The organism is Robertmurraya siralis, from assembly GCF_005502275.1.
GTDB lineage: Bacteria > Bacillota > Bacilli > Bacillales > Cytobacillaceae > Robertmurraya > Robertmurraya siralis.
Genome location: NZ_SWLZ01000011.1, coordinates 57,672 through 115,342, shown reverse-complemented (window position 1 = coordinate 115,342; position 57,671 = coordinate 57,672). Strand labels below are relative to the sequence as shown.

The 57,671-nt window shown below is 38.1% G+C and carries 53 protein-coding genes and 2 other annotated features (1 of these 55 only partly in view); of the genes, 47 read left to right on the top strand and 6 right to left on the bottom strand.

Annotated features, from left to right (window positions below):
* Positions 1 to 264 precede the first annotated feature (264 nt).
* From dnaE to FCJ93_RS14110, 8 genes are all read left to right on the top strand, one after another.
* The gene (gene dnaE, locus FCJ93_RS14145; RefSeq protein WP_095307922.1) at positions 265 to 3,636 is read left to right on the top strand and encodes a DNA polymerase III subunit alpha; all 3,372 of its coding nucleotides are present in this window, start codon (positions 265 to 267) and stop codon (positions 3,634 to 3,636) included.
* Positions 3,637 to 3,773: 137 nt separating this feature from the next.
* Positions 3,774 to 5,012, top strand: coding sequence for an NAD(P)-dependent malic enzyme (locus FCJ93_RS14140; protein ID WP_095307920.1), 1,239 nt, complete (start codon positions 3,774 to 3,776; stop codon positions 5,010 to 5,012).
* 9 nt (positions 5,013 to 5,021) lie between these two features.
* The gene (locus tag FCJ93_RS14135) at positions 5,022 to 5,642 is read left to right on the top strand and encodes a FadR/GntR family transcriptional regulator (protein WP_137743975.1); all 621 of its coding nucleotides are present in this window, start codon (positions 5,022 to 5,024) and stop codon (positions 5,640 to 5,642) included.
* A gap of 276 nt (positions 5,643 to 5,918) precedes the next feature.
* A complete protein-coding gene (gene accD, locus FCJ93_RS14130) occupies positions 5,919 to 6,797 on the top strand; it encodes an acetyl-CoA carboxylase, carboxyltransferase subunit beta (protein ID WP_095307917.1) in 879 nt (292 codons plus the stop codon).
* Entirely contained in the window at positions 6,782 to 7,771 is a 990-nt protein-coding gene (gene accA, locus FCJ93_RS14125; RefSeq protein WP_137743974.1) for an acetyl-CoA carboxylase carboxyl transferase subunit alpha, read from the top strand. Before accD ends, accA begins: the two co-directional genes overlap by 16 nt.
* A gap of 314 nt (positions 7,772 to 8,085) precedes the next feature.
* Positions 8,086 to 9,048, top strand: a complete 963-nt coding sequence (gene pfkA, locus FCJ93_RS14120) for a 6-phosphofructokinase (protein WP_095307951.1) — start codon at positions 8,086 to 8,088, stop codon at positions 9,046 to 9,048.
* A gap of 78 nt (positions 9,049 to 9,126) precedes the next feature.
* A complete protein-coding gene (gene pyk, locus FCJ93_RS14115) occupies positions 9,127 to 10,887 on the top strand; it encodes a pyruvate kinase (protein ID WP_137743973.1) in 1,761 nt (586 codons plus the stop codon).
* 725 nt (positions 10,888 to 11,612) lie between these two features.
* Positions 11,613 to 11,999, top strand: coding sequence for an FxsA family protein (locus FCJ93_RS14110; RefSeq protein WP_095307911.1), 387 nt, complete (start codon positions 11,613 to 11,615; stop codon positions 11,997 to 11,999).
* A gap of 261 nt (positions 12,000 to 12,260) precedes the next feature.
* Here FCJ93_RS14110 and ytvI read toward each other — a convergent pair whose 3' ends face one another.
* On the bottom strand, positions 12,261 to 13,376 hold the full coding sequence (gene ytvI / locus FCJ93_RS14105; protein WP_137743972.1) for a sporulation integral membrane protein YtvI: 1,116 nt from the start codon (positions 13,374 to 13,376) through the stop codon (positions 12,261 to 12,263).
* Between the two features lie 166 nt (positions 13,377 to 13,542).
* Between ytvI and FCJ93_RS14100 the strand changes: the two genes are divergently transcribed.
* From FCJ93_RS14100 to coaE, 13 genes are all read left to right on the top strand, one after another.
* Positions 13,543 to 14,004: a DUF441 domain-containing protein gene (locus FCJ93_RS14100; RefSeq protein ID WP_137743971.1), complete on the top strand. Its 462-nt coding sequence runs from the start codon at positions 13,543 to 13,545 to the stop codon at positions 14,002 to 14,004.
* Between the two features lie 556 nt (positions 14,005 to 14,560).
* Positions 14,561 to 15,682, top strand: a complete 1,122-nt coding sequence (citZ, locus tag FCJ93_RS14095) for a citrate synthase (protein WP_095307905.1) — start codon at positions 14,561 to 14,563, stop codon at positions 15,680 to 15,682.
* A gap of 332 nt (positions 15,683 to 16,014) precedes the next feature.
* Positions 16,015 to 17,280 (top strand): NADP-dependent isocitrate dehydrogenase, encoded by a 1,266-nt coding sequence (icd, locus tag FCJ93_RS14090; protein WP_095307903.1) that lies wholly within the window; start codon positions 16,015 to 16,017, stop codon positions 17,278 to 17,280.
* A gap of 81 nt (positions 17,281 to 17,361) precedes the next feature.
* Positions 17,362 to 18,300, top strand: coding sequence for a malate dehydrogenase (gene mdh, locus FCJ93_RS14085; RefSeq protein ID WP_095307901.1), 939 nt, complete (start codon positions 17,362 to 17,364; stop codon positions 18,298 to 18,300).
* 132 nt (positions 18,301 to 18,432) lie between these two features.
* A complete protein-coding gene (locus FCJ93_RS14080) occupies positions 18,433 to 18,909 on the top strand; it encodes a MaoC family dehydratase (protein WP_095307899.1) in 477 nt (158 codons plus the stop codon).
* Positions 18,910 to 19,319: 410 nt separating this feature from the next.
* A complete protein-coding gene (locus FCJ93_RS14075; protein WP_095307949.1) occupies positions 19,320 to 20,036 on the top strand; it encodes a response regulator transcription factor in 717 nt (238 codons plus the stop codon).
* Positions 20,033 to 21,820, top strand: coding sequence for a two-component system histidine kinase PnpS (gene pnpS, locus FCJ93_RS14070; protein WP_095307897.1), 1,788 nt, complete (start codon positions 20,033 to 20,035; stop codon positions 21,818 to 21,820). Before FCJ93_RS14075 ends, pnpS begins: the two co-directional genes overlap by 4 nt.
* Before the next feature lie 239 nt (positions 21,821 to 22,059).
* Positions 22,060 to 23,049, top strand: coding sequence for an FtsH protease activity modulator HflK (gene hflK, locus FCJ93_RS14065; RefSeq protein ID WP_095307895.1), 990 nt, complete (start codon positions 22,060 to 22,062; stop codon positions 23,047 to 23,049).
* Positions 23,049 to 23,981: a protease modulator HflC gene (hflC, locus tag FCJ93_RS14060; protein WP_095307893.1), complete on the top strand. Its 933-nt coding sequence runs from the start codon at positions 23,049 to 23,051 to the stop codon at positions 23,979 to 23,981. The genes hflK and hflC overlap by 1 nt, the downstream gene beginning before the upstream one ends.
* 93 nt (positions 23,982 to 24,074) lie before the next feature.
* Positions 24,075 to 26,699: a DNA polymerase I gene (gene polA / locus FCJ93_RS14055; RefSeq protein WP_095307891.1), complete on the top strand. Its 2,625-nt coding sequence runs from the start codon at positions 24,075 to 24,077 to the stop codon at positions 26,697 to 26,699.
* A gap of 21 nt (positions 26,700 to 26,720) precedes the next feature.
* Positions 26,721 to 27,554, top strand: coding sequence for a DNA-formamidopyrimidine glycosylase (gene mutM / locus FCJ93_RS14050; RefSeq protein WP_095307889.1), 834 nt, complete (start codon positions 26,721 to 26,723; stop codon positions 27,552 to 27,554).
* 133 nt (positions 27,555 to 27,687) lie between these two features.
* Positions 27,688 to 28,320, top strand: a complete 633-nt coding sequence (gene ytaF / locus FCJ93_RS14045; RefSeq protein ID WP_095307887.1) for a sporulation membrane protein YtaF — start codon at positions 27,688 to 27,690, stop codon at positions 28,318 to 28,320.
* Positions 28,321 to 28,372: 52 nt separating this feature from the next.
* Complete coding sequence (coaE, locus tag FCJ93_RS14040; protein ID WP_095307886.1) at positions 28,373 to 28,981, top strand: dephospho-CoA kinase; 609 nt, start codon at positions 28,373 to 28,375, stop codon at positions 28,979 to 28,981.
* A 169-nt stretch (positions 28,982 to 29,150) separates the two neighbouring features.
* Here the strand turns inward: coaE and FCJ93_RS14035 are convergent, their stop codons facing one another.
* Complete coding sequence (locus FCJ93_RS14035; RefSeq protein WP_095307884.1) at positions 29,151 to 30,437, bottom strand: serine hydrolase; 1,287 nt, start codon at positions 30,435 to 30,437, stop codon at positions 29,151 to 29,153.
* 301 nt (positions 30,438 to 30,738) lie between these two features.
* Here FCJ93_RS14035 and FCJ93_RS14030 point away from each other — a divergent pair, with 301 nt between their 5' ends.
* The 12 genes from FCJ93_RS14030 (at position 30,739) to FCJ93_RS13975 (ending at position 42,433) form a co-directional block, all read left to right on the top strand.
* Complete coding sequence (locus FCJ93_RS14030) at positions 30,739 to 31,770, top strand: glyceraldehyde-3-phosphate dehydrogenase (protein WP_095307883.1); 1,032 nt, start codon at positions 30,739 to 30,741, stop codon at positions 31,768 to 31,770.
* 592 nt (positions 31,771 to 32,362) lie between these two features.
* Positions 32,363 to 32,737 (top strand): adenosylmethionine decarboxylase, encoded by a 375-nt coding sequence (gene speD / locus FCJ93_RS14025; protein WP_095307881.1) that lies wholly within the window; start codon positions 32,363 to 32,365, stop codon positions 32,735 to 32,737.
* 562 nt (positions 32,738 to 33,299) lie between these two features.
* On the top strand, positions 33,300 to 33,758 hold the full coding sequence (gene nrdR / locus FCJ93_RS14020) for a transcriptional regulator NrdR (protein WP_095307879.1): 459 nt from the start codon (positions 33,300 to 33,302) through the stop codon (positions 33,756 to 33,758).
* Between the two features lie 98 nt (positions 33,759 to 33,856).
* On the top strand, positions 33,857 to 35,251 hold the full coding sequence (locus FCJ93_RS14015) for a replication initiation and membrane attachment family protein (protein WP_095307878.1): 1,395 nt from the start codon (positions 33,857 to 33,859) through the stop codon (positions 35,249 to 35,251).
* Positions 35,252 to 35,268: 17 nt separating this feature from the next.
* A complete protein-coding gene (dnaI, locus tag FCJ93_RS14010) occupies positions 35,269 to 36,201 on the top strand; it encodes a primosomal protein DnaI (protein ID WP_137743970.1) in 933 nt (310 codons plus the stop codon).
* 186 nt (positions 36,202 to 36,387) lie between these two features.
* Positions 36,388 to 37,248 carry a putative sporulation protein YtxC gene (gene ytxC / locus FCJ93_RS14005; RefSeq protein ID WP_137743969.1) on the top strand — a complete coding sequence of 287 codons (861 nt, stop codon included), beginning with the start codon at positions 36,388 to 36,390 and terminating at the stop codon, positions 37,246 to 37,248.
* 496 nt (positions 37,249 to 37,744) lie between these two features.
* Complete coding sequence (thrS, locus tag FCJ93_RS14000) at positions 37,745 to 39,679, top strand: threonine--tRNA ligase (protein WP_095307872.1); 1,935 nt, start codon at positions 37,745 to 37,747, stop codon at positions 39,677 to 39,679.
* A gap of 308 nt (positions 39,680 to 39,987) precedes the next feature.
* Positions 39,988 to 40,123: a sequence feature (ribosomal protein L20 leader region), on the top strand.
* Positions 40,124 to 40,269: 146 nt separating this feature from the next.
* Positions 40,270 to 40,773, top strand: a complete 504-nt coding sequence (infC, locus tag FCJ93_RS13995; RefSeq protein ID WP_095307815.1) for a translation initiation factor IF-3 — start codon at positions 40,270 to 40,272, stop codon at positions 40,771 to 40,773.
* Between the two features lie 18 nt (positions 40,774 to 40,791).
* Complete coding sequence (gene rpmI, locus FCJ93_RS13990; protein ID WP_009333215.1) at positions 40,792 to 40,992, top strand: 50S ribosomal protein L35; 201 nt, start codon at positions 40,792 to 40,794, stop codon at positions 40,990 to 40,992.
* Between the two features lie 25 nt (positions 40,993 to 41,017).
* A complete protein-coding gene (gene rplT / locus FCJ93_RS13985; protein WP_095307813.1) occupies positions 41,018 to 41,377 on the top strand; it encodes a 50S ribosomal protein L20 in 360 nt (119 codons plus the stop codon).
* Between the two features lie 78 nt (positions 41,378 to 41,455).
* Positions 41,456 to 41,749, top strand: coding sequence for a DUF1294 domain-containing protein (locus FCJ93_RS13980; RefSeq protein ID WP_373315016.1), 294 nt, complete (start codon positions 41,456 to 41,458; stop codon positions 41,747 to 41,749).
* A 111-nt stretch (positions 41,750 to 41,860) separates the two neighbouring features.
* Positions 41,861 to 42,433 carry a TVP38/TMEM64 family protein gene (locus FCJ93_RS13975; protein WP_095307812.1) on the top strand — a complete coding sequence of 191 codons (573 nt, stop codon included), beginning with the start codon at positions 41,861 to 41,863 and terminating at the stop codon, positions 42,431 to 42,433.
* A 157-nt stretch (positions 42,434 to 42,590) separates the two neighbouring features.
* Here FCJ93_RS13975 and FCJ93_RS13970 read toward each other — a convergent pair whose 3' ends face one another.
* Positions 42,591 to 43,001, bottom strand: a complete 411-nt coding sequence (locus FCJ93_RS13970) for a sigma-w pathway protein ysdB (RefSeq protein WP_095307810.1) — start codon at positions 42,999 to 43,001, stop codon at positions 42,591 to 42,593.
* 309 nt (positions 43,002 to 43,310) lie between these two features.
* On the opposite strand from FCJ93_RS13970, the gene FCJ93_RS13965 reads away from it, so the two are divergent.
* The 10 genes from FCJ93_RS13965 to FCJ93_RS13920 all read left to right on the top strand — a co-directional run bounded on the left by FCJ93_RS13965 (position 43,311) and on the right by FCJ93_RS13920 (position 52,322).
* Entirely contained in the window at positions 43,311 to 43,802 is a 492-nt protein-coding gene (locus FCJ93_RS13965) for a dUTP diphosphatase (RefSeq protein ID WP_095307809.1), read from the top strand.
* A gap of 66 nt (positions 43,803 to 43,868) precedes the next feature.
* The gene (locus FCJ93_RS13960; protein WP_095307808.1) at positions 43,869 to 44,954 is read left to right on the top strand and encodes a M42 family metallopeptidase; all 1,086 of its coding nucleotides are present in this window, start codon (positions 43,869 to 43,871) and stop codon (positions 44,952 to 44,954) included.
* Positions 44,955 to 45,359: 405 nt separating this feature from the next.
* Entirely contained in the window at positions 45,360 to 45,650 is a 291-nt protein-coding gene (locus FCJ93_RS13955; RefSeq protein WP_095307947.1) for an RNA polymerase alpha subunit C-terminal domain-containing protein, read from the top strand.
* 60 nt (positions 45,651 to 45,710) lie between these two features.
* Positions 45,711 to 46,466 carry an SDR family oxidoreductase gene (locus FCJ93_RS13950; RefSeq protein WP_095307806.1) on the top strand — a complete coding sequence of 252 codons (756 nt, stop codon included), beginning with the start codon at positions 45,711 to 45,713 and terminating at the stop codon, positions 46,464 to 46,466.
* An 804-nt stretch (positions 46,467 to 47,270) separates the two neighbouring features.
* Positions 47,271 to 47,870, top strand: coding sequence for a hypothetical protein (locus tag FCJ93_RS13945; RefSeq protein ID WP_137743968.1), 600 nt, complete (start codon positions 47,271 to 47,273; stop codon positions 47,868 to 47,870).
* An 80-nt stretch (positions 47,871 to 47,950) separates the two neighbouring features.
* Positions 47,951 to 48,691, top strand: coding sequence for an AAA family ATPase (locus tag FCJ93_RS13940; protein ID WP_095307802.1), 741 nt, complete (start codon positions 47,951 to 47,953; stop codon positions 48,689 to 48,691).
* Between the two features lie 379 nt (positions 48,692 to 49,070).
* Complete coding sequence (locus FCJ93_RS13935; RefSeq protein ID WP_137743967.1) at positions 49,071 to 49,631, top strand: alpha/beta hydrolase; 561 nt, start codon at positions 49,071 to 49,073, stop codon at positions 49,629 to 49,631.
* Positions 49,632 to 49,934: 303 nt separating this feature from the next.
* Positions 49,935 to 50,411: a DinB family protein gene (locus FCJ93_RS13930; protein ID WP_137743966.1), complete on the top strand. Its 477-nt coding sequence runs from the start codon at positions 49,935 to 49,937 to the stop codon at positions 50,409 to 50,411.
* 289 nt (positions 50,412 to 50,700) lie between these two features.
* Positions 50,701 to 51,714, top strand: a complete 1,014-nt coding sequence (locus tag FCJ93_RS13925; RefSeq protein WP_137743965.1) for a zinc-dependent alcohol dehydrogenase family protein — start codon at positions 50,701 to 50,703, stop codon at positions 51,712 to 51,714.
* 224 nt (positions 51,715 to 51,938) lie between these two features.
* Positions 51,939 to 52,322, top strand: coding sequence for a VOC family protein (locus FCJ93_RS13920; protein WP_095307798.1), 384 nt, complete (start codon positions 51,939 to 51,941; stop codon positions 52,320 to 52,322).
* Positions 52,323 to 52,533: 211 nt separating this feature from the next.
* On the opposite strand, the gene FCJ93_RS13915 is transcribed toward FCJ93_RS13920, so the two are convergent.
* Both FCJ93_RS13915 and FCJ93_RS13910 read right to left on the bottom strand, forming a co-directional pair.
* On the bottom strand, positions 52,534 to 52,749 hold the full coding sequence (locus FCJ93_RS13915) for a hypothetical protein (RefSeq protein ID WP_137743964.1): 216 nt from the start codon (positions 52,747 to 52,749) through the stop codon (positions 52,534 to 52,536).
* Positions 52,750 to 53,074: 325 nt separating this feature from the next.
* On the bottom strand, positions 53,075 to 54,163 hold the full coding sequence (locus tag FCJ93_RS13910) for a citrate synthase/methylcitrate synthase (RefSeq protein ID WP_137743980.1): 1,089 nt from the start codon (positions 54,161 to 54,163) through the stop codon (positions 53,075 to 53,077).
* Between the two features lie 111 nt (positions 54,164 to 54,274).
* Between FCJ93_RS13910 and FCJ93_RS13905 the strand changes: the two genes are divergently transcribed.
* The gene (locus FCJ93_RS13905; protein WP_137743963.1) at positions 54,275 to 55,153 is read left to right on the top strand and encodes a LysR family transcriptional regulator; all 879 of its coding nucleotides are present in this window, start codon (positions 54,275 to 54,277) and stop codon (positions 55,151 to 55,153) included.
* 49 nt (positions 55,154 to 55,202) lie between these two features.
* Here the strand turns inward: FCJ93_RS13905 and sspI are convergent, their stop codons facing one another.
* Entirely contained in the window at positions 55,203 to 55,409 is a 207-nt protein-coding gene (sspI, locus tag FCJ93_RS13900) for a small acid-soluble spore protein SspI (protein WP_095307792.1), read from the bottom strand.
* A gap of 191 nt (positions 55,410 to 55,600) precedes the next feature.
* Between sspI and FCJ93_RS13895 the strand changes: the two genes are divergently transcribed.
* The 3 genes from FCJ93_RS13895 to pheS all read left to right on the top strand — a co-directional run.
* Positions 55,601 to 56,119, top strand: a complete 519-nt coding sequence (locus FCJ93_RS13895; protein ID WP_095307786.1) for a GNAT family N-acetyltransferase — start codon at positions 55,601 to 55,603, stop codon at positions 56,117 to 56,119.
* A gap of 64 nt (positions 56,120 to 56,183) precedes the next feature.
* On the top strand, positions 56,184 to 56,933 hold the full coding sequence (locus FCJ93_RS13890) for a TrmH family RNA methyltransferase (protein ID WP_095307784.1): 750 nt from the start codon (positions 56,184 to 56,186) through the stop codon (positions 56,931 to 56,933).
* 217 nt (positions 56,934 to 57,150) lie between these two features.
* Positions 57,151 to 57,395 (top strand) — a binding site (T-box leader).
* Between the two features lie 74 nt (positions 57,396 to 57,469).
* Positions 57,470 to 57,671 carry the 5' portion of a phenylalanine--tRNA ligase subunit alpha gene (gene pheS, locus FCJ93_RS13885; RefSeq protein ID WP_095307782.1) on the top strand. Its footprint extends 833 nt past the window's final position, so only the first 202 of its 1,035 coding nucleotides appear in the window; its start codon is at positions 57,470 to 57,472; its stop codon lies off the right edge, out of view.

Here is a 57,671-nt window from a genome sequence, read left to right as displayed (position 1 = left end):
GGTCAATTAATGCATACATATTACATTCATATGGACAAACTTCTGAAAATATGATTTTTCATCCGGAGTTCTTGGAGGAGTTTTTCCTAAATAAAGAGAACATCTTTTCTTTTTTTTATTTGAGGTTCTATAATAAGAACTGAAGATACTTCTAAGAAATCGACATGGAACTATAGGCAGCTAGAAAAAACAAAAGACAAAAAATATGCTTTTAATCTAGTTTGCGAAATTGATCAAAGCAGCATATGGAAAGGTGGGATCGTATTGTCATTTGTTCACCTTCATGTATATAGCTCATATAGTCTTTTAAAAAGTACGACGAGGATCGCAGAGCTTGTTCAGACAGCAAAGCAAAAAGGGTTCTCAAGCATTGCACTTACTGATCAAAATGTTATGTATGGAACGATTGCCTTTTATAAGGAATGTTTGAAGGCGAAGATTAAACCGATTATCGGTCTGACAGTCATGGTTCAGAGTGAAAGAAACGAAAGCTCTTACCCCCTCGTGCTGTTAGCGAAAAATCAAAAAGGGTTTCATCATCTCCTCAAAATATCGAGCGTTGTCCAGACTAATTCACCGACAGGAATTCCGATGAAGTGGCTAAGGGGTTATGCGGACGGCATTATTGCAATTTCTCCAGGGACGAAAGGTGAAATAGAAGAGAGCCTTGCAGCAGGAAATTATGATGAAGCTGTAAAGAGTGCCACAGTCTACAAAAAAATCTTTGCAAACGGACATTTTTATTTAGGGATTCAAAATCATGGTATCGCCATTGAAGAAACTATTAATAGAGGCATCGTTGATTTATCTAAAGATTTACAGCTTCAATTGGTGGCTACGAATGAGGTATATTACATCAATAAAGAAGATTCTTTTGCTCATGAATGTCTTCTTGCCATCAAAAATGGGGAGAAATTACAAGATGAGGCAAGAGAAAAGTTAGAAAATAATCACTATTATTTAAAAACAGCGAATGAGATGGGGGAGCTTTTCTCACATCTTCCCGACGCTTTAGAAAATTCCCTTCGAATTGCAGAAGCATGTAATGTCATGATCGAATTAAACCAAATGAGTTTGCCAAAATTCCCAACGAATGGAGAAAAAAGCTCAGAACAATTATTAGAGGAACTTTGCTATAAAGGCTTTCAAGAGAGGTATCGAGAAAGCACGGATGAACACAGAGAGAGATTAGAGTATGAATTAAGCATTATTAAGAACATGAAATTTGCTGATTATTTTTTAATTGTTTGGGATTTTATGAGGTTTTCAAGAGAAAATGGTATTTTAACTGGACCTGGAAGAGGATCTGCAGCAGGATCGATGGTTGCTTATGTTCTGTATATAACTGATGTTGACCCGATTAGCCACCAGTTATTATTTGAACGCTTTTTAAACCCTGAGAGGATTTCAATGCCAGATATCGATATCGATTTTCCGGATCATCGCAGAGATGAAGTGATTGAATATGTTGCGAATAAATATGGAAAGATTCATGTCGCACAAATCATTACATTCGGAACGCTTGCAGCAAAAGCTGTTATGAGGGATGTCGGGAGAGTTTTTGGCCTTCAAGGGAAAGAGCTTGATCAAGTATCAAAGTTGATTCCATCTCGCCCGGGGACGACTTTGACATCTGCGGTGAAAGAATCAGAAGGGTTACGGAAGTTTGTTCAAGAGTCTGTTCTTAATCAACGATTATTTGCCGTGGCAACAAAATTAGAAGGTCTGCCGCGACATACTTCCACCCATGCAGCTGGTGTCGTATTAACGGAAAAGCCGTTGGTAGAGTCGATTCCCATTCAGGAAGGCCATAATGATATTTACTTAACTCAGTATACGATGGATCATCTTGAAGAGCTTGGACTACTCAAAATGGATTTCTTAGGACTGAGAAATTTATCATTGCTGGAGACGATACTCGATTCCATCAATCGAAAAACTGGCAAACGCATGCAGATAAAAGAAATTCCACTGGAAGATGAGGCGACTTTCAAACTCCTCTCGCTAGGGGAAACAACAGGCGTATTTCAGTTGGAATCAGATGGAATGAGAAGTGTCCTGAAAAGATTGCAACCAAGCCGCTTTGAGGATATCGTAGCTGTCAATGCTTTATATCGACCAGGACCAATGGAGAATATACCGCTGTACATTAATCGAAAGCATGGAAAAGAAGCGGTTACCTATCCTCATCCTGATTTGATTCCTATTTTAGAGCGTACATACGGTGTCATTGTATATCAGGAGCAAATCATGCAAATCGCTGCGAAAATGGCTGGTTTTTCTTTAGGTGAAGCGGACCTGTTAAGAAGGGCAGTTTCAAAGAAGAAAAAAGAGGTCCTTAATAAAGAAAGGGAACACTTTGTTCAAGGTGCTCTTGCAAAAGGCTATGACCAAAATACAGCTGACGAAATTTATGATTTAATTGTTAAGTTCGCCAATTATGGTTTTAACAGGAGTCATGCTGTCGCCTACAGTGTGATTGCTTACCAATTAGCTTACTTAAAGGCACATTATCCGGTGCATTTTATGGCAGCTCTCCTATCATCGGTGAGCAACAGTGAAACAAAGATTGCACAATATATACGAGAAATCAAACAGATGGGGATTGGGCTTCTGCCGCCATCGATCAACCAAAGTGGTTATTCATTCCTTGTTGAGCAAAATGGAATTCGTTTTAGTTTAGCAGCCATTAAAGGGGTAGGGGTTGCAGCTCTTAAAGAAATTTTTCAAGCAAGAAAGAATAGAAAGTTTGTTGATTTATTCGATTTTTGTCTTAGAGTTTCTACACGAGCGGTGAATCGCAAGGTGCTTGAAGCTCTAGTTCATTCAGGGAGCTTTGATGAATTTGGGAAAGATAGGGCGGTTTTGCTGGCGAGCATTGATGTTGCGATTGAGCACGCCCAGTTAGTAAACCCGAATGAAGAAGGAGTAGGGGATTTATTTGCGGATGAAGAGACGTTTTTTTTAAAGCCCAAGTATGTTGAGGTCAGCCCGATTGAAGTGGAACTGAAGCTTCAATTTGAAAAAGCTGTTCTTGGTTTTTATTTATCAGATCATCCCGTCTCCATTTTTAATGAGTACCTGGAGCGACTAGCGATTACAGAAATTGAATTTGCTCAACCAAATCAAAAATGGGTAAAGTCGCTCATTAATATAACGGAACTTAAAAAAATTCGTACGAGAAAAGGAGAAGAGATGGCGTTTTTAGCTATTTCGGATCAAAGTGGCGATATGGATGCCGTTGTATTTCCAACTGTTTTTAAACGTTTCGCAGGTGTTTTGCAAAAAGGCAATATTGTCATTATTGAAGGGAAAATAGAGATTCGTGAGGAAAATAAACAATTTATTATCCAGTCCGTCTTTGATGCTAGAAAGGTAATCGAGGATATGAAAAAACCGGCGGCTACCTTATATTTAAAAATTGAAAAAGAAAAGGAGACAGCCCCTCTTTTAGCAAAATTAAAAGAGCTTATTAAGGAGCATAAAGGATCAACTGCTGTCGTATTATTTTATGAAAGCAAAGAGCGGACGATTCGATTAGGACAAGATAGTATGGTTGAACCGAGCGATTCATATCTGCATACATTGAAGCTGTTGCTAGGAGAAAAAAATGTAATTTTGAAAAGTGAATCATGAACGCTATTATTAAACAATGATTCAAAATATTAATCTTTACAATTTAAGTGAATATGGTATATTGTTCTAATATACAGCGTGGTCAGACCACTTGCGGATTTTAGAGGGGTATAATCGGAAAAGGGAGTGAATTTGGCTTGACTTTACGTGAAGAAGCATTGCATATGCATAAAATCAACAAAGGGAAATTGGAATCAAAATCAAAAATACCGGTAAGAAATGCAAAGGATTTAAGCTTAGCCTACTCACCAGGAGTGGCAGAACCATGTAAAGCGATTTATGATAAGCCTGAAAGTGTTTATGATTATACGATGAAGGGTAATATGGTAGCAGTTGTCTCAGATGGGACAGCTGTGCTTGGTTTGGGGAATATTGGCCCTGCCGCTGCCTTGCCGGTTATGGAGGGGAAGGCTGTCTTATTTAAAAGTTTTGCTGGCGTAGATGCTTTTCCTATTTGTTTAAATACCTCAGATGTGGACAAAATCGTAGAAACAGTCAAGCTTCTCGAGCCGACATTCGGTGGTGTAAATTTAGAAGATATTGCTGCACCTAAATGCTTTGAAATAGAAGAAAGACTAAAAAAGGAAACTTCTATTCCCGTATTTCATGATGATCAACACGGGACAGCGATTGTTACGGTCGCTGGGTTAGTAAATGCTCTTAAGCTAGTTGGAAAGAAAATGACTGAAATTAAAGTTGTTGCTAGTGGAGCAGGAGCAGCAGGAATTGCTATTATAAAATTATTATATCATTACGGAGTTCGCGATCTTATTATGTGCGACACGAAAGGCGCTATTTATGAAGGGCGCTCTTTCGGTATGAACGCGATCAAAGATGAAGTATCAAAATTCACGAATCGCAATAATGAGGAAGGTAGTCTCGCCGACATTATAAAAGGTGCGGATGTTTTTATTGGCGTTTCTGTGGAAGGTGCTTTAACTACAGAAATGATTCGCTCTATGAATCCGGATCCGATTATTTTTGCGATGGCAAACCCGAACCCTGAGATTATGCCAGATGATGCGAAAGAGGCAGGAGCCAAAGTGGTTGGTACTGGTCGCTCGGATTTCCCTAACCAGGTTAATAATGTACTAGCTTTTCCAGGGATTTTTCGAGGGGCATTAGATGTGCGTGCGACACATATAAATGAAAAGATGAAGGTCGCTGCTGTAGAAGCAATTGCTAACCTCATAGGAGCAGACGAGCTATCAGCAGATTATGTTATTCCCGCACCATTTGATCCGAGAGTCGCTCCGGAAGTTGCTGCGGCTGTTGCCAAGACAGCAATGGAAACAGGTGTTGCTCGTATTAAAGTCGATCCAGAAGAAGTGAAGCGGAAGACGAGCCGGCTTGCTATCATTGGTAAAAGTGAGTGATGAAGAAATTTGAATTCTGAAGCTGTAAGCAAAAAAATTTACATTGAAATTGTGAAAAAGATTAGAATGATGATTGATGAGGACGGGCTTAAGCCTGGTGATAAAATCCCTTCAGAACGGGAACTTTCGGAGCGCCTCCAAGTTGGGCGCTCCTCCGTTCGAGAAGCATTGCGAGCAATTGAATTATTGGGTTTAATAGAAACACGAAGAGGGGAAGGCACCTTCCTCCGAGATGCCCGCGGTAATCAAATGGTTCAGCTGCTGAGCACCTTCATCCTACAGGATCAAAAAGCAGTCAAAGATCTAAAAGATACCATTCAGTTTATTGAAATGGACTGTTTAAGAGTGATTCTGCAAAGAAATAATGATCATAAGATTGCTCATTATCGGCAGACGGTCGAAGTGCTGGATGACGTGTCAGATGACGAGTTTTTTTTGAAGATGATGGAATTGGCGAATAATCATTTGCTCTATCGCATCTGGGTCGTTTTAAACGACTTTTATCGCTCTGTAGATTTGAAAAAAGAGGCGAGTTCCAAACCTGCTTATTTAGCAGTATTAGATGCCTTAATGGCTGGAGAAGAAAAAGAAGTTATAGAAAAGTACAAGAGATTAAGAAAATTATTGTGAAAATAGGCTCTTTTCGCGAACATCATTGTCTCATTGTTGCAGATAAGAGCGAAAAGTGCTGTGTAATAATAACACATTACGCTTATAAAGATGCCCACGTCTGTTTTAGGACATGGACAAAAAGAGTGAAAAATCACATATCGACAACAAATGAGAAACATTCACACATGGAAAGTTAGAATTTTTTGCCCTGAAGTAGGCATTTCTTTATCCGTTAGTGGCCAGACCACTAAGGAAGAGAATCAAAATGTGTGACATGGGGAGGTTAGAGAGACCGTGATCAAGGATTTATTTACAAAACCAAAAAAGAAAAAGTATGCAACAATCCCTTCTGAAGCTGCAAAACATGATGTACCTGAAGGTATTATGACAAAATGTCCAAACTGTAAAAAAATCATGTATTCAAAGGAATTAACCAAAAATCTTAAAGTCTGTTTTCACTGTCAATATCATCATCCAATGAATGCAAATGAGAGAATTGCCAGTTTTTTAGATCAAGGGAGTTTTGCGGAAATGGATCAGCAGTTGACTTCTAGTAATCCACTGCAATTCCCGGAATACATTGAAAAACTGGAAAAGGATCAGAAGAAAACGAAGTTAAATGAAGCGGTTGTAACTGGTACGGGACGTGTTAATGGGCATGAGGTTGTCATTGCTATTATGGACTCTACTTTTCGAATGGGCAGCATGGGCTCGGTTGTCGGTGAAAAAATTACGAGGGCGATTGAAAAGGCAGACGAGCTTTCCGTACCCTTTATTATTTTCACTGCTTCTGGTGGGGCAAGAATGCAAGAAGGGGTCTTAAGTCTCATGCAAATGGCTAAAACAAGTGTAGCTTTGAAACGGTTTAGTGATCACGGCGGCTTAATTGTATCGATTATGACTCATCCAACAACAGGTGGAGTTTCAGCAAGCTTTGCCTCATTAGGAGATTATAATTTTGCAGAACCGGGGGCCCTAATTGGTTTTGCAGGAAGAAGAATCATCGAGCAGACAATCCGTGAGGAATTGCCAGAAGACTTTCAAACAGCAGAATTTCTTTTAGAAAAGGGCCAGTTAGATGCGGTTATCTCTAGGCTCGATTTAAAGGAAAAAATGACTACAATACTCGATATTCATCAGCCTGGAGGTGACTTCGAATGGTTGGAGAACTAGAATTTGAAAAACCGGTTGTCGAGCTAAGAAAAAAAATCTCGGAATTAAGAGAGATTACGAAAGAGGCGGATGTCGATCTAACAGATGAGATTGAAAAGCTGGAAGTCCGTCTTGAAAAATTAGAAAAAGAGATTTATGAAAATATGAAACCTTGGGATCGGGTTCAAATTGCTCGCCATCCTAATCGTCCGACTACTTTAGATTATATTTCTCTTCTTTTCACGGATTTCTTTGAATGTCATGGCGATCGTAACTTTGGCGATGATGAAGCAATTGTTGCCGGGATCGCAAAATTCCAGGGGCTTCCCGTCACAATCATTGGGCATCAACGGGGGAAAGATACAAAGGAAAATATTCGCAGAAATTTTGGAATGCCTCATCCAGAGGGATATCGCAAAGCGCTTCGAATCATGAAGCAGGCGGATAAATTTCGTAGACCAATCATTTGCTTTATTGACACAAAAGGTGCTTATCCCGGAAAAGCGGCTGAAGAAAGAGGGCAAAGTGAGGCGATCGCACGAAATCTTTTTGAAATGGCAGGACTTCGTGTCCCCATTATTTGTATTGTCATTGGTGAAGGCGGTAGTGGCGGGGCGCTGGCGTTAGGCGTAGGCAACCATCTTCATATGCTGGAGAATTCAACATACTCTGTTATTTCTCCTGAAGGTGCTGCTTCTATTTTATGGAAAGATGCGTCAAAGGCAAAGCTTGCTGCTGAGAAAATGAAAATAACTGCACCAGATTTAAAAGAGCTTCATGTAATTGATGAAATTATTCCGGAAGTTAAAGGCGGGGCACATAAGGATATGGCATTGCAAGCAGAAGCCATTCATCACGCCCTTGTTCAATCACTAAAAGAATTATTGCCACTAACTGAAGAGGAGCTCATCGCAAATAGATACGAAAAATATAAACAGATTGGCGAGTATGCCGTTCAAACCGATAATGAATATATAAGTACAACTTACAAATAGGGATATGCAAAAAGACGTACTTTAATGAAAAAAGTACGTTTTTTTGCTTAAAATACCATTATGAAGCGTTTGCATTTTACCGACTATTCTGCCATATTGATGTAAGCATTTCCATAAGTTGTGAACCTATATGCTTCATGGTATTTTAGAAGTAAATAATACAGGACATTCTGTTCATAATAAGAAGGTGAATTGAAAATACTAGCAAAGCTTTTGTAATAGCTAGCAGATTATTTAGGTAGATATTTGTATTTTTATAGGTGATAGAGTGATTCTTTATCATGTCAAAAGTCATTATGCTTGAGGTGATTAATGTGAAGAAGATAGGCGTATTAACAAGTGGGGGAGATGCTCCAGGAATGAACGCAGCTATTCGCGCTGTTGTTCGGAAAGGTATTTTTCATGATCTAGAGGTTTATGGAATTTATGGAGGTTATTCAGGGTTAATATCAGGAAATATAAAAAAATTGGAACTTGGTTCTGTAGGTGACATCATACATAGAGGCGGTACATGTCTATATTCTGCCCGCTGTGAAGAATTTAAAACAAAAGAAGGACAGCAAAAAGGAATTGAACAACTGAAGAAGTTCGGCATCGAAGGTTTAGTAGTGATCGGTGGAGATGGTTCTTATCGCGGAGCTAAAGCCCTTACAGAACAGGGGTTTCCTTGTGTCGGTGTACCAGGAACAATCGATAATGATATTCCTGGAACTGATTTTACGATTGGCTTTGATACGGCATTAAATACCGTTATTGACGCGATCGATAAAATTCGTGATACAGCTACATCACATGAAAGAACATTTATCATTGAGGTTATGGGTCGTGATGCTGGAGATATCGCATTATGGTCTGGTCTAGCTGGTGGTGCTGAAACAATTCTCATTCCAGAAGAAAATTATTCAATCGATGATATCGTCGCCCGGCTAAGAAAAGGAAGCGAGCGCGGCAAGAAACACAGTATTATTATTGTTGCTGAAGGAGTAGGCAGTGGTGTTGAAATCGGGAAGCAGATTAAAGAAGCAACCAATTTTGATACACGTGTGTCAGTGCTAGGACATATGCAGCGTGGAGGAACTCCAACAGCAAATGATCGTGTGTTAGCAAGTCGCCTAGGTGCACGGGCTGTAGAATTACTTCTGGATAAAAAAGGCGGACGCGCAGTAGGAATTGTGAAAAATGAGCTAGTTGATTATGATATTATTGAAACATTAGAAAATATGAAGCATCAAATTAATATGGGTATGCTAAAGCTTTCAAAAGAACTATCTATTTAATCTTCGATTTTATAAGTAATCTAAGATAGCTGCGATAGATAAAAAAATCAACGATTTTTCAGGAGGGTTACACGTTAGATGCGTAAAACAAAAATAGTTTGTACAATTGGTCCAGCTAGCGAAAGCGTGGAAAAGCTCACGCAACTTATGGAAGCTGGGATGAATGTTGCTCGTTTGAACTTCTCCCATGGAGATCATACAGAGCATGGTCAGCGAATAAAAAATATCCGCGAAGCTTCAAAAAAGGAAAATAAAAACATCGCTATTTTATTAGATACGAAAGGTCCAGAAATTCGTACCCACAATATGGTGAATGGGGCAATCGAATTAGAAGCTGGAAAAGCAGTTACCATCTCCATGAATGAGGTGGAGGGAACTGTAGACAAATTTTCAGTTACATATGAGGGTTTGATTGATGATGTTCAAATTGGAGCAAAAATCTTATTGGATGATGGGTTGATTGGTCTTGAAGTGTTGGAGATTGATCGCGGTGCGAAGGAAATTCATACGAAAATTTTAAACGGGGGAACATTAAAAAATAAAAAAGGTGTTAATGTTCCAGGTGTATCTGTAAACCTGCCGGGAATAACAGAAAAAGATGCAAAGGACATTCTTTTTGGAATTGAGCAGGGAGTGGATTTTATAGCTGCCTCGTTCGTTCGCCGTGCTTCTGACGTAATGGAAATTCGTAAACTTCTTGAAGAAAACAACGGGACTTATATTCAAATCATTCCAAAAATCGAAAACCAAGAAGGCGTTGATAATATTGACGAAATCTTGGAAGTGTCAGATGGTTTAATGGTTGCTCGAGGAGATCTAGGCGTTGAAATTCCAGCTGAAGAGGTTCCTCTAGTGCAAAAAGAATTAATTAAGAAATGTAATGATTTGGGGAAACCTGTTATTACCGCAACACAAATGCTTGATTCTATGCAAAGAAATCCACGCCCGACAAGAGCGGAAGCAAGCGATGTGGCGAATGCTATTTTTGACGGAACCGATGCAATTATGCTATCAGGTGAAACAGCAGCAGGTATGTATCCAGTTGAAGCAGTGCAAACAATGCATAATATTGCTTCCCGTGCAGAATCCGCACTTGACCATAAACGTCTTTTAACAAAAAGAACGAAAGCGATCGAAACCAATATTACTGATGCAATTGGTCAATCTGTTGCCCATACAGCGTTGAATCTTTCTGTTAATGCGATTATTACGCCAACTGAAAGTGGTCATACTGCAAGAATGATTTCAAAATATCGCCCACAGGCTCCGATTATAGCAGTGACGTATCATCCATCAGTATATCGTCGTTTATCTCTTGTTTGGGGAGTATACCCACAATTGGGAGAAAGTGCAAATACAACTGATGATATGCTTGACATCGCCGTTCAAGAAAGCCTTAATAGCAAGGTAGTGAAGCATGGTGACTTAGTTGTTATCACAGCCGGAGTTCCAGTTGGTGAATCCGGTACAACCAATCTCATGAAAATTCATGTAGTGGGAGATGTGCTTGTAAAAGCTCAGGGAATTGGCCGTAAATCAGCTTATGGAAAAGTAGTTGTTGCACGAAATGCAGGAGAGGCACTGGCAAAGGTAACGGAAGGTTCTATACTTGTTACGATTGGTTCTGATGCTGATATGGTTCCAGCGATCGAGAAGAGCGCCGCTTTAATCACTGAAGAAGGTGGTTTAACAAGCCATGCAGCAGTAGTCGGATTAAGCTTAGGCATTCCAGTAATCGTAGGTGCTGAAAAAGCAACAACAATCTTAAAAGATGGACAAGAAGTAACAGTAGATGCAACAAGAGGTGTCATTTATAACGGTCATGCAAGTGTCCTATAATAGGTCACGTTTTTAGAGTTTGTTCGAATAAAGCAAGTGGCGAAAAACGGATTGTTTTTCACCACTTGCTTTTATATTTTGGGCAAATGCCGCAATGAGCCTTATCGATCCTCTCCCAATGTGAATTGCTCGTATGATGGCAAGGAGTTTCCACAATCTTTTGATCGGAACGAGCGCGATCTTGTTGGACGGGGACAAACAAGCTCGGATCTGAGGGCTTTTTGTCAGCATGAACGCTGTAAGAGGACAAGATTAGGTTAAATTTGGTGAACTTTGTCCGCATGAGTCCCTTATGAGGACAAAACATACATGAAAAGTGCGAGAGTATGTCTTCATATTCTCTGTATGAGAATCCTTTGCAAGTTCTTCATGATTTTTATATGAAGAACTTTTGGTTTTTTTTGTGAGATTCAATGCTAGGGAGATTAGACTTTGTACTGGGCCACAAAAATTTGTGGAAAGAATTTTGAGAAGGGGCAAACCTTTTTAAACAGCCCTTTTCGATGTGAGCAGAGGTGTAGTGCGCGAAGGACAGAATGAATGTTTTATCGCAAGAACAAGCCCTAACGTTTGCACGTCGATGGGGAGGATGAACAGCCTTTTTGCGTGTGTCTTGCTTAAAGAGGTCGATAAAGGCGTTTTTCTTATCATTCGTTTTTTTAGGAGGACAGGAATATAATAAGGTATGGGGACAACAAGGTAATGGCTTGAAAAGGAGGTTAACTATGAGATATATATTGTTACTTTTGCTTATAATCCCGGTGGGGGAAATTTTCGTTTTACTCCTTTCCGGCAAGATAATTGGTGTTTGGACAACGATATCCATCATTATTTTAACAGGAGTTTTTGGCGCCTATTTGGCAAAGAAGCAGGGACTAGAAATGTTAAAAAGGGCTCGATTAGACATGCAGTATGGCAGGGTACCTGGTGAGGCGATTGTCGATGGAATGTGTATATTTGTTGGGGGAGTATTACTTTTAATTCCTGGATTTATTACGGATGCATTCGGTTTTTTATTGCTTATCCCACAAACACGGCATTATTTTAAAGCACTTTTGAAAAAAGGCTTAAAGAAATGGATCGATAATGGTAATGTGACCATTATTCGATAACGGCAGGACCGTTCCCTTCGTGGAACACTTGTGATAAAGAGTAAAATGTAGGCATTGTCTAAATGCGCAGATTGTCAATAAATATCGGTTTGGAAATGTCAAACTTTCTTTGTTGCAACAGTCTTTTGAACTGAGCAAGGTCCCGTATAGCTTCCAATCAGTAATTTCCTCATAAAAGGTGTCCAAAATGGACTGTCCCCCAAAAAGTTAGAGTGAAACTTACTTGAGGGGACACACTCATTTTGGGCACCCTTTCTGTTTTTATGCTTCCTTCCCTTTGATAAATGCCCAAATATCTTTAAAAACATTGGCTCTATTTAATGTTGTGATTAAAACTAATGTGACGGGGCCCACGATTAAACCAAGGAACCCGATCAGTTTAAAGCCTACAAATAGGGCAATTAATGTTGCGAGTGGGTCTAACCCAATGTTTGAAGATAAAACCTTTGGTTCCATGATTTGTCTTTGCACAAGGACGATTATGTAGAGCACCCCTAATCCGATAGCCATGGAAACTTCTCCAATTACTGCTTCATAAATGATCCATGGGACAAATATTAATCCTGTTCCTAAGTACGGGATAATGTCAACTAGGCCAGTGACAAGGGCTATTGTAATAGCATAATCTACTCGAAGGATGATAAGCCCAATTAAAATAATCAACGTTGTAAGTGAAACAAGTGTTAGCTGTGCTTTAACAAAGCCAAACATAGCTTTTTTTAAATCTAAAAGCACGGTTTGGGTGCTTGACTTTGCTTTCGAAGGAAGGAGTTTCCCTGTTAAAGCAGATAAACGTTTCCAATCCTTGCTAATGAAAAATGTTGCTAATAAGGAAAATATAACGACTGTAGCCGCATTTGGAAACCATGTGACGATATTCGGGATTTTTCCGAAAAAGGCTTGGATAAAGTTTCCCAAGGTTGTCCCAATCGTTTTTCCTACGTTTTCAATATTTTCTAAGATCGTATTTTGTTGTCCTGTATCAAGACTGTTGAACATGCTTGTTATTTGATTGTAAAAAGGAATGATTTGTGCAGCAAACAAATGTTCAATGTAATCAATCAATGTTTCTAAGTGTTTGGGAACAACTTGTGCTAAGTAATCTGCACCTGAAACAATTTCAGCAATAAGCAATGTGATCAGCCCTGCAAAAATAGCAAATATGAGCACGAGACTTACTAAAACGGCGAGAGTCCTTGGCATTCTTGCTTTCTTTTCGAAAAAGTTGACCAAAGGATTGATCAAAAAGGCGATAATCAATCCGATTATGAAAGGATAGGTAATCTTTGAAAGAAAGTATAAAGAAAGAAAACCAAGGATGACAATTCCAACAACAATGACAAATCTAACAGTTCGATGCAAGTATGTACTATTCAATGTGAACCTCCTTATTTAGTTGATATGCTAATAACTATTTCTAATCACTACGTATGAAAAATAAAAAAGATTCTCATTCTCTCAAAATTTGTAAAAAACCTTAAAGGAATGAAATATTGATGTTATGTTACAATAACATAGAAGGGTGAAAGGGTGTTTTTGAACGATGTTTTCTCAACCATTGTTGTTTTTACTTCTATTATTGGTTATAGGGTTGGTTGCTAAAAATAGCTCCCTAATTATAGCAGTTGCTTTTCTTCTTATTATGAAGGTATTTGGTGCAGATTCAAAGTTTTTTGCAATTTTACAGTCGAAAGGAATTAATTGGGGAGTAACAGTGATCACAATAGCTGTATTAGCTCCCATTGCAAGTGGGGATATTGGATTTAAAGATCTTTCCGGGGCATTTAAATCACCATATGCATGGATTGCGTTAATTTCTGGGATCGTTGTTGCTTTATTAGCGAAAGGCGGAGTATCGTTATTAACGGAAGATCCTCATATTACAACGGCTCTTGTTCTAGGAACAATTATTGCAGTTTCGCTGTTCAAAGGAATTGCTGTTGGTCCTTTAATAGGGGCAGGAATCGCTTACATAGCTATGAAGGCCTTCGATTTTTTTAAATAGTTGCTTCTTCCGTGTGAGGTTAGATGGGTAGTGATAGGATTTTTCCAATCCACTCTAGTCAGACACTGTACAACTCTTTTGCTGTGTAGAATGAAAGAGTTATATTTTTCTAATAAAATATTAGTTTTTTCACATTTTAGTTACTTTTCATTCACAAATGTCAGATAATTGTTTATAATAGGACTTGTAAGCGCATCCGTATTGTGATGCGAAACAAACAAATAAAAGATTGCGTATTTGTGCATCATTTTAGCGGTGAGTTCAATTTGGTGAAAGCTTTTCTTTTTTGAATATAATTGAGCAACCGCTCAGGGGATGTCTTCACAGTTAATTGTCCGGACTTTTAAGTCGGGCTTTATGGTCTTTGCGATCATTTTTTGTAACGTGAATCAATTTCATAATTTCGTTTGCTGTAAAGGACGAAAGGTGATAGCTGCTTTTCTTTATAGATTCAAAATCATTTGTTTTTTTAGAGACCTTTGCAAATTGTGGAATCGATTCAAGGAACAGAGAAAATGGTATGGGGAAATTTTAAATGGTAAAGGAGAGGTTGAGCATGACAGTGACACGTGGTCTTGAAGGGGTAGTAGCAACATCGTCGTCTATAAGTTCAATTATCGATGACACACTAACATATGTAGGGTATAACATTGATGATCTCGCGGAGAATGCTAGTTTTGAAGAAGTCATTTATTTACTTTGGCACAGAAAGCTTCCTACACAAGCCGAATTAGAAAAATTAAATAAAGAACTGGCTGATAATGCAGAGTTGCCAAAAGAAATAATTGAGCATTTTAAGTTGTATCCAATTGATAAAGTTCATCCGATGGGTGCGCTCCGTTCAGCTGTTTCTTTATTGGGGCTTTATGATGAAGAAGCGGATTTAATGGAATCGGAGGCGAACTATCGAAAAGCAGTGCGTTTACAGGCAAAAATGCCGGCAATTGTGACTGCGTTTGCCCGTATTCGCAAAGGACTTGAACCTATTGCACCAAGAAAGGATTTAAGCTTTGCAGCAAATTTCCTTTATATGCTTTCAGGAAAGGAACCAGAGCCAATAGCCGTTGAGGCATTTAATAAGGCACTTGTTCTTCATGCCGATCATGAACTAAACGCTTCAACTTTTACAGCTCGTGTTTGTGTGGCAACCCTGTCAGATGTTTATTCTGGTATTACTGCAGCAATCGGGGCTCTTAAAGGACCGCTCCATGGTGGTGCAAATGAAGCGGTAATGAAAATGCTAACGGAGATTGGTTCTGTTGACAATGTTGATTCCTATATTCGTGAGAAGCTTGCCAAAAAAGAAAAAATTATGGGCTTTGGCCATCGAGTATATCGCCAGGGGGATCCGCGCGCTAAACATTTAAAGCTTATGTCTGAAAAACTGACAAATCTTACTGGTAAACCAGAATATTATGAAATGTCCACCCAAATTGAGAGCATTGTGACGGGTGAAAAGAATTTACCACCTAATGTAGATTTTTATTCTGCATCTGTTTATGATAGTCTTGGAATCGATCATGATCTATTTACACCAATTTTTGCAGTGAGCCGTGTATCAGGTTGGTTAGCACATATTTTAGAGCAGTATGATAACAATCGCTTAATTCGTCCTCGTGCAGAATACACCGGCCCAGGAATGCAGCAGTATATACCGGTTCAACAAAGAGGCCAATAAGTCTTTCATCGATTTTATTATTTTTAACCTTTGAATATACTTATGGTAAAATAGAGTAGTAAAAGTGTTTATTAAAGGTATTTTTTGTAAAAAATGTGAAGTCTATTTGTCCAATCTTGCTTTTATATAAGTCGTTGTTGTGCGAGGGCTAACTCGAGTCGCTTTTCGCAACATACAACATCTTTATATAAATTCAGCCAAGTAAGAATGACTGCGATAGGAATGAGGAAAGGTTAGTAGACAAAGGCCATTGGTCTAGGTCTCTAACCTTTGATTACGCATTTAAAGGCAGCATGAATACTGGGACATACGAATTTGGAGGGAGAATGAAAATGACAGGAGAAAAAATCACAGTAACAAACGGGGTATTAAATGTTCCAAATAATCCAATCGTACCTTTTATTGAGGGAGATGGAATTGGTCCTGATATTTGGGCAGCAGCATCAAGAGTATTGGACGCAGCTGTTGAAAAAGCATATAAAGGCGAGCGAAAAATTGAATGGAAAGAAGTTTTAGCGGGGGAAAAAGCCTTTAACCAAACAGGTGAATGGCTTCCGGCAGAAACTCTTGACGTCATTAGAGAATATCTTATCGCGATTAAAGGGCCATTAACTACACCTATCGGCGGTGGAATTCGTTCATTGAACGTTGCTCTTCGCCAAGAGCTTGATTTATTTGTTTGTTTGCGTCCAGTGCGGTGGTTTGAAGGAGTTCCATCTCCAGTGAAGCGTCCGCAGGATACTGATATGGTTATTTTCCGTGAAAATACTGAGGATATCTATGCAGGTATTGAATATGCAAAAGGTTCTGAAGAAGTAGAAAAACTAATCTCATTCCTAAAAAATGAGTTAGGCGTTAATAAAATTCGCTTTCCTGAAACATCAGGTATTGGTATTAAGCCTGTATCAGAGGAAGGTACTAGCCGTCTAGTCCGTTCCGCAATTGAGTATGCTCTTAAAGAAGGACGCAAGTCTGTAACCCTTGTACATAAAGGTAATATTATGAAATTTACTGAGGGTGCTTTTAAAAACTGGGGTTATGAATTGGCAGAGAGAGAATACGGTGATAAAGTATTCACTTGGGCACAATACGATAGAATTAAGGATGCAGAAGGTGTGGAAGCAGCTAATAAAGCTCAGGCAGAGGCGGAAGCAGCAGGGAAAATTATCGTGAAAGATGCCATTGCTGACATTTTCTTACAACAAATTTTAACACGTCCTCGTGAATTTGATGTTGTGGCCACGATGAATTTAAATGGTGACTATATTTCTGATGCCTTAGCTGCTCAGGTTGGAGGAATCGGAATTGCTCCAGGTGCAAATATCAATTACGAAACAGGACATGCGATTTTTGAAGCTACGCATGGAACTGCTCCAAAATATGCTGGTTTAGATAAAGTTAATCCATCATCTGTTCTCCTATCTGGTGTGTTATTATTAGAACATTTAGGATGGAATGAGGCAGCTGATCTTATTACAAAATCTGTGGAGAAAACCATTGCCTCGAAAGTGGTAACATATGACTTTGCTCGCTTAATGGAAGGTGCCACAGAAGTGAAGTGCTCTGAATTTGGTGATGAATTAATTAAAAATATGTAAGTGTTGCCTTGAGACTGACTCATTTTTTGGGTCAGTCCTCTCCAGTTTAGAAAAGAGTGAATCTTTAAGGAGGAAATCATTATGACTTTGAAGCGTAAAAAAGTGTCAGTCATTGGTGGGGGCTTTACAGGAGCAACAACGGCGTTTTTATTAGCACAAAAAGAACTTGGTGATGTCGTACTAGTAGATATTCCGCAAATGGAAAACCCAACAAAGGGAAAAGCGTTGGATATGCTAGAGGCTAGCCCTGTGCAAGGATTTGATGCAAATATTACAGGTACTTCGAATTACGAAGATACTAAGGACTCGGACATAGTCGTGATCACGGCTGGAATTGCCCGTAAACCAGGAATGAGCAGAGACGATTTAGTTCAAACCAACCAAAAAATCATGAAAAGTGTGACACAAGAGATTGTGAAATATTCTCCAAACGCTTATATAATTGTGTTGACAAATCCGGTAGATGCCATGACATATACTGTTTTCAAAGAATCTGGTTTTCCAAAAAACCGTGTTATAGGCCAATCCGGTGTGCTGGATACGGCACGGTTCCGAACATTTATCTCTCAAGAATTAAACTTGTCAGTTAAGGACATTACGGGATTTGTTCTTGGTGGGCACGGTGATGATATGGTTCCGCTCGTTCGCTATTCATATGCTGGAGGAATTCCATTGGAAACATTAATTCCCAAGGATCGTTTAGATGCGATTGTCGAACGCACCCGAAAGGGCGGCGGAGAAATCGTTAATTTATTGGGAAATGGCAGCGCTTATTATGCTCCTGCTGCTTCATTGGTTGAAATGTGTGAAGCAATATTAAAGGATCAGCGTCGTGTTTTACCTTCGATCGCCTATTTAGAAGGGGAATATGGCTATGATGGCATTTATTTAGGAGTTCCGACGATTCTCGGAGCAAATGGAATTGAGAAAGTGATTGAATTAGAGTTAACAGCTGACGAGAAAGCTGCTTTAGACAAGTCAGCAGAATCTGTTCGAAATGTGATGGCGGTGTTAGCCTAAAAGACGTCGAAAAATCCAGAGTTAAAGCTCTGGATTTTTCTTTTTACCGCTTTTCTATGGTAAAATTAAAAGTGTAAAAATTTAAATAAAACAAAATGTATGCGTTTACAATCAAGGATAGAGGTGGAGGAAATGTTGTTAGGACGGAAAAGGAAATTAGGAAGAATGATAGATGAAATGACTAAAGGTGAAAAATTAACCTTAACAGAAAAGATTGAAGATAAAGATTTATTATTGTATTTAGGGCTAACGGATGATGCAAACCCACTTTATATTCAACATGACTATGCATCTCAAACATCATTTAAGAAGCCGCTTGTTCCGACGATTATGCTTACAGGAATTATTACTTCTGCAGTTTCTAAATATTTACCAGGTCCAGGGAGTCATATTCACAAACAAGAAATACATTTTTTAAAACCTGTTTATCATTATGGGACTGTTGAATTATTTTTTGAAGTAATTGAAGTAGTAAGAAGTACGAATACGATTACAATCAAGGTAGAAGGGAAAAATGAGGACGAAGAATTGGTGATTCAGGGTGAATTGTTAGTTTCACCGCCAGAGCGTCTTGAGAAAATGGATGGAAAGGCATTAGAGAATTTTTAATCATAACGCATTATTAAAACGGCTTTTAGCCATTTCGTGTGAAACCACGTTTTCACAAAGAAAATGAGCCAAAAATCATTACCGACATATAATAATAAAAATTTAGAGGAAAAATAGCAATAGTGGCACGAAAAAGTGCAGCTATTGCTATTTTTTTAAGGTTTGTAAACGATATTATGGCTAATGCAATATCATAGCTTATACACAAACTACTTGTAGAAAATGGATAAAGGCCAATCAATCAAGATGTTAAGGCAGGAACTGCATTAAATTGTTTGCATTGGCAGTATTCAGCTGAATTTCATCTTTTTTAAAGAAAGGTGACTTTGTAAAAGAATTGTAAATTCTGACCTAGAACGAAAAATTATATTATAATGAACATAGGAACAACTGGCGGACAGGAGGAGCTAATCGTGAAAAAAGTACTTGTGGTTGATGATGAACAATCGATCGTTACGTTATTACAATATAATTTACAGCAGGCTGGATACGAGGTTATTACGGCGATGGATGGCGAGGAAGGGATAAATGCGGCCATTTCTGAGCAACCAGATTTTATCATTCTCGACTTAATGCTCCCAAAAATGGATGGAATTGAAGTTTGCAAGCATCTAAGACAGCAAAAGGTATCAACGCCCATTTTAATGTTAACTGCAAAAGATGAAGAATTTGATAAGGTTTTAGGCTTGGAATTGGGAGCCGATGACTATATGACAAAGCCATTCAGCCCAAGGGAAGTAGTGGCGCGGGTAAAAGCGATATTGCGGCGAATTCAAGCACAGCCTTCCGCAGAGGGACAAGAAAAAGAGAAGACAGACTATATAAAAGTAAAATCTTTAAAAATATATCCTGAGCATTATGAGGCATATTTTGATGATGAGCAATTAGAGTTAACGCCAAAGGAGTTTGAACTTCTGTTATATTTGGCACAGCATAAAGGAAGAGTACTAACGAGAGACCAATTGTTAAGTGCGGTTTGGAATTATGATTTTGCTGGTGATACTAGAATTGTGGATGTTCATATTAGTCATCTTCGTGAAAAAATCGAAGAGGATTCTAAAAAACCGACCTTTATTAAAACGATTCGCGGCTTAGGTTACAAGATGGAGGAGCCTAAAGGAGAATGATAAAATATCGAACAAGGCTTCTTTTCGGTCTGGTTACCCTTATTTTTATCGTGTTAATTGGTTTAGGGATACTGTTAGGCCAGCTATTTAAAACTCATTTTATAAGTACATATGATTCACGTCTAAATAAAGAAAGCAGCCTTATTGCCGCCTTCATTGAAGAAGGTGGGGGAATTCATCATTTGAATGAAAAAGAGTTGGATTCATTTAGTGGTACACTCGATAGTAGAATTACTGTAACCGACTTAACTGGAGAGCTTAAATTTGACAGCGGCAGTATTGATAATCAAGTTGATGAAAAAAAGCATTTATCTACTCTTGAAAATATTATCGAAACTAAGGTAAATGGAAATTCAAATGTTCAAGCGTTTGAAGTAGGTGGAGGCTTCAACCTCCATTATTATTGGCATCCAATTTCAAGCAATGGTGCGGAAGAAGGATATCTTTTTCTCAGTACTAAATTGACTGAAATTCAGAAGGCATATCAGCAAATATGGTGGCTGTTAATCATCAGTTTAGGATTGGCGCTTATTGTCATCCTCATTTTAGGAGCACGCATAACTGCAAGATATACGAAACCAATCGAATCGGCAACAAAGGTCGCGATTGAACTTGCAAAGGGCAATTATCGTGCGAGAACTTACGAGGATCCTCTTGAGGAAACAGGAATGTTAAGTACATCCATTAATATATTAGCGCGAAACCTTCAAGGAATGGTTAAGGCAAATGAAATTCAGCAAGGCAGATTAAGCGCCCTCATAGAAAATATGGGCAGCGGGCTCCTCCTTATTAATAGTAAAGGCCACATTAATCTAATAAATCGGACTTTTATCGAAGTTTTTCGTGTGGAAAGGCAAAATTATCTTAACAGGCTTTATTATCATGTTATTGAGCATCAAGAAATTTCTGATTTAATTGAAGAGATCTTCATGACCGAACAAAAGGTAAAAAAACAAATGCATCTTCCTATCGGGATAGAAAGGCGTTATTTTGAAGTATATGGAGTCCCAATTTTAGGGACAAATGAAGAATGGAAAGGGATATTACTTGTTTTTCATGACATTACCGAAATTAAAAAGCTTGAACAAGTGAGAAAGGATTTTGTTGCGAATGTATCCCATGAACTGAAAACACCGATCACATCGATTAAAGGTTTTACAGAAACTTTGTTAGATGGTGCCAAAGAAGATAAGGATGCATTGGAGCACTTTCTTAAAATCATTTTAGAAGAGAGCGACCGCTTGCAATCGTTAATTCTCGATTTATTAGAATTATCAAAAATTGAACAACAAGGGTATACCCTTTCGATTCGCGAAGTCAATATAAATCAGTTGTTAGAGGAAATGTTGCCGATCGTTAATCAAAAGGCAGAAGAAAAAGAGATAAAGATCATCCTACAACCTCTGCAAAAAAATATTACGATCGATGGTGATTATTATCGGTTAAAACAAATATTCATCAATTTGATCAGCAATGCTATTGCTTATAGTTTACAAGGTGGTCGAGTAACGGTTTCGATTAAAGAAGGAAAAAATACAATAGCGGTTTCTATTTCCGATACAGGGATTGGTATTGCGAAGGAAGAAATTCCGCGAATTTTTGAACGCTTTTATCGAGTTGATAAGGCGAGAAGCAGGAACTCTGGCGGGACAGGATTAGGCCTTGCTATTGTGAAACATTTGGTAGAAGCGCATAAAGGAAAAATAAGTGTCGAAAGCGCTCTTGGTAAGGGAACGACTTTCATAATTGAACTTCATAAGACGTTCCCAAAGGAGAGAAAATAAAGCGCAGCACGGGCTTGCGAAAAATCCTATCATAAAAAGCAAGTGAAGCTAAATGCCGTGCTTCACTTGCTTTTTTCTGTTTGAAAAGCGTGTCAAACCAAGGTTTTAGAAGAAATGCAACAATATTGTTTAACAAAGCCAAAGTTGTAAAAAGATTTATTGTGTCAGAGAATTGAAACCTTTTTGTCATTTAATCGTAATAATGCATAGGGAAATATGTTTCGAAGAAAGGAGATATTATGATTAGTTTAAAGAGAATTTATACAATTATTGGTCTAGTTGTTGCCATTGCTGTATTAAGTGTGGTGGCGTTTACGACCTGGTACACGGTAGATGAATCAGAGCAAGCTGTTATTTTAACCTTTGGAAAAGTAGAGGAAGGAATAACAGAGCCTGGTTTGAATTTTAAATTGCCTTGGCCCATCCAAAGTGTTGAGAAGCTATCAAAAGAAACGTTTAGCCTTCAATTTGGATTTGAAGAAAAGGATGGGGAAATCGTTGATTTTCCTAATGAAACAAAAATGATTACTGGGGATGAAAATATTGTCCTTGCTGACTTAGTTGTCCAATGGAAAATAACAGAGCCAGGGAAGTATTTGTTCAATGCAGATAATCCTCGTGAAATCCTCCGGGATGCAACCTCTGCTTCATTAAGAAGCATTATTGGAAGCTCCGAAATTGATGATGCGTTAACTTCTGGAAAAGCAGAGATTGAGGCGGAAGTTCGAGATCTGCTTGTAACCTTAGTTGAAAAATATGATATCGGCATTTCTGTTCTTGGGGTTAAACTACAGGATGTTGAGCTTCCGAATGATGAAGTTCGCCAGGCATTTACACAGGTGACCGATGCTCGGGAAACGATGAATACAAAGATTAACGAAGCAAATAAATATAAGAATCAGAAGGAAAATGAGGCGAAAGGGGAAGTAGAAGCGATCCGTTCCAGGGCGCAAGGGGAAAAAACTGCCCGTATCGAAGCTGCCCATGGTAGTGTTGCCGTCTTCAATGAATTATATAAGGAGTACAAAAACAATCCACAAATTACAAGACAGCGTTTAGTGTTAGAAACGTTAGAGCAAGTTCTTCCAGGGACTGAAATTTACATTATGAATGATGATGGTAACACAATGAAGTATTTCCCAATTCGTCCACTTGAAAATAATCAACCGAAAGCAGAGGAAAAAACAAAAGAGGAGCAAACAAAAGAAGAAGGGAGTGGGAATCAATAATGAGTGATCAAAATGTTATTGATATGAACGAGCGTGGTGGCAATGGTAATGGCCGCTCCTATATTAAGCTTGGAATTATTGCAGTTGTCGTGATCGGGATTCTTGCTCTTGCTTTAACAAACGTTTTTGTTGTAAAGGAAGGAGAGTACAAGGTTGTTCGCCAATTTGGAGAGGTTGTTCGCATTGACGACACACCTGGGATTTCTTTTAAAATTCCTTTTATCCAGTCGGTGACTTCACTGCCGAAATATCAAATGGCCTATGATGTAAATGAGGCAGAAATCAATACAAAAGATAAAAAGAGAATGCTTATTGATAACTATGCTGTTTGGAGAATTGAGGATCCGAAACTAATGATTTCAAACGCAAGAACAGTTGTCAATGCTGAATCACGTATGGAAGAGTTTATTTATTCCGTTGTTCGTACCGAGTTAGGGCAATTAAATTATGATGAAATTATCAATGATGAAAAATCATCTCGTGGCTCATTAAATGACCGAATTACAGAAAAAGTAAATGAACTGTTAGAAAATGATAAATATGGAATTGTCGTTACAGATGTCCGTATTAAACGAACAGATTTACCAGTTGAAAACGAGCAATCTGTTTTTACAAGAATGATTTCTGAACGTCATTCAACTGCTCAAGATTACTTATCTAGAGGGGATGCGGACAAAAACAAGATTGAAGCGGAAACCGATCGAGTCGTTCGTGAAATGCTTTCCAAAGCACAGGCTGAAGCTGAGAAAATTCGTGCAGAAGGGGAAGCAGAAGCAGCCAAAATCTATAATTCAGCTTTTTCAAAGGACCCAGAATTCTACTCTTTATTTAGAACTCTTGAATCCTATAAGAAAACGATTAATGATCAAACAGTGATTGTATTACCGTCTGATTCACCGTATGCACGACTTTTAATGGGATATACCGAATAATTATTAGCCGTTATTTTTCCTTCTTTATATTCTCATGATAGAATATAAGGAAGAAAATAACGGCTTTTTTTATGAAAGGTGAGGTATGAATAGATGTCTAAAAAACTTGTTTTAATTGATGGGAATAGTATTGCTTATCGTGCTTTTTTTGCACTGCCCCTATTGAACAATGACAAAGGAATACATACAAACGCTGTTTACGGCTTTACCATGATGCTGATGAAGATTTTGGAAGAAGAGAAACCGAGTCATATTATGGTTGCTTTCGATGCTGGAAAGACCACGTTCAGACATAAAACATATAGCGAATATAAAGGCGGGAGACAAAAAACACCACCGGAACTCTCTGAGCAATTCCCTTATATTCGTGAATTGTTGGATGCATATCGAATCCCACGCTATGAACTGGAGAATTTTGAGGCAGATGATATTATTGGAACCCTGTCATTAAAAGCTGAACAGGATGGTTTTAATGTGAAAATAATTTCTGGAGATAAGGATTTAACCCAGCTAAGTTCAGAAAAAACAACTGTGGCCATCACACGCAAGGGGATCACTGATATTGAAGAATATACGCCGGAACATATTATGGAGAAATATGGTCTGACTCCAGAACAAATTATTGATATGAAGGGCTTAATGGGAGATAGCTCAGACAATATTCCTGGAATTCCTGGTGTAGGAGAAAAGACAGCGATTAAGCTGTTAAAGGAGTTCCAGACTGTTGATAATTTGTTAAATTCGATTGAACAAGTAAGTGGAAAAAAACTGCAGGAAAAAATTGCAGAATTTCAGGAACAGGCTCTAATGAGCAAGGAATTGGCGACTATTATTCGAGATGCACCTGTTGAAGTGGAGATTAGTGAGATTGAATATGAATCGTTTGAGCCGGAAAATGTAGTCAAACTCTTTAAAGAATTAGGCTTTAATTCCCTCTTAGAGAAGCTTGATTTTGTTGAAGAGAGTAAGCCGTTAGAGGAAATTGAATATAAAATCGTACAGGAAGTAACGGCAGAGCTCTTTACCGACGAATCCGCCTTTTATGTTGAAATTCTTGAGGATAATTATCATTATGCCCCCATTATAGGCTTTGCCATCGTTCATAAAGAGGGGAGCTACTTTTTATCAGCAGATTTGGCTTTAAAGTCCGATGCTTTTAAAAAATGGGCAGAGGATGAAAAAAAGAAAAAATGGGTCTATGATGCGAAACGCTCTGAAGTTTCTTTAAGGCATCATGATATTCATTTAAAAGGAGTTGAATTTGATTTATTAATCGCTTCTTATTTATTAAACCCGTCTGAAACAATTGATGACATTGCTTCTGTTGCACATTCATATGGTTATCGTAATGTAGAATCGAACGATGCTTTTTATGGAAAAGGGGCAAAGAGAAAGATCCCAGAAGAGCAGCTTCTTGCAGAGCATTTAGTGAGAAAAGCCATTGCCTTATTTGAGCTAAAGCCAATCTTGGAAGAAAAACTAGAAGAAAACGAGCAATCTGACCTCTTCTTTGAGCTAGAAATGCCTTTATCCCTTATTTTGGCGGATATGGAATCGACCGGGATAAAGATCGATTTACAGCGTCTGCGCAATATGGGGGAGGATATCAATGGGCAATTGGTTCAAATTGAGAAAAGAATATTTGAACTTGCCGGCGAGGCTTTTAATATTAATTCACCAAAGCAATTAGGAATTATTTTATTTGAGAAATTACAATTACCAGCAATTAAGAAAACGAAGACAGGTTACTCGACCTCTGCAGATGTATTGGAAAAATTGGAGAACGAACATGACATTATCGGCGAGATCCTTCATTATCGACAACTTGGGAAGCTGCAATCAACGTATATTGAAGGACTATTAAAGGTTGTTAATCCTGAGAATGATAAGGTTCATACTCGCTATAATCAAGCACTTACACAGACGGGAAGACTGAGCTCAACTGATCCGAATTTGCAAAATATCCCTATTCGTCTTGAAGAGGGAAGAAAAATTAGACAGGCGTTTATTCCGTCTGAACAGGATTGGGTCATTTTTGCTGCAGACTATTCTCAAATTGAATTGCGTGTATTAGCCCATATAGCGGATGATGCAAAGTTAATTGAAGCTTTCAAGGAAGGTCTTGATATTCATACGAAAACAGCGATGGAAGTGTTTCACGTTTCACAAGATGAGGTAACAGCCAATATGCGTCGCCATGCCAAGGCCGTTAACTTTGGAATTGTTTACGGAATTAGTGATTATGGTCTTTCACAAAGCTTGAATATTACAAGAAAAGAAGCAGGGAAATTTATTGAGAAATATTTAGAGAGCTATCCTGGTGTTAAGAATTACATGGAAGAAATCGTACAGGATGCAAAGCAAAAGGGGTTTGTTTCTACCTTGCTTCAACGCCGAAGATATTTACCGGAGATTACGAGTCGGAATTTTAATATTCGCAGTTTTGCTGAAAGAACTGCAATGAACACACCAATTCAAGGAAGTGCGGCAGATATTATTAAAAAAGCAATGATCGATATGGCTGCACGGTTGGATGAAGAAGGCTTAAAAACGCGACTCCTTCTCCAAGTTCACGATGAATTAATTTTTGAAGCACCGAAGGAAGAAATCGAGATATTAAAAGAAATGGTTCCAGAAGTGATGGAGCAAGCGGTACAATTAAAAGTTCCGCTTAAGGTCGATTTTTCTTACGGTCCTACTTGGTTTGATGCAAAATAAATGAATAGAGGATGAGAGAGAATGCCTGAATTACCAGAGGTTGAAACGGTTCGAAGAACGCTCGAACAGCTTGTAATAGGAAAGGTAATTAAACGAGTTTCTGTAACTTGGCCAAAAATGATAAAAAGACCAGTAGAGGTTGAACAGTTTAAGGACGCTCTTGTTGGACAGGCCATTGAGGAGATCGGTCGCAGAGGAAAATTCTTGCTCATCTATACACCCGACTTTGCACTCGTTTCCCACTTGCGCATGGAAGGAAGATACGGACTTTTTACTCCTGATGATGAAATTGATAAACATACACATGTTATCTTTTATTTTACGGATGGCACCCAATTACGGTACCGGGATGTGAGGAAATTTGGAACGATGCATTTATTTAAAAAAGGGGAAGAGCTTAAAGAGCTTCCGTTATCGCAGCTTGGTCCTGAGCCTTTCTCCCCTCAATTCACGGTTTCCCGTATGAAGGAAATGCTGGCAAAAACGAATCGAAGCATTAAAACGGTATTACTTGATCAGAAGCTTGTCGTGGGCTTAGGGAATATTTATGTAGATGAATCATTATTCAAAGCAGGCATTCACCCTGAAAGGACCGCTAATTCCTTATCGCAAAAAGAACTTGTTCAATTACATGCTGAAATCGTGAAAACGTTGGAGGAAGCCGTTGAAAAAGGAGGAAGTACGGTTCGCTCCTATGTAAATACCCAGGGCCAAATCGGCATGTTCCAACTGGAGTTATATGTTTATGGTCGAAAAGGAGAGGAATGTAAAGTTTGTTCGCAAGAGTTAGAAAGGATTGTTGTTGGCGGCAGGGGAACAGTTTTCTGTCCGCAATGTCAAAAGAAACAGAAATGATAATTTTGTTAAGTATGCTATCTTTCTCGTTTATTTGCGGGCTTTAATTCGCATCCGCTGAATCTAATATTAACATTGGAATGGCTCCTTCCATATACTATCTTAGCTTTTTGATGGGAAGGAGCTTATACCAGTGTTTACATTTTCACTTATTCTACTCGCATTTGCGGTAAGCTTAGATAGTTTTAGCGTCGGTTTTACTTATGGATTGCGAAAAATGAAAATCCCTTTTAAATCAATTATCGTCATTGCATGTTGTTCCGCAATAACGTTAATTGCTGCAATGGCAGTGGGAAAGGTAATTGAAACCTTCCTTTCCCCTGACATGGCTGAGAGGATCGGGGGAATTGTTCTCGTCTTATTAGGTGGATGGATTTTGTATCAATTTTTTCGAACAGAGAAAACGAAAGAGGCGCTCCCCCATGAAAAAATGATTGTTAATTTTGAAATTAAATCATTAGGGCTTGTGATCAACATTTTAAAGAAACCGATGTCTGCTGATTTTGATCGATCAGGTACGATTACTGGAATTGAAGCATTTGTTCTTGGATTAGCGCTGTCTCTTGATGCTTTTGGGGCGGGTATTGGGGCAGCTATGCTTGGTTATTCACCTTTCGCCTTGGCGGTTACAGTGGCTGTAATGAGTTCGCTCTTCGTAACCGTTGGGATGAAGGTTGGTGCTATGCTTTCGAGAAATAGTGTTCTGCAAAAATTTTCGTTTATCCCTGGAATTCTGCTTATTTTTATTGGGATTTGGAAATTGTAATGAGCTATTGATGTACAAGGAGCGGCAGTTAAAGACAAAGTGAGGAATCGTTATGGCGATCGTCGTAGGATTAACCGGTGGAATTGCTAGTGGAAAAAGTACTGTATCCAATATATTGAAGGACCATGGAGTGCCGATTATTGATGCGGATTTAGAGGCCCGTTTGGCTGTAGAAGTAGGGGAACCAGCTTACAAGGAAATTGTTTCCTATTTCGGTCAAGATATTTTGCTGAAGAATCAAGAAATAGATCGAGCGAAATTAGGCGCGATTATTTTCAATCATGAAGAAAAGAGGTTGAAATTAAACAGCATAGTCCATCCTGATGTTCGAAGAAGGATGAATGAAAAGCGTGAGCATGCTGTGAGTGCAGGCGAAAAACTGATCGTTTTGGACATTCCTCTTTTATTTGAAAGTAAATTAACGCATATGGTCGACAAAACCCTGCTTGTTTTCGTGAGTGAAGAAACGCAATTAAAAAGATTGATGGCGCGCAATCAATTCACCGAAGAAGAGGCTCTTGTTCGAATACAATCGCAAATGCCTTTAAAAGATAAAATTAAATTAAGTGATGCCGTCATTGACAACAATGGAACGATCGAGGAGACAAAAAAGCAATTAAATGCAATCCTTGAACAATGGGGACTTGATATTAAGATTTAAAACTTTTAATGCCTTAAGCCTGTAGCCAAGTTCGTTGTAAGTGGGACTTGTCTACAGGCTTATTTACATATGAATAGACTTAATCTCTAAATTGAAATTCATCTCATCATTTCTTACCACAGAATACTGCTGGTAACCTCGTAATTGTATTTCATAATTTTTTAAGATATTAAAAGTGTTCGGTGAGAACCTTTTTTAAGAATGAATTCATGTTTTTTTCCATTTTTATTTGCTCAATTATGGAAAATCCTTCAGTGAAAATGATCAACTCCAATTTTCTTCCATCCAGGTTTTCAACATATAAGGCTTGGTTTAAGACAAAAGCGGTAGAACCACCCTTCATTCCAAGATGAGCATATATTTCCTGATTTGAGACATTCACTTTCATTGGCCATTCCATAATATTGCGGAGGATGTCTTCACCGCCTGGGAGCGTGGCCGTATCATTGGAAATGGCGCTCATAACCTTTCCATAGTCTTCTACTGTTGCATTAGATAGACGGTCAGACCATATTTTCTGTAAATCCATAGGAATTGAAACAGAGCCGTTGAAAAAATCGGCTTTTCTATGCTTTAACAAATGGTGAATCTCCCAAGAGAGCTCTCTATAATCTTCAAGTGACAAAGATTGTAATCTTTCTATTAATTGGCTGGTACTCCATTTTTTATCCTCAATAGCATTTAGATAAGTAGGTACTAATAATGATGAAACTAGTGGATAAACTGGATCGTGATTTTCTAGACCTAAAGATTCTATCACATGATTAATCGATTCAGGACCTAATTTATCGAGTAAAAAATCAGTATTTGCATTGGAGCTGAACATAATCATTCCCTTTGCAATTTCCTGTAAAGAAACTGCATCATTTTTGATTGGGCCTCCTTCCTTCATTTCTTTAAGCCAATTTGGATGAGCTCCACCATCTGTGTTGGCAAGGTAAAACTTTTCTAATTCTACTAATGGAATTTGTTCGTCAGGGTCGATTTTTCCTTCCACTACTTGATTGGCAAATTCAATAGCAATGATTGTCTTCACCACACTTGCAAGAGGACGTTTTACTTCCCCTTGTTTGCTTATCAAATTTTCTCCATCTACACTTAAATGCATGGAAGCTAAATCTGGATTCTTATCAATATAGGTCTGGACATAATCTGGATCATCGTGAAATAAGTAATAAGCCAAAGCAGAAAGAATAAGTACAGCCATTCCAGTAATAATTAATCCCGTTTTTGTGTAGGTGGATTTGTCAGCAAGAATGGTTACGATAATAATGAAAACGATCGGCATTATTGGCGGGGTGTAAAAAATTTCAATTGCAACAATGGCAATGATGATAGAGAACATGACAATAATAGTCTGGATGATATTCCAGGTACTCCTTTTCTTAGCTGAAAGTAATGGAAATGCAGTTAGGAGGAAAATTCCAATAAAAATAATCCATAAATAAAGGGTCATGATAAAAATCCTTTCTGTTTAATTAAAGAACTACTTACCAATTTAGAGAATCTGTTTAATTATACGAGTAACGTCTTAAAGGGTTTCACTTTTTGGAGTTTCGGGAACTGTAAGAGTAGTTGAAAACGGCTTATTAACCGAAATTAGAAGAATTGTAGGGCATATATAGTTAACTTGAATGATCTTTAGAACGATTTTTCTTGATTTCCGCATTTAATTCATCACAAATACTCTTAATTGTGTTATACTAATCGTGATAAAAAGTTCATAAGTATAACATTTATTCGAGAGGAGCCGTAAGATGAAGGCAAAAATTGCGATCAATGGGTTTGGAAGAATTGGCAGAATGGTATTTAGAAAAGCCATTCTTGAAGATAGTTTAGAAATTGTAGCGATCAATGCCAGCTATCCAGCGGAAACGTTGGCACACTTAATAAAGTATGACACCAATCATGGGAAATTCGAAGGCAACATTATCGCAGAAGACAATGCCTTAGTCGTAAATGGTAAACGAGTCAAATTATTAAGCAATCGTAACCCTGTCGAGCTTCCTTGGGAGCAGTACGGGATTGATATAGTCATTGAAGCAACGGGGAAATTTAATGCAAGAGACAAAGCAAGCCTACATTTGCAGGCAGGAGCAAAGAAAGTCATTTTAACGGCACCTGGAAAAAATGAAGATGTGACCATTGTCATGGGAGTAAATGAAGAAGTTCTTAATCTGGAAAGACATGATATTATTTCAAATGCTTCTTGTACAACCAATTGCTTAGCTCCTGTTGCCAAAGTATTAGATGAACAATTTGGAATTGTTAACGGATTGATGACAACTGTTCACGCGTATACAAATGACCAAAAAAATATTGATAATCCGCATAAGGATTTAAGGCGTGCAAGAGCCTGCGCCCAATCGATTATTCCAACCTCAACTGGTGCTGCCAAAGCATTATCGCTCGTACTTCCAAGTTTAAAAGGGAAGCTGCATGGAATGGCTTTACGAGTTCCAACTTCAAATGTGTCGTTAGTTGATCTCGTTGTTGATCTTAAAAGAGAGGTCACTGTTGATGAAGTGAATAATGCGTTCTTATCAGCCTCAAAAGGGGCTTTACAGGGGATACTGGATATCACTGAAGAACCGTTAGTGTCCGTTGATTTTAATACGAATGAGCATTCAGCGATTATTGATGGCTTATCAACAATTGTTATGGGTGCAAATAAGGTGAAAATACTAGCTTGGTATGATAATGAATGGGGCTATTCTTGCCGCGTTGTTGATTTAACAAAACATGTTGCCCGTGCCCTGCTCCAGAAAACCGAAGTAAAAGTGAGTTAATAGATGCCTAGACTATGAGTCCCTCAATCTTTTGAGCGGACTTTTTCTCTGTTTCGGTAATGACAAAATGTAAACAATGTCTATAACTCTAAATCAGTTTGTCCTCGTCTAGATTCGGCACTTAGGCTCTATCACGTACGATAAGACAACCAGAGATGCTGGCACATAGGGTTTCCTATAGTTCCTACCTGAATGGTCCGATTTTTACGGGTCTGAGCAAAGCGCCTGCGCTTTTGTACTGTTTTCCGGAATTGTAGGGTGAAATTCCGGAATTAATGCAATTTTTTCGGAAATACATCTGCTTTTTCCGGAATTAAGCAGAAAAATTCCGGAATTATTCACGATTTTTCCGGAATTCACCTACATTTAAGTAGTACACACGATTTGTTCCTTAATACAAACAAATTTCCCCCTATATATTGCAAAAGAAATACAAACAAAGTATACTATTCCACGTGAACTTCATGAATGAAGGAGCTGGTTGCTACTTAAAGGGTTAGGACCTCTTTGGACTAACTTTCCCCCGTGGTAGTGATCGTCCACTAGAAAAATTCATGTGTTTTCGTAAAAAGCCAAAAGGGGGAAATTGGATATGGAAACAATGGGTCGTCATGTTATTTCGGAATTATGGGGATGCGATTTTGAAAAGTTAAACGATATTGAACAAATTGAACGGATTTTTGCAGATGCAGCATTAAAGTCAGGTGCTGAAATTCGTGAAGTTGCTTTTCATAAATTTGCTCCACAAGGCGTGAGTGGAGTTGTGATTATTTCAGAGTCGCATTTAACGATTCACAGCTTTCCTGAACATGGCTATGCCAGCATTGACGTGTACACATGCGGGGAAATGGATCCTAATATAGCTGCCAATTACATTGCAGAGGCGTTAGGAGCTAAGACTCGTGAAAATATTGAACTCCCGCGTGGGATGGGTCCTGTTCAAGTAAAACAGAAAATTAATCTTTAGTTTGAGACGTAAATCAATGTGAAGGCATGCAGTAAATAAAGTTTAGCGAGCGCAAGAGGTGTTTGATACACCTCTTTTTTTAATTTCCCCTCTATTACTTGTGCTACTTTCACCTTTTTAATAAGATATATTTATAAGACTGTTTTTATACAGGTTGTGGTCTTGCCCGGGTTCGTTTCGACCGTTTGCATTCCACTAAAGTATAATTGCACGGATATAGTAGTAGGCACTTTTCTTATTCTTTCATTCTTATGAACTAAAATCCTTTCATAATGCATAACCGCCAATTAAAAAACGATCATGATATTTCTTTTACTAATGAGATTTTTTCCTAATCGAATGACATTTGTTTTTCATGTTCTAGAAAATGGCAGGGTTCGTAGCTGTGGATCACTTATTTTATAGGGTACTTACGGGAAGCATAACAAGCTTCAGGCCCAGTGAAAATCAGTATTTGGACAACCGGCCATTACGAACTTCGCAACTGTTTATTTTCAATAGGAGAATTGTTTGAGAAAAGAGCCAAAAATAAAGATTTTCAGAATTCGGAGCTGATTGTTGTATGAAATGTCCTTCATGCCAAAATAGTAATACGCGCGTCCTTGATTCTCGTCCAGTAGATGATGGCCGTTCCATTCGACGCAGAAGAGAGTGTGAACGCTGTTCTTCACGTTTTACCACCTTTGAGAAGGTTGAAGAAATACCTTTGATTGTTGTGAAAAAGGAGGGTACACGGGAAGAGTTTAGTCGTGATAAAATATTGCGCGGCTTAATAAAAGCCTGTGAAAAGCGTCCTGTTGCCCTGCAAAAATTAGAGAACATTACTGCTGAGGTAGAAAAGGAGCTTCGCAGTCAAGGGGTTTCTGAAATTGATAGCGAGGTTATCGGTGAAATGGTGATGGAGCGTCTTGCCAAGATCGATGATGTTGCTTACGTTCGCTTTGCTTCGGTATATCGTCAATTTAAGGACATTAATGTATTTATCGAGGAGCTTAAAGAGCTTATAAAAAAAGAACAGTAAATCTCAGCCAAGGAGCGAAAGGCCAAACGGCATTTAAGAATGAACAAACCCTTTGGCTTTTTTTCTTATTAGCTTTAAAAGGAAAGGTTGGAACACAAATGGCCCAGCATTGGAAAGAGATGTTGCCAATTGATCGATATACAGTGGCCTGTAATGGAGTACTCCACGAATATGACCGAAAGATCATTACGTTGTTGTATCAGCCTTTAATTGGTCCCGTATCAATGAGTTTATATATGACGTTGTGGGCTCAGGTTGAAGAAAATAGATTATGGTCGCAAAGTAATTCCCATCATAGTCTTATGAGCTTTATGGATCTTCATTTAAAGTCCATCTATGAAGCTCGCCTTAAGCTTGAAGGGATCGGGCTGCTTAAAACCTTCGTTCAAGAAGATGAAGGCTCCCGTTCATTTGTCTATGAGCTTCAACCACCTCTGCCTCCTGAACAATTCTTCTTAGATGGCATGTTAAATATTTACTTATATCAAAAGGTTGGAAAAACGCAATTTACAAAATTAAAAAAGTTTTTTTCTGATAAAGTGCTTCCTGCTGAGACTGAAGGTTATGAGAATGTTACGAGAGCATTTCAGGATGTCTATGATTCTGCCACCCCAGAGAATTTTCAATTGATGGGTGAAGTTCTTAATCAAGGAACTGATGAGGCATACATAGGACGAGTTGTTCAAAAAGGGATACAAGTTGAAGCTGATGAAAGCTTTGATTTTGAACTACTGATGGCTGGTTTATCAGAATCGTTAGTTCCGAAAAAAGCATTTACTGTAAAGGTGAAAAATGCGATCAGCAATTTATCGTATCTTTATGGTATTGATTCTCTGCAAATGAAAAACCTAGTCATATCAGCAATGGACGAGTTGGAGGGGAAAATAAACATCGAAGAGCTGCGCAAAGCTGCTCGGGATTGGTATCAGCTTGAGCACCAAGATAAGCTCCCGGTATTAGTAGATAGAATCCAGCCAGCACTGAAAAAATCCAATGTAGATGAACCGAAGACAAAGGTCGAGAGGCTTATTCAGTATTTAGATACGACATCTCCAAGACAGCTCCTGAGTGATATTTCAGGTGGGACGGTGCCATCTAAAGCCGATCTGAAAATTATAGAAGATGTAATGTTTAAACAAAAGCTTTTACCTGGAGTCGTCAATGTTCTGATTCAATATGTATTATTGAAAACAGACATGAAGCTAACGAAGGCGTATGTCGATAAAATTGCCTCCCATTGGGCTCGAAAAAAAATCTCTACTGTTAAAGACGCCATGGATTTAGCCATTAAAGAGCATCGTCAGTATTTAGAATGGGCAGATAATAAAAATACGAAATCTGATTCAAGGAGAAAACCAATAAGAACAGAAGCGTTACCAGATTGGTTTGATGAAAAGGAAGTTGCTTCTGCTTCTACCCCGTCCAATCAGGATGCGCAACTTGAAGATAGGAAACGGGCGTTAGAAGAACGATTGAAAAAATATAAAAAATAAGGAGGTGCCCTCCTCAGGTGGAAAGAATAAATGAGACGTTAAACAAACTGGGAAACAGTATGGGTTTCCAAGAACGTTATAAAAAAATGAGACAGGAAATCCTTCAAAACCCTTATGTTCGCGAATTTCTTGTTCGCCATGAAGAAGAGCTGACACCAGACATGATCGAAAGGAGTTTGATGACTCTTTACGATTATGCACAGCAGAGTAAACATTGCCAAGATTGCCCGAGCCTTGGAGAATGCCAAAACCTGTTGAAGGGCTATCATCCTCAGCTTGTGATTGGAAGAGGGGCGATTGATATTTATTATGATCGCTGTCCGCGAAAGATTATGGACGATGAGAAACGAAAAAGTGAAAAGCTGATTCGAAGCATGCATGTTCCAAAGGATATTATTCGTGCATCTTTTGCCGATATTGATTTGCTTGATGGTAGTCGCATAGAAGCTGTCGAGCGAGCAGAGCAATTTGTTGAAAATTATGATCCGAATGGAAAACAAAAGGGTCTCTATTTTTACGGGAAATTTGGAGTAGGGAAATCCTTTTTATTAGGAGCCATTGCCAACGAGCTCGCTAAAAAAAATGTGTCGTCAATAATTGTGTATTTTCCAGAGCTATTGAGAGAATTGAAAAATTCGATTGGTGATTCCACATTAAACGAAAAAATTGAAACAATCAAAAAGCAGTCGGTGTTAATGATTGATGATATTGGGGCCGAAACGATGTCAAGCTGGACTCGTGATGAAGTATTAGGGCCTATATTGCAATTTAGAATGCAAGAATACTTGCCAACTTTTTTCAGCACGAATTTTGATTATGATGGACTTGAACACCATCTCACATACAGCCAGCGCGGTGAGGAAGAAAAAATGAAAGCTCGCCGCATTTTAGAACGAATTCGCTTTTTAACAGACCCGGTATTAGTGGATGGACCCAACCGGAGAAGGTAGAATAATTTAGGAGAAGTTGATACAAAAGTCGATTGTAAAAAGACTTTTGTACCAGCTTCTTTTTCGTTTAAAGAGAATTAATTCGATCACTTCTATTTTTGTGCAAATCCCCATATACATGTTACAGAGATTGGACTAGTTCAGGACGGAATAGTTCAAGAGGAGATTGTTAAAGGGGGGATTTGGTTGGCTGAAATTACATTTCAAAATAAAGAGGATGCTAGCCAGTTTCACAATTACATACAACATCAAGTGCAAACGATATCTTTAAACGAGAAAATAACTCTTCAAAATGAAGATGATAATAAAGCGAAGGTGAAAATCGACAAGGACATAAAGGAATTAGTTGAAGCAAGTAAAGTGGCATTCCTCCAATTTATTATAAAAATTAAGCTTCATGACTGGTTTAGAATGATCTTAAAGGAAAAATTTTTTTATGAAGATGAGGATGAGATCCAGCAAATTTTGGATATCATTTACTCTATTATTGAAGGAGAACGGGAAGATTTAGAGACGTTAATTCATGATATAAATATGAACCAGCAAATGGAAAAGGCGGTTTCGCAAATATTTGATGAGCAGTATTCCTTTTCGTTTGATTCCTTTGTGAGATTTAGAATGCGCCCATATATGGAGCAATTAGAAAAATATGTGGAAATCTCAATTGATGAATATAAAATGGAGCAAGAATATCAGATGTTCATTCAAACATTACGTCAGTTTATATCTGAAAGAGCACCAAAAATAGAACAGCTCCATTTATATGTTGGTGATGTTGTTACGTTCTATGATCAATATTTTTCTGAAATTAAAAGAGCTGAACTCGTTCGCATGATCGACCGAAAACTGATTTCGAATCATCCGGTTTATATTGATTCAGTCACAATTGCACCGCTTCTTTCCATATCCCCATCGAAAATTTATGTGTATACAGATGATGAGGAGGAGCCTCTTGTCCGGACGATACAAAATATATTCGAAGAACGTGTCCGCTTGAGAGCAGTGGACGATTTTCAGCAGTTTAAAAATAACTTTTTTGAGGGATGATTTTTTTGAACAAAACTTGATTTTCCTAAATTAAACTACTATAATTACCTACATAATGATTCATGTACAATTGAATGTCATAAAGTTGCGATGAGGATATGGGTATTCTTTAACCGGTTAATAGAGAGGGAAGACTAGGCTGGAATCTTCCTAATACGAATCGAATGCTTACCACCTCTGAACTTCAACCATGAATTTAGCCAAGCTATTAGTATTGGTTGACGGTCAAAACCGTTATTTTGTCGCTAAAGTCATTTTTTCGCTGTTTTTGAAAAAATGAGAATTTGGGTGGAACCACGTGTTAATCATGATAACTCGTCCCTGTTTGAGGGACGGGTTTTTTATGTTGCAAATGGTTTTGTCTAAACTGATATGTATATTTAAGTATTAGTTAAGTTCGGCATTTTTCGCAGTTGTTCCAAAGATATAGCGAAATGATTATCAAAAGGAAATACGGTATGCGAGAAAGCCTTATATCTCAAGGGAGGAAAAGAAAATGTCAGATGTGATTAAATTATCGTTTCCAGATGGTGCTGTAAAGGAGTTTCCATTTGGGACAACAACTGAAGATGTAGCTGCATCGATTAGTCCTGGGCTAAAGAAGAAAGCTATTGCCGGAAAACTAAATGGAGCGTTGTATGATCTTCGTCGGCCAATTGAAGAGGAAGGTGCGATTGAAATCGTGACAGTTGGAAGTGAAGAGGCTTTAGAAGTGCTGCGCCATAGTACTGCCCATTTAATGGCCCAAGCAATCAAGCGTTTATATAAAAATGTCAAGCTTGGAGTCGGTCCAGTTATTGAAGGTGGATTTTACTATGACCTTGATTTAGAACAATCTATCACACCGGAAGATCTTCCACTTATTGAAAAAGAAATGAAGAAGATCATTAACGAAAACATTGAAGTAGTTCGTAAGGAAGTTAGTCGTGATGAGGCGATTCAGCTTTATAAGGAAATTGGTGATGAATATAAGCTAGAATTAATTGACGCTATTCCTGCGGATGAGAAGGTAACAATCTATGAACAAGGTGATTTCTTTGACCTATGTCGTGGTGTTCATGTTCCTTCTACAGGAAAAATTAAGGAGTTTAAGCTTTTAAGCATTGCTGGTGCATATTGGCGGGGAGATAGCAATAATAAAATGCTCCAAAGAATTTATGGTACAGCTTTCTTTAAAAAGGAAGATTTGGACGAGCATTTACGCCTGCTTGAGGAAGCAAAGGAACGGGATCACCGCAAAATTGGAAAAGAGCTTAACCTGTTCACAAGCTCTCAATTAGTCGGTCAAGGGCTGCCGTTGTGGCTTCCAAAAGGGGCAACGATTCGCCGTACAATTGAGCGCTATATTGTCGATAAAGAAGTGCGTTTAGGGTATGACCATGTGTACACACCAATTATGGGCAGTGTTGAGCTTTATAAAACTTCTGGCCACTGGGCTCACTACGTGGAGGATATGTTCCCGCCGATGGAGATGGATAACGAACAGCTCGTTCTGCGCCCGATGAACTGTCCGCATCATATGATGGTTTATAAGCAAGGAATTCATAGCTACAGAGAGCTGCCGATCCGCATTGCTGAGCTTGGAACAATGCACCGTTATGAAATGTCTGGTGCTCTATCAGGATTACAGCGTGTCCGTGGCATGACGTTGAATGATGCTCACGTGTTTGTTCGTCCAGATCAAATTAAAGATGAGTTCAAGCGCGTCGTAAATTTAATTTTAGAAGTATATAAAGACTTTGATATTAATGACTATACATTCCGGTTATCGTACCGTGACCCAGCCGATACTGAGAAGTATTTTGACGATGATGAAATGTGGGAAAAAGCTCAATCGATGTTAAAAGAAGCGATGGATGATCTAGGCCTAGATTACTTTGAAGCTGAAGGAGAAGCGGCGTTCTACGGACCGAAGCTCGATGTTCAAGTTAAGACAGCACTTGGAAAAGACGAAACGCTTTCAACTGTTCAGTTAGACTTCTTATTACCTGAACGTTTTGATTTAACATACGTTGGGGAGGATGGAAAGCAGCATCGTCCCGTCGTTATCCATCGCGGAGTCGTATCGACAATGGAACGTTTTGTCGCTTTCTTAATCGAAGAATATAAAGGCGCGTTCCCAACTTGGCTGGCTCCTGTTCAAGTTCAGGTCATTCCAGTATCACCAGATGTCCATTACGATTATGCTAGGGATATTCTTGACCAACTGAAGGCTGAAGGGTTCCGTGCTGAACTTGATGACCGCAATGAGAAAATGGGTTATAAGATTCGTGAGGCGCAAATTCAAAAAATTCCATACATGCTTGTTGTAGGAGATAATGAAATGGCGGAGAAGGCTGTTAATGTCCGCAAATATGGAGAGCAAAAGTCTGAAACGGTTCCATTTAAAGAGTTTTTGGCGGCGTTAAACAAAGAGGTGGCACGGCTATAAGCTTATTTTATGTGTGTGGGGCTGACCCAATTGAGTCCTTCCGTTGATGAAATAAGCCCAAAATCATTTTAACAACAATTCTATTTAACAAAGCCTAAAATAAGAGCATCCGGCTCGTATAAAAACGATTTCTAAAAAAATACAAAGCATTGTATTCAGTTAAAATAAAAAAGTTGTTGCCAAGCTCTTAAAATTTTGATAAGATGTTTTTTGTCATTGCAATTTAGATAGTTGCTTGGAACAAGAAGTGTTACATTGACAGGTAGCATCGTTTATTGTAAAATAGTTGGGTAACTGAATACGAGTTTAGGGAAAAGAAGAGGCACCCGCTTCTCACCTGATTGACGCAAAAGCGCAGTTGGCAGGTTTTACGAACATAATTATTTGTTTACGTTTGTTTTCGTAAAGTGTGGGTGTTTCATGCATCCACACTTTTTTATTTGCGAATTAAGGTAAACACTGCGATTCAACTCTTGAGTCATGCGATAATTTGGAATCGGTGCAATTATTGATCGTTTATGTTGGAAAATTCTTGACCCAAACGTTGTGTTCGTAAAAATTCTTGGAGGTGTCTAACTATTAGCAAAGACATGTTATTGAATGAAGGTATTCGTGCCCGAGAAGTTCGTCTTATTGACCAAAATGGCGAGCAGCTTGGAATTAAGTCAAAAAACGAAGCACTTGAAATTGCTGCACGTGTGAATTTGGATCTTGTACTCGTTGCACCGAATGCGAAACCGCCAGTAGCTCGTATTATGGACTATGGTAAGTTTAAATTCGAACAACAGAAGAAGGAAAAAGAAGCACGCAAGAACCAAAAAATTATCAATGTTAAAGAAGTTCGTTTAAGCCCAACAATTGATGAGCATGACTTTAATACAAAGCTACGAAATGCTATTAAATTTTTAGAAAAAGGCGATAAGGTAAAAGCATCGATTCGATTTAAAGGTCGTGCCATTACTCATAAAGAAATCGGCCAACGTGTTTTAGTCCGTTTTGCGGAAAGTTGCAAAGAGGTTGCGACTGTTGAATCTCATCCAAAGATGGATGGAAGAAGCATGTTTATGATGCTTGCCCCTAAAAACGAAAAGTAATTAAGGAGGAAATTCCAAATGCCAAAAATGAAAACTCACCGCGGCGCTGCAAAGCGTTTCAAGAGAACAGGATCTGGTAAACTGAAGCGTTCTCATGCATACAGAAGTCATATGTTTGCGAACAAATCTCAAAAACAAAAGCGTAAACTTCGCAAAGGAACTCTTGTTTCTTCTGGCGATTACAAGCGCATCCGTAATTTATTAGTCAATCTTAAGTAAACTTAGAATATAGGAGGGAAATAGAATGCCACGTGTAAAAGGCGGTACAGTTACTCGCAAACGTCGTAAAAAAGTTTTAAAATTAGCTAAAGGTTATTTCGGTTCAAAACATACATTATATAAAGTTGCTAACCAACAAGTAATGAAATCATTAATGTACGCTTATCGTGACCGTCGCCAGAAAAAGCGCGACTTCCGTAAGCTTTGGATTACTCGTATTAATGCTGCAGCTCGCTTGAACGGACTTTCTTACAGCCGTTTAATGTTTGGTTTAAAGCAAGCTGGTATTGAAGTTAACCGTAAAATGCTAGCTGACTTAGCTGTTTCAGATGAAAAAGCATTTGCTGAATTAGCATCTGTTGCAAAGCAAAACTTAAGTAAATAATTTTATAAGTGAAAATCGACTACTGTCGCTCTCGCTTATTTCAATAAAGCCATTCTCTCCAGTGAGAGGATGGCTTTTATGTATCTTTTGAGAAAGGAATGGAAAGTGATGCATGAAGCGATAATTTACATAATAGCGATCAATGTGATGGGACTATATCTAATGTATAGTGATAAAAAAAGAGCGAAGAAAAATGAATATCGTATTAGTGAAAAAACATTATGGACAGTAGCGCTAGTAGGCGGTGCTTTTGGAATGACAGTAGGAATGAACTGGTTTCGTCATAAAACAAAGCACATCGTGTTTAAATGGGGGTTTCCAGCATTGGCGTTGCTACAGATAGGGATGCTCGGATATTTTCTTTTTGAATAATGCTCATTCAATGTTTTTGTCATAAAAGCTAAAATAAATTGATAAGCTTTAATAACATATCCATTTTAAACACCCCAAGCATCTGGAAATGACACAAAAGAAGGTGGTAGCATGGAAGAACAGATCGCAATGCTTTTGGTTATCGCACAAACAAGTGGATTTTTAGCACCGATTGCATTCATTCTATTACATTTTCTTAGGCAGTTTCTATTTATTCCAGTAGTGGTTATTTGTATTGCCGGAGGAGTATTATTTGGAACTGTTGCTGGCACCTTTTATTCTGTACTCGGTTTATTGCTAAGCAGTTTACTCTTTTTTGTATTGATCCACAGAATGCCGAAGACTCATGGGAAACTAAGTAATATCAAAAAAAAGTGGTTTGGTGAATATCGGAATTTAACGACTGGCCAAGTCGCGATTTTGCGTTTGATTCCATTTATTCATTACCATCTCCTAAGTTTTTGTCTATTAGAACGATATCGCGGGTTTAAAGATTATATGAAAGCTTCTTTTTTTACCAATCTTCCTCTTGCTTTTTTTTATACCGTTTTTGGTGAGTTTATCAGTCGTTTTACACCGACCATGATCGTTGTTATTTTGTTTTCTCTTTCTATTTTTGTTTATATTTTGAGGGAGAAATTGACCGTCATTAAATGGCGTGATTTTTTTAAAGCGACAGCTTAAAAATGGGTTTTGAAAATGAAAATTCGCTGTCTCTTGTTGGTTTTCTAGCAATTGCAGATAATAACCTAAATATGGGGAAATCGTGGGAATTTTCTTTAAAAAACGGTAGGCAAGCTCGAAATTTTTCGGGCTTGCCTACCGTTTGGATGTAAGTTAGTTACTCATCCCTAAAAGGTGATTTAGAGTGATTATTCTTTTTCATAAATTCATGAATAGGACTTTTCCAGTCGATGCTTGCATTAGGATAGCTTTCATGCACTTTTCTTTCAATGAACTCAAAATCCTCTCGAACAAGACCATTTAAAGAAGCAATGCGATGAGGCCATATAAATACATTGACAACCTCAAAGGCATTTTCTGTAGTGCCTAAATATTTTTCACCTTCAAACAGAACCCCTTTATACGTAATAAGGAAGTTTTTTCGCACATTATTTTTATTATCGAGGAAAAAAAAGCGTTTTTGTTCATGGGCAAGTTCAAGTTTTCGTTTTGGATTAAGCAAATATTTAATCAAGCTATATATTAAAAAGATTATGAGAGCAAATAATAAAAAACGTATCATCCACATACCGTCGTCCTCCATTCATTTTGCCTTATATACGAATGAGAAAAGAAAAGGTTTCATTTTTTAAATATATTTTCAAAAAAGAATGCGTTATTTCATTTCTCCCAAGTTTTCGCTATTATGAAAATAGAAGATTACGCTTATTTTGTGAGGAGATTATGCTTTCAACAATACTTAAGGGAATGTTCTGATTGAAATAAATGCGAGAGGAAACGCGCAATTGTTTGCTCATTTTGTATTAGAACGAAAATGAGCAAACATCTTATCTTCACCGATAATGTAAGAACAGTTAAAAGATAGTGGGGGACATAGATGGAGTTAAAAGAAATTTTTAAAATGCAAAAAGAATTAGATCAACATATTGAGCAGCAGCACCAGCTGGAAGACGAAGATTTATTTGACCGAAAAACGCTGGCATTGCTAGTTGAATTAGGTGAGCTTGCCAACGAGACTCGTTGTTTCAAATTTTGGAGCTTGAAAGATCCGTCTCCTCGAAGTGTCATTCTTGAAGAGTTTGTCGATGGGATACATTTTATTGCTTCATTAGGGATTGAATGTGGCTTTGCAGGAATCGAAACCATATCCGCACAGGAGCAAAATGAGCTTAGTTTGACTGAACAATTTTTAAAAGTATATGAATCTGTCCATACATTTCGCGCTGTTAAATCACGCAGCAGCTATGAAAAGATGTTTGAACATTACTTATTATTAGCATCATTACTTGGATTTAGCGATTCTGAAATAAAGGAAGCATATATTGCAAAAAATGAAGTAAATTATAAGAGGCAACAGGAAGGTTATTAATTTGTACATTTGCAAGAATTTTCGTTATAATGAATCCATATTCTACATATTAAGGGAGTCGAAATAATGACTAAATTAGATGAAACCTTATTGATGCTTAAGGAATTAACTGATGCAAAGGGGATTCCTGGCAATGAGAGAGAACCACGGGAAGTCATGAAAAAGTATATTGCACCATTTTCAGATGAAGTGACCACTGATGGTTTAGGGAGCCTGATTGCGAAAAAGATCGGAAAAGAAGGCGGACCAAAGATAGTTGTGGCAGGCCATTTGGATGAAGTAGGATTTATGGTAACGCAAATTGATGATAAAGGATTTTTACGCTTCCAAACAGTTGGCGGTTGGTGGTCACAAGTGATGCTTGCACAACGGGTGACGATCGTGACAAGCAAAGGGGATGTGACAGGGGTTATCGGTTCGAAGCCACCACATATTTTATCTCCAGAAGCGCGTAAGAAACCGGTTGAGATTAAAGATATGTTTATTGATATTGGTGCATCAAGCCGTGAAGAGGCTCAAGAATGGGGCGTAAAGCCAGGGGATATGGTCGTACCATATTTCGAATTTACCGTTATGAACAATGAGAAAATGCTCCTCGCAAAAGCATGGGATAACCGCATCGGCTGTGCAATTGCAATTGACGTCTTAAAGCAATTAAAAGGCGAAAACCACGAAAACATCGTTTATGGAGTTGGAAATGTACAAGAAGAGGTTGGCTTAAGAGGAGCGAAAACAGCTTCATATAAGATCAAGCCTGATATCGGATTTGCGGTAGATGTGGGGATTGCCGGAGATACTCCAGGAATAAGTGAGAAAGAAGCAATGAGTAAAATGGGGAAAGGCCCTCAAATTCTTTTGTATGATGCTTCGATGGTTTCCCATAAAGGCCTTCGTGATTTCGTTACAGGAGTAGCCGATGAATTAAACATTCCTTATCAATTTGATCTCGTAGCAGGCGGCGGAACAGACGCTGGTTCTATTCATTTATCACATGAAGGCGTTCCTTCTTTAGCGATTTCGGTTGCAACAAGATACATTCATTCACACGCAGCGATGCTTCATCGTGATGATTATGAAAATGCCGTTAAACTAATTGCAGAAGTGATTAAACGCCTTGATGCGGAGACAGTGAACAAAATTACGTATGAATAAGAAAACGATATTAAACAACTTAGGCAGCATACCAATTTTTCTCTATGATGGTTGGTATGCTATTTTTGTTGGGAGATAGGCATGGAAAGAAGTTTAAGTTATTCTTTTTATAGGCTGTACCGATAAGAGATGAGTTTATATTTTATTCTTAAGGTAGTTTAATTTTGAACGTATTCATGAGAGCAAAACTATTGTTTATGAAATAACTCGTCTACAAGTGAGAGCTTCATATTTTGTGAAAGCACGAGGTAAAGATTGCTTTCCTAGCCTCAAGTGACGTTGAAGGAAGCAGAAGCAGGAATAAGAATTCGATTGAACCGGAGCGAGCAGTTCTCGCAGGAAGCAAAACCGCAGAGTCTTGTTGAATATAAGTACAGAATTATTTTAGGAAATGGAGGGATGATTTTGACGACAGAGAAAGATTTAAGGGTGTGCGAAAAAGGTCATCAATATTACAAAAGTAGCGATTGTAAAAGTTATCCAATTTGTCATGAAGAAAATAAGCCAAAAAGCGGATTCCTTGCAAAACTTAGCTCACCTGCTAGAAATGCTTTGCTTCACGAAGGAATAGATACATTGAAGAAACTTTCATTGCATACCGAGAAGGAAATATTAAATCTCCATGGAATTGGACCTGCTTCCATACCAATGCTTAGAGCCTCGTTAGCGGAAGAAGGGTTAACGTTTAAAAAATAGCTGCGGCAAACGGAAAGATTGCCAATTCATATTGTGGTATTTTAGATTTGGAGGACATGAATGATGGGATCGAAAAATAAAATTGCAATAGTGACTGGAGCTAGTAGCCCAAAAGATATAGGAACGGCAATTTGCCGAAGACTCGCTTCACAAGGAATAGATATTTTCTTTACCCATTGGAAATCAGAACAGAATTGGATTGAAGAATTTCAACTGGAAATGGTCAATATGGGTGTCCGTAATGAGAGTCTAAACATTGATTTATCAGAAGTTAATGCGGCAATGGAAATCCTCCATTCTGTGGAAAATAAACTTGGATCTCCATCTATCCTTGTCAATAATGCCGCTCATTCAAAGAATGATGGATATTTGGTTTTGGATGCTAAGACACTAGATGAGCATTATGCTGTTAATATGAGATCTACTTTTCTTCTTTGTGTAGAATTTGCCAGACGCTTTGAAAAATCAAACTTACATAAAGGGAGAATTATTAATTTGACATCAGGACAAGATTTAGGGCCAATGCCGGGAGAACTTGCTTATGCGGCAACAAAGGGCGCTATTTCTGCCTTTACTAAGTCGCTCTCACAGGAATTGGCACCGTTAGGAATAACTGTTAATGCGGTTAATCCCGGACCGACAGATTCAACCTGGATGAACGATGAAATTAGGGAATATCTATTACCTAAATTTCCTATGGGTCGGATTGGGCAGCCTGAGGATGTGGCCCAAACCATTGCATTTCTTGCAAGTGATGAAGCACAATGGATCACTGGTCAGGTGATTCATTCTGAAGGTGGCTTCATCCGGAGCTAGGATAAAGAGAAAAGTTACTTGTATTAAAGGCCGCTGTCCGACAAGTCACTAAAATATAAGGTAGTGGGAAAAACGAACTGCTTTTCTCTTCATGGATAATAAGAAGAAACAGCGGATACCTGTACTTTCACGATGTCAACAATTTATGAACATTAACATGTATTTTATCGAAACCGCAGAGAAAATCTACGGAAAAATCGATTGCCCTAGATGAGACTGAATTTACACTTTCTAATTCGATTTTGTTTCGAGCGTTAAGGGGGTGTTTCTTTTCACATTCAAGGGCTGTTTTTATCCCTGGCGCAGACGGGACTCCACAAATTATCTTTGCTTACGTACATTTATGCTTTCAATAGGTACATAAAAAAATCGTTCCTTTCTAAATGGTCGTTTGGTCAAGGACGATTTATTTTGCATTTTCAAAGTGGGTGTACTGGCTGTTGATTGGAGGGGAGATACTTGATTCCTAAAGCCGAGTGAATCCGAAAGGAATAAAAACAAGAGGCTTGGCGAACGTTCACTAAAAAAGCAAGTATATGGAGGAGAAATTAACGAATTTTACCGCGATTCCGTTAAAAAATAACAGACATCGAGAGGGAGTATTCTTGAGGCATTTTGTCGACAAACTGAGACGGGACCAATGGTTCGTGTTTTTGCCATATCGGTGCAGTTTCATTTCTATAAAGGGACTTGGATTGGAGAATAGTGATTTTAATATTTAAGAAGTGGACTATGGCAATAAAAATATTTATTAGCAGGATATGCTAATATGAATTTATGACCCATACATGGAGGAGAGTACTTATGATGAGAATGTCAAATCAACGAGAATCAACTTACTATGATCAAAGAATTGAAGCAATTGATGATGAGATTTGCCGATTAATTCAGCAACGCAAAGAAATTTCAAATAATAATCCTGGTTTTCCAACTAAACAACTTATCGCAGATTGGTCGAAAAAATATCATTTACTTGAAGAATTTTTAAATGTTGTTTTTACAGACTTTCAACATGAAGATATCTATAGACCTATGGTGGAGCCAAAAGGTTTTATACAGAATATACCAATATTAAAATCATTTGAAAGAGAGGATGAGTTTTATACAGTAACCTTCATCCGGCAGTTTAAAAATGCAAGTGTTGTTCATTTGAATGTCGATAAAAATATTACAAATGAAATGGATTGGCATAAAGAAGAGCATACCTATTTTGAACTAGCAGTTGAAGGAGGAGAAACTCAGCATGATTGCCGCCAGAATGGTGGGGGAGGTACTATGAACCATGAAGCCTTTTCTTTTATTGTATCACCTGCTTTGCCTGATGATCCTTCGAAGTTCAAGCTGGTTTTCACAGAATATAAAATTCCATTTAACCAACCGACTGGATTAGAATTTAGGATTTAGAGCAGAACTGATAATAACCTACATATGGGACGAGTAAAAACATAAAGCAAATATTGTTAAAGTAAAAGGGTGATATTCTTTTGTACTTAAGAAGCGTAAAAATGATGAGGGAAAGAATTGAAAATCCAAATAGCTATCCATTCTCGATCCCGAGTTTAAAATATACGAATTTAATAGAGTTCAACAATCCGGTGACTTTTTTTGTCGGGGAAAACGGTTCGGGGAAGTCGACCTTACTTGAGGCCATTTCTTATCAATGTGGTTTCAATAGTGCTGGCGGCGGCAGGAATAATAATTATGATGTAGATTCGTCTGCTTCTGATTTAGGTGATTATATCCGGCTTTCATGGTTCCCGAAAACAAACAAAGGTTTCTTTTTAAGAGCGGAGAGTTTCTATCATTTTGCTTCCTACTTAGATGAGTTAGCCCAGGAAGATCCTACTTTTCATTATCAAGGATATGGTGGAAAATCGTTGCATCAACAATCGCACGGAGAGTCGTTTTTATCTTTGTTCACGAACCGCTTTGGAGAGGAAGGGATATACCTGTTGGATGAACCAGAAGCAGCATTATCTCCTGCTCGACAATTAACCTTTTTAAGAGTCATTCACGAATTAGTAAATAAAGATCATGCCCAGTTTATTATTGCAACCCATTCACCTATCCTCCTCGGTTATCCAGATGCGCAAATTTATAATTTTGACGAATCACCGATTCAGGAAATTCGCTATGAAGAAACGGAGCATTATCGTTTAACACTAAACTTTTTGACAAGACGGGAAAAGTTTTTATATGAATTATTTCGAGATGATGAAGAATAAATGTACGAAAGCTGCTCGATTATTGTTACAAAGCATTAGAGAAAAACATCTGTAATGTTATTAGCTTTTTTGGATAATTTAGTCAGAGAACCATTGGGTGAGGAATTAAGCTGACGAGGGTACGCTTTAAATGAACTTCAAAAAAGTTTTAATTTTTCACTTGTGTTGATAAATGGAGAATTATTAGAGGGTTTAGAATATGTAATACTTTCTTATTTTGTAGTAGGTTCTAAATCCAAAAGAAATTTTGTATAAAAAAGCATAAATCATTAAGTTACCATGTTAGTATCTTGTTAGTGGGATCTATTTATAGCAGGTGGTCATTGAATAAAGGATTCACGTTTTTTTAGCTGCAGTTATTTAATTGAGGAGGGGTCTAATGAATGCGACGGTGATGTTCATCCATAGTGCTGGTCCACAAGGTCAAAATCAAGGTAGTTCCAATTTGGTTACCTATTTGAAGAAGGAGCTTAAGGAAGACTACAATTTCCATTCTCCTAGCATGCCAACTCCTGAGAATCCAAAATATGTAGAGTGGAAGAAAGCATTTGAGCAGGAATTCAATCAACTATCAGGAGAGGTCGTTCTAATTGGCCATTCATTGGGAGGTTCTTTTCTATTAAAATACCTCTCCGAAGAATCTTATCCGATAAAAATTCCTGGACTATTTGTTGTTTCAGCTCCGTTCTGGGGAATTGATCAAGATTGGCAACGGAGCGATTTCTTTTTCCAAAGTGGGTTTGAGAAACGCCTCAGTGAAATCGACAATTTGTTCCTATATCATAGTCGAGATGAGAGAATTGTACCTTTTTCACATCATTTAGCATTGGCAGAAAAGCTTCCACATGGCAAAACACGAGTGCTCGAAGGAAAACAGCACTTATTTTCCAATGGATTAACAGAATTAGTGAACGATATAAGGAGTTTATCGGGTACTTGAATCCGTTAATGATTGATGCTGAAACGAACTTTTGGCTAAGAATTGAATACATAATTTGCACTAATTGTTGATTCATCATCGAAAGTTACGTAAAAAAACCAGAGATTTTTAAAAATACACTTTTTTCTTAAAGGCAAGGATATTTCGATATAAAGTGAAAGCTAACTTAAGGCTAGCATGAGCTATTGAATGCATGCGTTTGCAGATTTTTTAAATACATGAGAGAATTTGAGAAGAGGTAGTCAGTCAGAGTAAGCACAGGAAAATGATTGCAAAAAATACATTATAATTTGGAGTGATAATATGTATAGAACGGTAAATGACTTTTTAACAGATTGGACTCATTCAGCGGAGGGTACACTTCGAGTGTTTGAATCATTATCAGATGACAAATTGGATCAAGCGATCGTGCAAGGACATAGTACTCTTGGGTGGCTTGGCTGGCATCTTACGACAACTCCTGTATTCTTTATGAGCCTTGTTGGCATAAAATTAGAATCTTCAGTTGACCCGAAAGTGGTGCCAACGAAGGCAAATGAAATCGTTGATGCTTATAAAAAAGTCGCTGAAGATGTAAAACAAGCCGTAGAAACAAATATGACGGATGAGAAGTTGCTTGAAACGGTTGATAGTTTTGGGGGACCAACACCACGAGGTGCTTTGTTAAGAATGTTTATTGATCATCAAACCCATCACCGTGGTCAGATGACCGTTCTTCTCCGGCAAGCTGGCTTACCTGTTCCTGGTGTAATGGGTCCGACAAAAGAAGAAAGCTTGTAAAGTGAATGCGGTGAAAATTTTAATATTTTTTTATCAAAAAGAGCTTTACTTCCAATAGAAGTAGAGCTTTTTTGTTCAGATTCAATCGCTCTTTTTGCTTCCTGGCTCAAAGTTTGCTGCATCGTAAGTGTCCTAAGAAGGAAAGGGGAATATAGGGAATTCATGGGAATGCAATGAATATTTTCAGACCAGAGTAAGTCTAATTGTTGGACAACCCAGTTATATTGAAGTGAATAAGGGATGTAAAAATCGAACCAATAAAGTTGATATTAGCGGAATGTTGGAAAAAATGATTTCAATAAAAGGAGAGTCAATACCTTTGAATGCAAATTGTGTGATATTTTATCAATTTGGAAGTCCGAACGAAGTGTTGAAAGTGGAATCAAAATTTATCACTCCACCAAAAGACAATGAAGTTTTAGTGCGAATGTTAACACGTCCTATCAACCCATCCGACTTGATACCGATAAGTGGAGCTTACGCTCATCGAATTTCCTTACCGAATATTCCTGGGTATGAAGGGGTTGGAATAGTAGAGGACGTTGGTTCACTTGTTTCCCAGGAGCTGATTGGGAAACGTGTTTTGCCTTTACGTGGAGAAGGAACATGGCAGGAATATGTAAAGACTGCATCGGATTTCGCTATTACAGTTCCTGATTCCATTGATGATGTTGTTGCAGCCCAACTCTATATTAACCCGATTACCGCATGGGTGATTTGCACGGAAGTATTACAGTTGAAGCCGAATGATGTTTTACTGGTGAATGCGGCTGGTTCCTCTGTTGGACAGATATTTGTGCAGCTTTCGAAAATACTAGGTTTTAGAGTGATTGCTGTTGTTAGAAATAATCATTATACTGAAAGATTACGCACTCTTGGTGCTTCAGCAGTGGTAGATCTCTCACAAGCTTCACTTCATAAGACCGTAATGGAGTTAACGAATGGAGAAGGAGCAGATGCTGCTATTGATTCTATTGGCGGTAACTCGGGGCATGAGCTAGCTTTTTGTGTACACCCAAACGGTCATTTTTTATCCATTGGATTATTATCAGGAGTTCAGGTTAATTGGTCCGAAATTGTTCAAAAAGCTAAAGTAAATGCGAATATGTTTCACTTGCGAAATTGGAACGGGAATGTACCGCTTAATAAATGGCACGAGGCTTTTCAGAATGTGATTAAGTTAGTTGCTGAGAAAAAATTAACTTTAAAGAGGGTACATGCAAGTTATCATCTAGTGGAAATTAAAAAGGCGATTGAAACGGTTGAATCTGCTAAAGGTAAAGTGATGTTAACCAATTATTGAAAGGAGGAAGTGTGAATTTGGTAGTGCATTCGTACAGTGTCATCTGCTTGGAATATCTTTTATATCCACTACTAATGTGTAAAAGTTACAGGGGAGCTTAGAAGTTTAGAAGGACCGACTGTGTGGCTGGCTATTTGCTTTGTTTTGCTATAATTAAGTATTATCATGGTAAGCAATCATGAGGTTGCGATCTAGTCGAAATAAGAAAATAAAGGAGAGAATAGATGAAGATTATTGTTACCAGCATATTTGTCCAAGATCAAGAAAAAGCACTGGAGTTTTACACAAAAACATTAGGTTTTATAAAAAAGCATGACGTTCCAAGTGGAGAATATAGGTGGATAACGCTTGTTTCTCCAGATGAACAGGGAGGTACAGAACTTTTACTTGAACCTAATAACCATCCTGCTGCCAAAGAGTATCAACAGAAATTATTTGCTGAAGGAATTCCTGTAACGATGTTTGGGGTTGGTGATATTCGGGAAGAATACGAGCGTTTAGTTGAAAAAGGTGTGAGCTTTACGATGGAACCAACAAAAATGGGGGAAGTTACAATCGCAATTTTCGACGATACATGCGGAAACCTCATTCAGATGATTGAACAGTAATCATTCAATAATCATAAAAGCTTTACCTCAATTTGGAGGTAAAGCTTTTTGCTCACTGGATTTAACGAGTGATAATTGGCAGACTCTCTCTTTCGCATGGTCATTGTTATCTTGAGAAAAGGGCCCCTGTGATTAGTAAGGCAAGACTTGGGACATGATCTGAGCAACAGTCACCCTCACTCCAATTAGGAAAATTTCAGTTATAAAACGCTTAATTTAAGTCGGTGATAGACTCTAGCATATAGCTGCCGTGTCCTAAGACATTATCTAGGAGTTTTTGATATTTAATGATTTCTAACGCAGAAATGACCAATGATTGCTCCTTTTTTTCTGTATATAAGATTTTAGGATCGTTTTCATTTTGAGATTCATATTCAACAGTATGAACGTACTTTCCGCCTTTTTTAATTCTATAGAGCTGGATCATGTTTCACTTCCTTAAACAATTCTTTAGTTTATAGCTCCATTTTATATGAAAGATTAGCTGAAGCATACAAATGTTTACAAAAAAAGCCGGAAAAAGCGTGCGTTTAAGCAATAGGAATAGATAGGCTTTCCGCTTTATTGGATGGGGAAGTCTTCATGGAATCAGAAGCCCCTTCAGTATAACTGAAAGGCTTTACAGACTCATTTATTCAGGTGATGGAGCAGTGCCCTATAATTACCATAAGGGCACTGATATTTTCGAAAAGCAAAAGTCATATACGATTTCATTGTGAAACCTGTTACAGTTCTATAAATAATGGAGTGGATTAAAAAAATGACCCGACATATTTTGATTGTGGTCTGTAAATGACGTTATCGCTTGCCTGTTCTAATATGTGGGCAGTCCAGCCAACGATTCTACTGGCAGTGAAAGTGGGGGTGAAAAGTATGGGCTCTAACTGAATGGCTTTCATAATTGCCGCTGCATAGAACTCGACATTCGTATACAAAGCCCTTCCCGGTTTGAACTCTTCTAATAAAGTAATGGCGCTCTCTTCCACCTCCATCGCTAAATCTAACCACTTATCTTGCCCGCCTAACTTTATTAATTTTTCTTTCAAAGCGATTGCACGGGGATCATGGGTTTTATAAACTCGGTGGCCAAATCCCATTAACTTTTCGCCTCTTATGAGCTTATCTCGAATCACTTTTGCAGCATCTTGGACCGTGGAAATTTCATCTAATAATTCAAGCACTCCTGATGGAGCGCCACCGTGAAGAGGCCCTTTCATCGTTCCGATTGCGGAGGTGACAGCGGATACGATATCAGATTCACTTGATATCGTCACCCGTGCTGAAAATGTCGAGGCGTTCATCCCGTGCTCCAATGTTAAAATCATGTAAGCTTCTAAAGCGTGAACATGGGCAGCTGTTGGAATATCACCTGTTAACATATATAGGTAATTCTCAATATGGTCTAAATCATTTCGCGGTGGAACCTCAGCCCGCCCTTCCAGTTTGCGTTTACGAAAGGCGATGATACTTGGGATGAGAGCAGTTAACTTGACTGCTTGGGAAATAGTTGGTGGAAATTGATATTCCCCATACCCACCTTCCGCAGAGACAGCGGTTCGAATCACACTCATCAAATCCATGGTTGGAGGCAGTAGTGAAATAATCGACTTTAGATCATCGGATAACCAGCGATTTTTTTTCAATTCTTCCTTTAAGATGAAAAGTTGCTCCTTGTTTGGAAAATGTCCGTACCAAAGCAAATAGGCTACTTCTTCGAAATGGTAATTAGCCGCTAACTTTTGGATGTCATATCCCCGATAAACAAGTCGTCCTAATTGACCGTCAATATAGGAGATCCGTGTTTCAGCAGCGATTACCCCTTTTAATCCTTTTTCGTACATCATTAACCTTTCCCCTTTCCCTCTTTAGTTTTATTGTATAAAATAATTATTATTAAGATAATTAAATAATTATAAATAAATTGATTATTTTTTTTAATAAGGAGGGGCGAAATGGACTTTCAATGGTTAAATACATTTGTGACGGCCGCGCAATGTGGAAATTTTCGTAGAGCAGCAGAATTACTTTATATTTCTCAGCCATCAGTTACTGTTCATATTCAACAGCTTGAGAAAAATTTAGGGGTTCAATTGTTTCAGCGGGATGGAAAGAAAATCAAGCTGACGGAAGCGGGGCGGAGATACCATCACCATGCAGTGGAATTGTTAAGATTGTATGAAAAGGGGCTAGCTGACTTGAATTCCTTTAGCCAAGGATATATGACAAAGCTTTCTCTCGCTATTTCCCCCTTAATTGCCGAGACAATATTACCTTATGTGATTAAAAGCTATACAAATAAGCATCCCGATGTGGAAATCGCGATTAAGATTCTTGATTCCATGTATATTGAGGAAGCGGTTATGAAAGATGAAGTCGATCTGGGGCTTTCATGTGTAAACGTTCAAAATTCTAGCTTAATCAATGAACTCCTGTATAAGGACCGCATTTTGTTCATTGTTCCTCATGATGGTAGAGATGCTGAAACGGCACCACCATTGGAGGAGGAGGAATTTTTTTTAAACTATTATTTATTTACCGATAATCATCCGAGTTACTGGGCGGATTTGCTTAAAGCTGTGAAAAGCAAGTATCCAGTCATCAAGACAATGAAAGTCTCACAGACACATATTACTAAAAGATTTATTATAGAAGGTTTAGGCTTTTCCTTTTTACCAGAATCTACAGTTAGGAGAGAATTATTGGAAGGGAGATTATTAGAGGTGTATCAGCATTCTTTTAAATTACCGGACATCTACACATATGCCATTATGAAATATAAACATTCGCAACAACAGGAGTTTCTCGAATTTCTCTCCAATTACCGAATATAATTAAGATGGGAAAATCCACCAGCGAGTTTTTCGCCGATGGATTTCATCTTTATTTTAAGCCTGACTCAAGGGTTTGGAGCATTTCTTCTTTTTCATCTTCTGAAGCATTTTTCCAAATGATTTCAAATAAAACGCCTAGACCAGGAAGCATTTTTTCTTCACCGTTTTGAATTGCATCGACAATCGTTTCCCGTAATTCATCTTGGGAGTTGCCTGATACATTGTGAATAATCGCATTGCGTAAATTCAAATCCATACGTACACGCTCCTTCTAAAATAACTTCCTTTATATATTTTCTAATTTGCCATGAATTATGTATAAGAAGATGAGGTTTTGCGACTTTGAATATTATGACTGCAATGGAATGTTTCACAACAATTATAGAGGTTATTTTATTTTAATATCGAAATAATTAACTGTATTTAGTTTTAATTGGGGGAAATGAAATGTATATCAAAACAAATAGATTATTAATACGTAACTTTGAAAATAATGATTGGCAAGCTGTTCATGAATATACTTCAGATTGTAGGGTGATGAAATATATACCAGAAGGAGTTTTTACGGAGAATGATACAAAAGACTTTATAAAGAAGAATGTGGGTGATTCGGCAGAAAAGTTTGCTGTTGTCTTAAGAGATGAGAATTTGGTGATTGGACACATCGTTTTTCATAAGTATTTTGGTGACCACACATATGAAATCGGGTGGGTGTTTAATCCTAAGTATTATAATCACGGCTATGCATCAGAAGCAGCACAGGGAATATTAAAATTCGGTTTTGAAGATATGCATTTACACAGGGTCATTGCAACGTGTCAACCTGAAAACATCGCTTCTTCAAGAGTGATGGAGAAGATTGGGATGAGAAAGGAAGGATATTTTCAAAAATGTATTCCAGCAGGTAATGAGTGGTGGGATGAATATTATTACGCTATTTTAAAGGAGGAATGGATTCACCATTGAGATTCCCACTATTCTTAGGCTATAATGAGGAAACTTACATATTGCTAAAAGGAGAAAGTATCCGTTGAAATATATACAATCTGCTCAAAATCGACAAATTAAGCAATGGAAAAAGCTTTTAACGAAAAAAGAACGGGATAAAACAGGAACTTTTTTAGTCGAAGGATTTCATCTTGTTGAAGAAGCAATTAAAGCTGATGTAGCATTAGAAATCATCGTATGTGAGGGGGTTGAGCTCCCTCCACATATGGATTATGGTTCTATTTCCTTAACGACGGTCACACCTGAAATCTTTCGAGAACTGAGTGATACCGAAACTCCCCAAGGTGTCTTGGCTCTTTGTGAGGCACAGAAAGAGGTTGAAGAACTTAAAGGGAAGCAGTTTTTGCTAATTGATGCTGTTCAGGATCCGGGGAATTTAGGAACGATGATTCGTACAGCAGATGCAGCAGGGATGGATGGAATTATTGTTGGGCATGGGAGTGTCGATATTTATAACCCAAAGGTTATTCGTTCAGCCCAAGGAAGTCATTTTCATTTACCAGTTGTAAGAGGAGCACTTAAAGAATGGATGGAAAAGTTATTAGCTAAAAATATTCCTATATATGGCACATCTTTAGAAAATGGTCAAATTTATACGGAAATAAGCCCTTCCCCATCCTTTGCCCTTCTCGTTGGCAACGAGGGAAGTGGGGTCGATCCTGATCTGTTGCAGAAGACAACAAAGAATTTGTACATTCCACTCTTTGGGAAAAGCGAATCCCTTAATGTGGCAGTTGCAGCAGGGATATTGCTCTATTATATGAAGGCTTGAATCCCTTTCTTTAATGTACTATAATTAACAGCGATATAATTTAAGGATAAGATGCGATAATTCTCCATTGAGAATTGTCTAGCGCAAGCTGCCAAAGCCGGGCAAACTTCAGGTTCCCTCTCTACGATAAGTCAACTATGAATTGTGTTTGGAAGAACGGACCCCTCCAGTTTGTATGGCAATGAATGAGCTGTTTTTCGCTGTTCTTATTACATAATGAAAAACTTTGACGGAGAAAAGTAACTTACTCGACTATTGAGGGAGAAAATGCCTTAGACTGAAAGCATTTTTATAGGTAAAGTAAGTGAAGTTCACCTCCTGAGTTGGCATCGGGACCATGAAAATTCAGAATGAATTTTTCGTGTAAAGATGCATCGGCCTAAAAAGCCGTTATCGTAATGAAGTGAGCCATAACATGTGGCTAATTAGGGTGGTACCGCGATCATAAACCTCGTCCCTTCAGGGATAGAGGTTTTTTGTTTTTCAATGGGGAACAGACAAACGGAAATTTATGAAAAATTAAGGAGGATTTAAACATGCAAGAACGATTGAAGGAACTTCAGGAGGAAGCATTGCAAGCAGTTGATGCTGCAGCTGATTTAAAGAAACTTAACGACATTCGCGTTTCTTATTTAGGAAAAAAGGGTCCAATAACCGAAGTATTAAAAGGAATGGGGAAGCTTTCTGCAGAAGAGCGCCCAAAAATGGGAGCACTCGCAAATGAGGTACGTGACCTAA

Bases quoted from the DNA above. Each gene is read 5' to 3' on its own strand.
- FCJ93_RS14080 (WP_095307899.1), top strand. From the start codon at position 18,433: ATGTTGTTAGGACGGAAAAGGAAATTAGGAAGAATGATAGATGAAATG.
- FCJ93_RS13895 (WP_095307786.1), top strand. From the start codon at position 55,601: ATGTATATCAAAACAAATAGATTATTAATACGTAACTTTGAAAATAAT.
- coaE (WP_095307886.1), top strand. From the start codon at position 28,373: ATGGCGATCGTCGTAGGATTAACCGGTGGAATTGCTAGTGGAAAAAGT.
- thrS (WP_095307872.1), top strand. From the start codon at position 37,745: ATGTCAGATGTGATTAAATTATCGTTTCCAGATGGTGCTGTAAAGGAG.
- FCJ93_RS13920 (WP_095307798.1), top strand. From the start codon at position 51,939: ATGAAGATTATTGTTACCAGCATATTTGTCCAAGATCAAGAAAAAGCA.
- FCJ93_RS13965 (WP_095307809.1), top strand. From the start codon at position 43,311: ATGGAGTTAAAAGAAATTTTTAAAATGCAAAAAGAATTAGATCAACAT.
- pnpS (WP_095307897.1), top strand. From the start codon at position 20,033: ATGATAAAATATCGAACAAGGCTTCTTTTCGGTCTGGTTACCCTTATT.
- FCJ93_RS14035 (WP_095307884.1), bottom strand. From the start codon at position 30,437: ATGACCCTTTATTTATGGATTATTTTTATTGGAATTTTCCTCCTAACT.
- FCJ93_RS13970 (WP_095307810.1), bottom strand. From the start codon at position 43,001: ATGTGGATGATACGTTTTTTATTATTTGCTCTCATAATCTTTTTAATA.
- mdh (WP_095307901.1), top strand. From the start codon at position 17,362: ATGACTTTGAAGCGTAAAAAAGTGTCAGTCATTGGTGGGGGCTTTACA.
- FCJ93_RS13910 (WP_137743980.1), bottom strand. From the start codon at position 54,163: ATGTACGAAAAAGGATTAAAAGGGGTAATCGCTGCTGAAACACGGATC.
- speD (WP_095307881.1), top strand. From the start codon at position 32,363: ATGGAAACAATGGGTCGTCATGTTATTTCGGAATTATGGGGATGCGAT.
- FCJ93_RS13975 (WP_095307812.1), top strand. From the start codon at position 41,861: ATGGAAGAACAGATCGCAATGCTTTTGGTTATCGCACAAACAAGTGGA.
- FCJ93_RS13945 (WP_137743968.1), top strand. From the start codon at position 47,271: ATGATGAGAATGTCAAATCAACGAGAATCAACTTACTATGATCAAAGA.
- rpmI (WP_009333215.1), top strand. From the start codon at position 40,792: ATGCCAAAAATGAAAACTCACCGCGGCGCTGCAAAGCGTTTCAAGAGA.
- FCJ93_RS13915 (WP_137743964.1), bottom strand. From the start codon at position 52,749: ATGATCCAGCTCTATAGAATTAAAAAAGGCGGAAAGTACGTTCATACT.
- FCJ93_RS14110 (WP_095307911.1), top strand. From the start codon at position 11,613: ATGAGATATATATTGTTACTTTTGCTTATAATCCCGGTGGGGGAAATT.
- citZ (WP_095307905.1), top strand. From the start codon at position 14,561: ATGACAGTGACACGTGGTCTTGAAGGGGTAGTAGCAACATCGTCGTCT.
- icd (WP_095307903.1), top strand. From the start codon at position 16,015: ATGACAGGAGAAAAAATCACAGTAACAAACGGGGTATTAAATGTTCCA.
- sspI (WP_095307792.1), bottom strand. From the start codon at position 55,409: ATGGATTTGAATTTACGCAATGCGATTATTCACAATGTATCAGGCAAC.
- hflK (WP_095307895.1), top strand. From the start codon at position 22,060: ATGATTAGTTTAAAGAGAATTTATACAATTATTGGTCTAGTTGTTGCC.
- FCJ93_RS13925 (WP_137743965.1), top strand. From the start codon at position 50,701: ATGATTTCAATAAAAGGAGAGTCAATACCTTTGAATGCAAATTGTGTG.
- nrdR (WP_095307879.1), top strand. From the start codon at position 33,300: ATGAAATGTCCTTCATGCCAAAATAGTAATACGCGCGTCCTTGATTCT.
- FCJ93_RS13980 (WP_373315016.1), top strand. From the start codon at position 41,456: ATGTATCTTTTGAGAAAGGAATGGAAAGTGATGCATGAAGCGATAATT.
- polA (WP_095307891.1), top strand. From the start codon at position 24,075: ATGTCTAAAAAACTTGTTTTAATTGATGGGAATAGTATTGCTTATCGT.
- pyk (WP_137743973.1), top strand. From the start codon at position 9,127: ATGCGTAAAACAAAAATAGTTTGTACAATTGGTCCAGCTAGCGAAAGC.
- rplT (WP_095307813.1), top strand. From the start codon at position 41,018: ATGCCACGTGTAAAAGGCGGTACAGTTACTCGCAAACGTCGTAAAAAA.
- hflC (WP_095307893.1), top strand. From the start codon at position 23,049: ATGAGTGATCAAAATGTTATTGATATGAACGAGCGTGGTGGCAATGGT.
- infC (WP_095307815.1), top strand. From the start codon at position 40,270: ATGTTATTGAATGAAGGTATTCGTGCCCGAGAAGTTCGTCTTATTGAC.
- FCJ93_RS13935 (WP_137743967.1), top strand. From the start codon at position 49,071: ATGAATGCGACGGTGATGTTCATCCATAGTGCTGGTCCACAAGGTCAA.
- accA (WP_137743974.1), top strand. From the start codon at position 6,782: ATGGTTGGAGAACTAGAATTTGAAAAACCGGTTGTCGAGCTAAGAAAA.
- FCJ93_RS14030 (WP_095307883.1), top strand. From the start codon at position 30,739: ATGAAGGCAAAAATTGCGATCAATGGGTTTGGAAGAATTGGCAGAATG.
- FCJ93_RS13905 (WP_137743963.1), top strand. From the start codon at position 54,275: ATGGACTTTCAATGGTTAAATACATTTGTGACGGCCGCGCAATGTGGA.
- FCJ93_RS13930 (WP_137743966.1), top strand. From the start codon at position 49,935: ATGTATAGAACGGTAAATGACTTTTTAACAGATTGGACTCATTCAGCG.
- FCJ93_RS14100 (WP_137743971.1), top strand. From the start codon at position 13,543: ATGTTTTCTCAACCATTGTTGTTTTTACTTCTATTATTGGTTATAGGG.
- mutM (WP_095307889.1), top strand. From the start codon at position 26,721: ATGCCTGAATTACCAGAGGTTGAAACGGTTCGAAGAACGCTCGAACAG.
- FCJ93_RS13960 (WP_095307808.1), top strand. From the start codon at position 43,869: ATGACTAAATTAGATGAAACCTTATTGATGCTTAAGGAATTAACTGAT.
- FCJ93_RS14015 (WP_095307878.1), top strand. From the start codon at position 33,857: ATGGCCCAGCATTGGAAAGAGATGTTGCCAATTGATCGATATACAGTG.
- FCJ93_RS13950 (WP_095307806.1), top strand. From the start codon at position 45,711: ATGATGGGATCGAAAAATAAAATTGCAATAGTGACTGGAGCTAGTAGC.